The sequence below is a fragment of the Embleya sp. NPDC050493 genome, from assembly GCF_044458105.1.
Lineage (GTDB): Bacteria > Actinomycetota > Actinomycetes > Streptomycetales > Streptomycetaceae > Embleya.
Genome location: NZ_JBITHP010000018.1, coordinates 133,591 through 191,261, shown reverse-complemented (window position 1 = coordinate 191,261; position 57,671 = coordinate 133,591). Strand labels below are relative to the sequence as shown.

General features: G+C 72.7%; 45 protein-coding genes (1 of these 45 running past the window's edge). 26 read left to right on the top strand and 19 right to left on the bottom strand.

From position 1 onward, the window contains the following. Together ppdK and ACIBM5_RS30140 are read left to right on the top strand one after the other, a co-directional pair. A protein-coding gene (gene ppdK / locus ACIBM5_RS30145; protein ID WP_396009690.1) for a pyruvate, phosphate dikinase crosses the window boundary here: on the top strand, window positions 1-709 show its end. It extends 1,982 nt beyond the left edge of the window; only the last 709 of its 2,691 coding nucleotides appear in the window; the start codon falls outside the window, past its left edge; its stop codon occupies window positions 707-709. A 424-nt stretch (window positions 710-1,133) separates the two neighbouring features. Continuing rightward, the gene (locus ACIBM5_RS30140; protein ID WP_396009688.1) at window positions 1,134-1,541 is read left to right on the top strand and encodes a peptidase inhibitor family I36 protein; all 408 of its coding nucleotides are present in this window, start codon (window positions 1,134-1,136) and stop codon (window positions 1,539-1,541) included. Window positions 1,542-1,758: 217 nt separating this feature from the next. Here the strand turns inward: ACIBM5_RS30140 and ACIBM5_RS30135 are convergent, their stop codons facing one another. Together ACIBM5_RS30135 and ACIBM5_RS30130 are read right to left on the bottom strand one after the other, a co-directional pair. After that, complete coding sequence (locus tag ACIBM5_RS30135; RefSeq protein ID WP_396009686.1) at window positions 1,759-2,232, bottom strand: GNAT family N-acetyltransferase; 474 nt, start codon at window positions 2,230-2,232, stop codon at window positions 1,759-1,761. Window positions 2,233-2,406: 174 nt separating this feature from the next. Further along, window positions 2,407-2,778 (bottom strand): MarR family winged helix-turn-helix transcriptional regulator, encoded by a 372-nt coding sequence (locus tag ACIBM5_RS30130; protein ID WP_391584460.1) that lies wholly within the window; start codon window positions 2,776-2,778, stop codon window positions 2,407-2,409. Between the two features lie 100 nt (window positions 2,779-2,878). On the opposite strand from ACIBM5_RS30130, the gene ACIBM5_RS30125 reads away from it, so the two are divergent. Beyond that, window positions 2,879-4,372, top strand: a complete 1,494-nt coding sequence (locus ACIBM5_RS30125) for an MFS transporter (protein ID WP_396009685.1) — start codon at window positions 2,879-2,881, stop codon at window positions 4,370-4,372. Window positions 4,373-4,528: 156 nt separating this feature from the next. On the opposite strand, the gene ACIBM5_RS30120 is transcribed toward ACIBM5_RS30125, so the two are convergent. The 5 genes from ACIBM5_RS30120 to ACIBM5_RS30100 all read right to left on the bottom strand — a co-directional run bounded on the left by ACIBM5_RS30120 (window position 4,529) and on the right by ACIBM5_RS30100 (window position 11,522). Then, a complete protein-coding gene (locus ACIBM5_RS30120; protein WP_396009684.1) occupies window positions 4,529-5,539 on the bottom strand; it encodes an ArsR/SmtB family transcription factor in 1,011 nt (336 codons plus the stop codon). 545 nt (window positions 5,540-6,084) lie between these two features. Further along, window positions 6,085-6,735, bottom strand: a complete 651-nt coding sequence (locus tag ACIBM5_RS30115) for a response regulator (RefSeq protein ID WP_396009683.1) — start codon at window positions 6,733-6,735, stop codon at window positions 6,085-6,087. After that, the gene (locus ACIBM5_RS30110; RefSeq protein ID WP_396009681.1) at window positions 6,726-7,979 is read right to left on the bottom strand and encodes a sensor histidine kinase; all 1,254 of its coding nucleotides are present in this window, start codon (window positions 7,977-7,979) and stop codon (window positions 6,726-6,728) included. The genes ACIBM5_RS30115 and ACIBM5_RS30110 overlap by 10 nt, the downstream gene beginning before the upstream one ends. A 127-nt stretch (window positions 7,980-8,106) precedes the next feature. Beyond that, window positions 8,107-10,677 (bottom strand): ABC transporter permease, encoded by a 2,571-nt coding sequence (locus tag ACIBM5_RS30105; protein ID WP_396009680.1) that lies wholly within the window; start codon window positions 10,675-10,677, stop codon window positions 8,107-8,109. Beyond that, entirely contained in the window at window positions 10,674-11,522 is an 849-nt protein-coding gene (locus tag ACIBM5_RS30100; protein ID WP_396009679.1) for an ABC transporter ATP-binding protein, read from the bottom strand. Before ACIBM5_RS30100 ends, ACIBM5_RS30105 begins: the two co-directional genes overlap by 4 nt. Before the next feature lie 473 nt (window positions 11,523-11,995). On the opposite strand from ACIBM5_RS30100, the gene ACIBM5_RS30095 reads away from it, so the two are divergent. Continuing rightward, complete coding sequence (locus ACIBM5_RS30095; RefSeq protein ID WP_396009678.1) at window positions 11,996-13,546, top strand: M4 family metallopeptidase; 1,551 nt, start codon at window positions 11,996-11,998, stop codon at window positions 13,544-13,546. A gap of 184 nt (window positions 13,547-13,730) precedes the next feature. Here ACIBM5_RS30095 and ACIBM5_RS30090 read toward each other — a convergent pair whose 3' ends face one another. From ACIBM5_RS30090 to ACIBM5_RS30075, 4 genes are all read right to left on the bottom strand, one after another. Further along, entirely contained in the window at window positions 13,731-15,452 is a 1,722-nt protein-coding gene (locus ACIBM5_RS30090; protein WP_391584469.1) for a SpoIIE family protein phosphatase, read from the bottom strand. Window positions 15,453-16,478: 1,026 nt separating this feature from the next. Beyond that, window positions 16,479-17,414, bottom strand: coding sequence for a hypothetical protein (locus ACIBM5_RS30085; RefSeq protein WP_396009719.1), 936 nt, complete (start codon window positions 17,412-17,414; stop codon window positions 16,479-16,481). 5 nt (window positions 17,415-17,419) lie between these two features. Then, window positions 17,420-18,127: a papain-like cysteine protease family protein gene (locus ACIBM5_RS30080; protein ID WP_396009677.1), complete on the bottom strand. Its 708-nt coding sequence runs from the start codon at window positions 18,125-18,127 to the stop codon at window positions 17,420-17,422. A gap of 667 nt (window positions 18,128-18,794) precedes the next feature. After that, a complete protein-coding gene (locus ACIBM5_RS30075) occupies window positions 18,795-21,689 on the bottom strand; it encodes an AAA family ATPase (protein ID WP_396009676.1) in 2,895 nt (964 codons plus the stop codon). Window positions 21,690-21,899: 210 nt separating this feature from the next. On the opposite strand from ACIBM5_RS30075, the gene ACIBM5_RS30070 reads away from it, so the two are divergent. Both ACIBM5_RS30070 and ACIBM5_RS30065 read left to right on the top strand, forming a co-directional pair. Next, window positions 21,900-22,361 (top strand): SRPBCC domain-containing protein, encoded by a 462-nt coding sequence (locus tag ACIBM5_RS30070; RefSeq protein WP_396009675.1) that lies wholly within the window; start codon window positions 21,900-21,902, stop codon window positions 22,359-22,361. Further along, entirely contained in the window at window positions 22,358-22,711 is a 354-nt protein-coding gene (locus ACIBM5_RS30065) for an ArsR/SmtB family transcription factor (protein WP_396009674.1), read from the top strand. Before ACIBM5_RS30070 ends, ACIBM5_RS30065 begins: the two co-directional genes overlap by 4 nt. Window positions 22,712-22,903: 192 nt before the next feature. Here ACIBM5_RS30065 and ACIBM5_RS30060 read toward each other — a convergent pair whose 3' ends face one another. Then, window positions 22,904-23,719, bottom strand: coding sequence for a hypothetical protein (locus ACIBM5_RS30060; protein ID WP_396009673.1), 816 nt, complete (start codon window positions 23,717-23,719; stop codon window positions 22,904-22,906). A 206-nt stretch (window positions 23,720-23,925) separates the two neighbouring features. After that, window positions 23,926-24,570: a TetR/AcrR family transcriptional regulator gene (locus ACIBM5_RS30055; RefSeq protein WP_396009672.1), complete on the bottom strand. Its 645-nt coding sequence runs from the start codon at window positions 24,568-24,570 to the stop codon at window positions 23,926-23,928. A gap of 164 nt (window positions 24,571-24,734) precedes the next feature. On the opposite strand from ACIBM5_RS30055, the gene ACIBM5_RS30050 reads away from it, so the two are divergent. Continuing rightward, on the top strand, window positions 24,735-25,790 hold the full coding sequence (locus tag ACIBM5_RS30050) for an SRPBCC family protein (RefSeq protein ID WP_396009670.1): 1,056 nt from the start codon (window positions 24,735-24,737) through the stop codon (window positions 25,788-25,790). Window positions 25,791-25,965: 175 nt separating this feature from the next. Here the strand turns inward: ACIBM5_RS30050 and ACIBM5_RS30045 are convergent, their stop codons facing one another. Continuing rightward, a complete protein-coding gene (locus ACIBM5_RS30045; RefSeq protein WP_396009669.1) occupies window positions 25,966-26,385 on the bottom strand; it encodes a VOC family protein in 420 nt (139 codons plus the stop codon). Window positions 26,386-26,808: 423 nt separating this feature from the next. On the opposite strand from ACIBM5_RS30045, the gene ACIBM5_RS30040 reads away from it, so the two are divergent. Both ACIBM5_RS30040 and ACIBM5_RS30035 read left to right on the top strand, forming a co-directional pair. Then, entirely contained in the window at window positions 26,809-27,456 is a 648-nt protein-coding gene (locus ACIBM5_RS30040) for a potassium channel family protein (RefSeq protein WP_396009668.1), read from the top strand. A gap of 230 nt (window positions 27,457-27,686) precedes the next feature. Next, a complete protein-coding gene (locus tag ACIBM5_RS30035) occupies window positions 27,687-28,523 on the top strand; it encodes a tryptophan 2,3-dioxygenase (protein WP_391584479.1) in 837 nt (278 codons plus the stop codon). A 49-nt stretch (window positions 28,524-28,572) separates the two neighbouring features. Here ACIBM5_RS30035 and ACIBM5_RS30030 read toward each other — a convergent pair whose 3' ends face one another. Beyond that, window positions 28,573-30,957: an FtsX-like permease family protein gene (locus tag ACIBM5_RS30030; RefSeq protein WP_396009667.1), complete on the bottom strand. Its 2,385-nt coding sequence runs from the start codon at window positions 30,955-30,957 to the stop codon at window positions 28,573-28,575. After that, on the bottom strand, window positions 30,954-31,646 hold the full coding sequence (locus tag ACIBM5_RS30025) for an ABC transporter ATP-binding protein (RefSeq protein ID WP_396009666.1): 693 nt from the start codon (window positions 31,644-31,646) through the stop codon (window positions 30,954-30,956). The genes ACIBM5_RS30030 and ACIBM5_RS30025 overlap by 4 nt, the downstream gene beginning before the upstream one ends. Window positions 31,647-31,830: 184 nt before the next feature. Here ACIBM5_RS30025 and ACIBM5_RS30020 point away from each other — a divergent pair, with 184 nt between their 5' ends. The 6 genes from ACIBM5_RS30020 to ACIBM5_RS29995 all read left to right on the top strand — a co-directional run bounded on the left by ACIBM5_RS30020 (window position 31,831) and on the right by ACIBM5_RS29995 (window position 39,679). Further along, window positions 31,831-33,165: a sensor histidine kinase gene (locus ACIBM5_RS30020; protein ID WP_396009664.1), complete on the top strand. Its 1,335-nt coding sequence runs from the start codon at window positions 31,831-31,833 to the stop codon at window positions 33,163-33,165. Continuing rightward, window positions 33,150-33,839, top strand: a complete 690-nt coding sequence (locus ACIBM5_RS30015) for a response regulator (RefSeq protein WP_396009663.1) — start codon at window positions 33,150-33,152, stop codon at window positions 33,837-33,839. The genes ACIBM5_RS30020 and ACIBM5_RS30015 overlap by 16 nt, the downstream gene beginning before the upstream one ends. A gap of 145 nt (window positions 33,840-33,984) precedes the next feature. After that, complete coding sequence (locus ACIBM5_RS30010; protein WP_396009662.1) at window positions 33,985-35,190, top strand: sensor histidine kinase; 1,206 nt, start codon at window positions 33,985-33,987, stop codon at window positions 35,188-35,190. Further along, window positions 35,187-35,852: a response regulator gene (locus tag ACIBM5_RS30005; RefSeq protein ID WP_396009661.1), complete on the top strand. Its 666-nt coding sequence runs from the start codon at window positions 35,187-35,189 to the stop codon at window positions 35,850-35,852. Before ACIBM5_RS30010 ends, ACIBM5_RS30005 begins: the two co-directional genes overlap by 4 nt. A gap of 300 nt (window positions 35,853-36,152) precedes the next feature. Beyond that, a complete protein-coding gene (locus tag ACIBM5_RS30000; RefSeq protein ID WP_396009659.1) occupies window positions 36,153-38,336 on the top strand; it encodes an MMPL family transporter in 2,184 nt (727 codons plus the stop codon). Between the two features lie 107 nt (window positions 38,337-38,443). After that, window positions 38,444-39,679: an MFS transporter gene (locus tag ACIBM5_RS29995; protein ID WP_396009658.1), complete on the top strand. Its 1,236-nt coding sequence runs from the start codon at window positions 38,444-38,446 to the stop codon at window positions 39,677-39,679. 28 nt (window positions 39,680-39,707) lie between these two features. Here ACIBM5_RS29995 and ACIBM5_RS29990 read toward each other — a convergent pair whose 3' ends face one another. Continuing rightward, window positions 39,708-40,301, bottom strand: coding sequence for a hypothetical protein (locus ACIBM5_RS29990; protein ID WP_396009657.1), 594 nt, complete (start codon window positions 40,299-40,301; stop codon window positions 39,708-39,710). Window positions 40,302-40,683: 382 nt separating this feature from the next. Between ACIBM5_RS29990 and ACIBM5_RS29985 the strand changes: the two genes are divergently transcribed. Continuing rightward, complete coding sequence (locus tag ACIBM5_RS29985; RefSeq protein ID WP_020548332.1) at window positions 40,684-41,019, top strand: Lsr2 family protein; 336 nt, start codon at window positions 40,684-40,686, stop codon at window positions 41,017-41,019. A gap of 648 nt (window positions 41,020-41,667) precedes the next feature. After that, window positions 41,668-42,252, top strand: coding sequence for a YdeI family protein (locus ACIBM5_RS29980; protein ID WP_396009656.1), 585 nt, complete (start codon window positions 41,668-41,670; stop codon window positions 42,250-42,252). Between the two features lie 318 nt (window positions 42,253-42,570). Here ACIBM5_RS29980 and ACIBM5_RS29975 read toward each other — a convergent pair whose 3' ends face one another. Continuing rightward, window positions 42,571-43,467, bottom strand: a complete 897-nt coding sequence (locus ACIBM5_RS29975; protein ID WP_396009655.1) for a D-hexose-6-phosphate mutarotase — start codon at window positions 43,465-43,467, stop codon at window positions 42,571-42,573. 321 nt (window positions 43,468-43,788) lie between these two features. On the opposite strand from ACIBM5_RS29975, the gene ACIBM5_RS29970 reads away from it, so the two are divergent. Genes ACIBM5_RS29970 through ACIBM5_RS29950 form a run of 5 tightly spaced genes read left to right on the top strand, consistent with a single transcriptional unit; the run spans window position 43,789 to window position 51,165 of the window. Beyond that, on the top strand, window positions 43,789-44,286 hold the full coding sequence (locus tag ACIBM5_RS29970; protein WP_396009718.1) for a hypothetical protein: 498 nt from the start codon (window positions 43,789-43,791) through the stop codon (window positions 44,284-44,286). Continuing rightward, window positions 44,256-45,674, top strand: coding sequence for a hypothetical protein (locus ACIBM5_RS29965; RefSeq protein WP_396009654.1), 1,419 nt, complete (start codon window positions 44,256-44,258; stop codon window positions 45,672-45,674). The genes ACIBM5_RS29970 and ACIBM5_RS29965 overlap by 31 nt, the downstream gene beginning before the upstream one ends. Continuing rightward, entirely contained in the window at window positions 45,671-47,224 is a 1,554-nt protein-coding gene (locus ACIBM5_RS29960) for a VWA domain-containing protein (protein ID WP_396009653.1), read from the top strand. The genes ACIBM5_RS29965 and ACIBM5_RS29960 overlap by 4 nt, the downstream gene beginning before the upstream one ends. Window positions 47,225-47,236: 12 nt before the next feature. Then, entirely contained in the window at window positions 47,237-48,349 is a 1,113-nt protein-coding gene (locus ACIBM5_RS29955; protein ID WP_391584492.1) for an AAA family ATPase, read from the top strand. Continuing rightward, window positions 48,346-51,165, top strand: a complete 2,820-nt coding sequence (locus ACIBM5_RS29950; RefSeq protein ID WP_396009652.1) for a DUF5682 family protein — start codon at window positions 48,346-48,348, stop codon at window positions 51,163-51,165. The genes ACIBM5_RS29955 and ACIBM5_RS29950 overlap by 4 nt, the downstream gene beginning before the upstream one ends. A 448-nt stretch (window positions 51,166-51,613) precedes the next feature. On the opposite strand, the gene ACIBM5_RS29945 is transcribed toward ACIBM5_RS29950, so the two are convergent. Continuing rightward, a complete protein-coding gene (locus ACIBM5_RS29945; RefSeq protein ID WP_396009651.1) occupies window positions 51,614-52,201 on the bottom strand; it encodes a helix-turn-helix domain-containing protein in 588 nt (195 codons plus the stop codon). Between the two features lie 48 nt (window positions 52,202-52,249). Between ACIBM5_RS29945 and ACIBM5_RS29940 the strand changes: the two genes are divergently transcribed. The 4 genes from ACIBM5_RS29940 (at window position 52,250) to ACIBM5_RS29925 (ending at window position 57,488) form a co-directional block, all read left to right on the top strand. Next, complete coding sequence (locus tag ACIBM5_RS29940) at window positions 52,250-53,188, top strand: class I SAM-dependent methyltransferase (protein WP_396009650.1); 939 nt, start codon at window positions 52,250-52,252, stop codon at window positions 53,186-53,188. Between the two features lie 271 nt (window positions 53,189-53,459). Beyond that, window positions 53,460-55,655, top strand: coding sequence for a PEP/pyruvate-binding domain-containing protein (locus ACIBM5_RS29935; RefSeq protein ID WP_396009648.1), 2,196 nt, complete (start codon window positions 53,460-53,462; stop codon window positions 55,653-55,655). Then, a complete protein-coding gene (locus ACIBM5_RS29930; RefSeq protein ID WP_396009647.1) occupies window positions 55,652-56,563 on the top strand; it encodes a hypothetical protein in 912 nt (303 codons plus the stop codon). The genes ACIBM5_RS29935 and ACIBM5_RS29930 overlap by 4 nt, the downstream gene beginning before the upstream one ends. 286 nt (window positions 56,564-56,849) lie before the next feature. Continuing rightward, the gene (locus ACIBM5_RS29925) at window positions 56,850-57,488 is read left to right on the top strand and encodes a tyrosine-protein phosphatase (RefSeq protein ID WP_396009646.1); all 639 of its coding nucleotides are present in this window, start codon (window positions 56,850-56,852) and stop codon (window positions 57,486-57,488) included. The last annotated feature ends 183 nt before the right edge of the window (window positions 57,489-57,671 follow it).

The window sequence follows — 57,671 nt, the reverse complement described above, 5'->3', positions numbered from 1 at the left end:
GGTGCGGGTGCACGAGGCGATCGAACGCCTGCACGAGCAGAATCCGATGCTGGGACTGCGCGGGGTGCGGTTGGCACTGACGATTCCCGGGCTGGTGGCCACCCAGGTGCGGGCCGTCGGCGAGGCGGTGGTCGCGCGGGTGCGCGCCGGCGGGGACCCGAGGGCGGAGATCATGATCCCGCTCGTGGCCACCGTCGAGGAACTGCGCATCGTGCGCGCGGAGGTCGAACGGGTCCTGGCCGAGGTCGGGCGGGCGGCCGGGTTCCCGGTGCACTGCCCGGTGGGCACCATGATCGAACTGCCCAGGGCCGCGCTGACCGCCGCGACCATCGCACCGGTCGCGGACTTCTTCTCGTTCGGCACCAACGACCTGACCCAGACCACGTGGGGCCTGTCCCGCGACGACGCCGAGGCGTCCTTCCTGGCCGGCTACCTGGAGCGGGGCATCCTCGACGTCTCGCCGTTCGAGACCATCGACCGCGCCGGCGTCGGGCGGTTGGTGGATCTGGCCACGCGGGAGGGCCGGCGGGCGAAGCCGGGGTTGCGGATCGGGGTGTGCGGGGAACACGCGGGCGATCCGGAGTCGATCCATTTCTTCCACGAGGTCGGTGTGGACTACCTGTCCTGTTCGCCGTTCCGACTGCCGGCCGCCCGTCTGGAAGCCGGCCGCGCCGCCGTCGCGGCCGCGGCGGAGGCGGACTCTCGCTGAGCGTACGGTCGTTCGCGCGACTGCGGTATGCGGTGCGCACTCGATGCGGTGGTGCGGTGACCGTGGCGGTTTCGGCCAGGGGGATGTGGCCGAGAGCGGGTGGGTGAACCGCGTGATTCGGGCCGCGAGGTGTCCGCAGGGTGACGCCGCCGGGGGCTCGGCGGGGCCTCGGCGGGGCGATTCCATGGGCTTTACTGTACGTAGTGGAACAATTACATTCCGGGTTGTGATGGGTATCGGCGGCCGGTGACGCGGCCGAAACGGCGTGCCTCGCCACTGTCCGTAAATGGGGTTTCACGCACCGCTGTCGATGCGGCAGCGTGGTCTGCGTCGGAGCCCCCGTCGATCAAGCGGCGTGGATCCGACGCAGACCCGTCGACCCGTCGAGGTCGACCGGTTCTTCCATCGAGAGTGAGGCATTCGCATGATGCGTAAATTGGCCACCATCGCCGCCGGCGCCGCGGCGGGTACGCTCCTGGGCGCGCTCGCCCCGGCCCCGGCGGCCCGTGCCGACGTCGGCGATGCCGCGGCCTGCCCCGCGGCCAGTTTGTGTGTCTACACCGGCGACAACCTGACCGGGACGCGGACGGTCGTTCCCGCGCGGGTGATCGAGGATCGCGGCGACGCCGGCTACACCGTCACCGGACCGGTGCTCTCGGTCGCCAATCGCACCGGGTTTCCCGTGCTGCACGGCGTGAGCCATCCCGTCCTCTGTATCCGGTTCCCGTGTTACCAGTACACGGTGCTGGGTCGGATCGATACCGGGCAGGACCTCACCGATGTCGACTGGGCCGGACAGCCCCTCGTCGTCGGTCGGGACTACGGCCGGTAGAGCGCGAATCGCCCGGCGCACCGCCGCATGCGACCCGCCCGGCCGGAGCGCACGTCGCTCCGGCCGGGCGGGTCGGGGGCGGGATTTCGGCTCGGGGCCGGGATCCGGATCCCGTGACGGTTCGCGGCCGCGATGCCGGGGCGGGGCCCGTCCGGGGCCGAAGTCCCGGCGCCGGCGCCGGACTTGCGGTGTCGATGCGGGGGCGGCGTACCGGGGTTCAGGCTCGCGGAGCCGGGCGGACGAGTTTGAGCATGATCTCGCCGTAGGCCTCGTCGGTGCGGCGGCTGTGCTCGGTGAAACCGACCCGGGCGTAGAAGTCGCGCGCCCGGGTGTTCTTCTCGTAGACCTCCAGCGTGAGCCTGCCGTGCAACGTCGCCGCGTGCTCGACGAGCAGTCGGCCGACGCCGGTGCCCTGTGCCTCCGGCGCCACGAACAGGCCGCCGATCTCACGGCAGTTCACGCCGTCGACCTCGCCGAGGATGAGACCGAGGAGCGCGACCACCCGGCCGTCGACCTCGGCGACCCAGTTGTCGGCGTGCACGAGGTAGATCTCGCGCATCTTCCGCTCGCGCTCGCCCTCCCCCTCGCCCGGGATGAAGGGATGTGCGATGCGGCCCGCCCGGGACCAGACGTCGACCGCGGCATCCTCGTCGGCGGGGAGGTAGGGACGGACCTTCGGGGCTTCGGACATGCGTGCGACGCTATCCCACTCCCGGACGTCCATCGGCACGCCGTCGCCGGCCGGGGGCGCCCCGCGCCGGTCCGGGACCCGCCCGGGTGTTCGCCGTGGCCGACGCCTGCGCGCGTGGGTCGGCGGCGTGGGCGCGAGCGTACGGCGGGCGAACGCGGGGGCCGGGCGGCCGGGTCAGGTCAAGTGCTTTCGCAGCACGGCGAGTTGCGTTCGGCGGGCCTCGATGTGCAGGGCTCGGCCGCGATCGGTGGCGGTGACGAACACGCCGCGGCGGTCGGTGTCGCACATCGCGCGTTCCACCAGGCCGCACTTCTCCAGGCGGGCGACCGCGCGCGAGGAGGCGCTCTGGCTCAGGTGCAGGTCTCCGACCAAGTCGTGGATGCGGGCCTTGCAGCCGTCGGCGGCGATCAGCCGATCCAGGACCTCGTAGTCGCTCATGGTCAGGCAGTGGTCCGCCTGGAGGGCACGATCGAGTTCGTGGGCGACCCGGCTGTACTGCGACAACAGGTTGCGCCAGCTCTCGATCAGCGGCTCCTCGGTCTTCATCGCGTCACGGTAACGCCACCCGGCATAACATGCAAGCAAATTTATTGCACCCACATTTAATGCGTAGACATTCAATGCGTGCGCATATAAGTTCTTCCCCATGGCCCCAACAGTCGAGACCTACGCGGGACCGTCCTCCCGCGAGAACTCCGCCCCCACGTCCGCCGCATCCGACCCGACGGCGTCCGCCCCGCACTGGACCCCCAGACTCTGGGGCGTCCTGGCCGTGTTGTGCCTCGTGCTCTTCCTGGACGGCCTCGACGTGTCCATGGTGGGTGTCGCGCTGCCCTCGATCGGTCACGAACTGGGCATGTCCGCGACCTCGTTGCAGTGGATCGTCAACGGGTACGTGCTCGGATACGGCGGTCTGATGATGCTCGGCGGTCGCACCGCCGACCTGCTCGGTCGCCGCCGGGTGTTCCTGATCGCCCTCGCGGTGTTCGCCGCCGCCTCGCTGCTGGGCGGCCTGGTGGACAGCGGCGGCCTGCTCATCGCCAGCCGTTTCATCAAGGGTCTGGCCGCGGCCTTCACCGCGCCGACCGCACTGTCCATCCTGACCACGACGTTCCCGGAGGGCCCGGCCCGCAACCGAGCGCTCTCGGTCTTCTCCGTCTTCGGCGCCAGCGGCTACTCCTCCGGCCTGATCCTGGGCGGACTGCTCACCGAGTTCGGCTGGCGCTGGACCTTCCTGACCCCCGTACCGCTGGCCATCCTGGCCCTGGTCGCCGGCTACGTACTGATCCCGCGCGACCGCCCCGCCGACTCCGGCGGCCACGACCTGGTCGGCGCCGCCACCCTCAGCAGCGGCATGCTGCTCGCCGTCTACACCGTCGTCTCCGCGCCCGAGCGCGGCTGGGCCGCACCCATCACGCTCGGCTCGATCGTGCTGGCCGCGGCGCTGCTCACCGCTTTCGTGTTCGTCGAGAAGCGACTCGCCCACCCGCTGGTGCGCTTCGGCATCCTGCGGATCGGCACGGTCGTGCGGGCCAACCTGAGCATCGTCGCGCTGATGGGCTCGTACATGAGCTTCCAGTTCATGATGACGCTCTACCTCCAGGACGGTCTGGGCTGGTCCGCGCTGCGGATGGCACTCGCGCTGCTGCCCGCGGGCCTCGTGGTGGCCTTCGGATCGCCGTTCACCGGACGCCTGATCAACCGCTACGGCACCGCGCCGCTGCTGATCGCGTCGATGGCCTCGATGAGCCTGGGCTACGCCTGGTTCCTCGCCACCGCCGGCAGCACACCGAACTACGCCTTCACCGTGCTGCCCACCATGCTGCTCCTCGGCGGCGGCTTCGCATTCGGCTTCAGTTCGATCATGTCCCAGGCCACCGAGGGCATCGAGGACTCCGAACAGGGTCTCGCCTCCGGCCTGGTGCAGACCTCCGGCCAGGTCGGCGCGGCACTCGTCCTCGCCGTGGTCACCGCCGTCACCACCGGCGCCAGTGCCGGGGACACCGACTTCGGCGCCTACCGGCCCGGTGCCAACCTGGTCACCGGCGTGGCGATCGTCGGTCTTTTGCTCAACATCGTCCCGCTGCTCGGTTCCGGGCGCCGCCGGGCGAAGACGGCCGACTCGACCCGCCTCTCGTAGCCCGCATCCGGCTGCGCCACGCCGCACGGGCGGCGGGCCGCGAAACGTACGGGCGAGGCCCGGCACCCGGCCGGGTGCGATGTCGACAGCCCCCACGCGATCCGCGCGTGGGGGCTGTCGCCGGATACGGCGCCGGCGGCCTCCGGGGGGCGCCGGTCAGGTGTGGGCCGGGTGGAGGGGGTCGCTGCCGAGGAGTTCCAGGCCCAGCGGGGTCAGCGTGTGCAGGACGGCGCCGCCGCGGCGGGTGGTGGTGATCAGGCGGGCGTTGCGCAGGATGGTCGCGTGTTGGCTCGCGGACGCCGCCGACATGTCCAGCCGACGGGCCAACTCGGTGGTGCTGCACCCGTCGTTGATCACCGTCAGCGCGGCGGCGCGGGTCTGTCCCAGGAGTGCGCCGAGTGCCCGGCCGTCGGCCGCGCCGGGCTCCCACAACGCGGCGCCGTCGCGCGGTTCGCGCACGGTGGGGACGGCGAGCAGGTACGGCGCGTTCTCGTCCTCGGTGTCGTGGAGCAACATCAGCTTCCGCCACAGGAACACGGTCGGCGCGATGACCAGCCCTCGGCCACCGAGCCGGATGTCCTCGTCCTTCTTGCCATAGTCCACCTCCAGGACCGGCGGCTTCCAGCGCACGAGCGGCACGCACAACTCGGCCAGCAGGCGGTCGACGCCGCCGTCGAGCAGGGTGCGCGCGTACCCGTTTCGCACCGACTCCAGGTGGGACCGCACCCGGGATTGGAACGGCGCGAGCGTCACGTCGTGAAAGGCGCGCAGGGCGTCGGCGAACTCGCGGCGCGGCTCCCGGCCGCCGTCCAGGAAGTCGCGCACCCAGGTGGCGTGGCCGGGTGCGAAGGTCAGGTTCGCCATTTCCTTGCGCAGCCGCCGCGTGGGCACCGCGAGCAGGTTCTCGATGCCCTCGTCGAGCGAGAAGGAGTCCCCCACCAGCGTGCGCAGATCCAGGCCGGGGCCGCGCACCGGCATCAGCGCGGTGAGCGGGCCGGTCGCCGTGTCCGTGCGGTCGGCCACCGCGGTGCGCCAGGCCCGGAAGGGCAGCGGTCGACGCGGCCCGAGTAACAACTCCAGGCCGTGATACGTCTCGGCCACCGCTCCGACCGTCGTGGCGAGTCGGGTCCGGGCCAGATCGTCCGCGGTGAAGTGGATGCGCAGCACCGGTGTACCCCCATGGTCGTGTCCGTTGCGCCCGGAATGCCCTGTGGCGAGTGGCCTCCCGGTCGGCGCGGCGTCGGGAGGACCACGACAGTGTGCGTCCTCCCACGCCCTCGGACCAGCAGGTTTCGGCTCAGGCTGAAAGGCGTTTTCAGACATCGTCCGGTCCGCCAGGCTTGCGGTGTCGGGGGTGACCCCGCGTGGTTCGCCCGCCGAGGGCACGCGTCGGGAGGAGAGCTCCGTAGGCGACGTCATCCGGCCCAGGTCGGTGCCGCCGCGGCCACGGATCCGACACGGGGCGGAGGCCGGGGCCGGGCACGACGGCGTCGTCGGAATCTCGACCCGACCAGGCGGGGATCGAACGGGGATCGGTCCCCGCCCGGCATCGGCCGAAGGTGGGCGGTGCGGGTCGGTCAGCGGCCCACGGGCACGGTACTCGATTGCGGGTCGCCGGCGGCGGATTGCCGCCGGGTGACCGCGCGGCGGGCAAGCACCCGCGAGCGCTCGCCCGGACCGGGGGCGTGAAGTGCGCCCCGTGCGGGCGTTGGTCAGGAGCCCAGGTAGCGCAGGATCGCCAGGACCCGGCGGCTGTATCCGGAACCGGCCGGGTGGGCCAAGTCGAGACGTTCGAAGATCGCGTTGACGTGCTTTTCCACCGCGCTCTGCGACACGTGCAGGGCCCGGGCGATGGCGGCGTTCGTGCGGCCCTCGGCCATGTGTGCCAATACCTCGCGTTCGCGCGGGGTGAGCCGGTCCAGCGGGTCGACGTGGCTGGTCCGGGCCAGGAGTTGGCGCACCACCTCGGGATCGAACGCGGCGCCGCCGGCGGCGACCCGGGCCAGCGCGTCCAGGAAGTCGTCCACGTGCGCGACCCGATCCTTGAGCAGGTAGCCCACGGCCGCGCCGTCGTGGGTCAACAGCTCGACGGCGTAGCGCTTCTCGATGTACTGGGAGAGCACCAGCACGCCCACTCCCGGTTGTCGGCGGCGGACCTCCAGGGCCGCCCGCAGCCCCTCGTCGGTGTGCGTGGGCGGCATGCGCACATCGGCCACCACGACGTCGGGGACGTGCTCGGCGACCGCCTCGACCATGGAGTCGCCGTCGCCGACGCTCGCGACCACGTCGTGTCCCTCGTCGGCGAGCAGGCGGGCCAACCCCTCCCGCAGCAGGGCCGAATCGTCGGCCAGGACTATGCGCACGGCACCTCCGCGGTGATCGTGGTGGGGCCTCCGGGCGGACTGTCCACCCGCAGGGTTCCGTCCAGAGCGGCGACTCGGCGGGCCAGCCCGGAGAGGCCGCCGCCGGCGGCATCCGCGCCGCCGACGCCGTCGTCGACGATGCGTACCCGAACCGGGTCACCCGCGGCGCCGAGGACGCACACCGTGACGGCGTCGGCGCGCGCGTGCTTGACCGTGTTGGTGACCGCCTCCGCGACCACGAAGTACACGGCGGTGGCCACGATCGGCGCCGGCTCCACGGCCACGTCGTAGGTCAACGCGACCCGTACCGGCGCCCGTTCGGCGATCGTCTCCAACACCGCGCGCAGCCCGCCGTCGTCCAATCCGGTCGGATGGATCCGCCACGCCACGTCCCGCAGGTCGGTCAGCGCCTGTTGGGTCTGCTCGTGCGCCTGCCGCAACAACTCGTCGGTGCGCGCGGGGTCGCCGCCGCGCCGGGCCCGGCCGAGCAACATGCCCAGGGCGACCAGGCGCTGCTGCACCCCGTCGTGCAGATCGCGTTCGATGCGCCGACGTTCCTCGTGCACGGCCTCGACCACGCCCGCCCGACTCGCGGCCAACTCGTCGACCCGACGGCGCAGTACCTCGCTCCGGTCAGGTTCGAGCAGGCGCCGGGCCAGGGCGCGATCGGTGTCCGCGAGTCCGACCAGGCCGTACAGGGCCAGGGCGAACAGGGCCAGTCCGCAGGGGATCAGGATCAGTACGTCGGCCGTGGTGGTGTTCGGACTGCCCGTGAGCCACGCCCCCACCATCACCGCGGCGAACCCGGCCCCACCGCCGATGAGGCCGAGCAGGGCACCACCGAGCAGCCCGATCGGCACGCGCGCCGCGAGATAACGGATCAGGCGCCGCGGATCGTTCGGGGTGGAGTGGATCGGGCCCGGCTCGGTGGGGGCCGGACCGGCCGGGTCGGGGTGGGCCGCGCCGGGACCGGGCGGATCGTGGCGGGTCGCGGTGCGGGAGGTCGGCTCCGCCAGGCGCCTGCGTTCCAGGTCGGTCAGTGCCCGTGCGCCGCGCGTGATCGGGCGCGACACGCGCCGGCGCGGCCGGGACCGGAGAGCGCCCGCGTACACCAGGCCCGCCCCGAGTAGAAAGAGCGTCGTCGGCACGGCGGTCACGGCACCCACGAAGAGCACCCGAACCGCGTCCGCGACGGCCTTTGCGCCGGCCCGCACCGGGGCCGTGAGTCCACGCGTGCGTGCCATGGCCGGCCTGCGACCCGAATCCTCCGACACCCTTCCTCGCTTCGCTCGCCCACGTCGTCTCGGTGCTTCGAGCCTCTCACCCGACCCGGCCGGCCCGACGGGGCGGGTCACCGGCCGCTCGGCCGGCTCATCCCGCGCCGGCCATCGCCTCGCGCGGTTGCACGCGGGCGGCGCGCCGGGCCGGGAGCCAGGCGGCGAGGGTGCCGGCGACGACCGCGCCGACCAGGACGGCCGCGCAGGTCGGCCAGGGCACGGTGAGCGTGTCCAGGCCCCTGCCGGCCAGGACGCGCTGGGTGGCCGCGCCCCAGGCCAGGCCGGGCAGCAGGCCGAGGACGGCGCCGACCACGGCGATCAGGACCGCCTCCGCCCGGATCATCCGGCGCACGCCCCGCCGGGTCATGCCCAGAGCCCGCAGCAGCGCCATCTCCCGGCTGCGTTCGACCACGGACAGGGCCAGGGTGTTGACCACGCCCAGGACGGCCACCAGGATCGCCAGCGCCAACAGCGCGTACACCAGGTCCAGGGCCGAGGCGACCGTGTCGTGCAGCGCCTTGCGATAGCTGTCCCGGTCGCGGACCTTGGTCTGCGGGAAACCGTCCAGGCGTTTCGCCAGGGCCGCGTAGACCTCGGCCCGGTCCGCGCCTGCCGCGGCGGAGGCGAAGTACACGTCGTCCAGGGGCATTTGGTCGGCGGGTAGATGCGCCCGGACGACGTGGGTACCGACGTAGGTCGCGCCGGAGGCGAAGACGTCCCCCTCGCGCACGATGCCGCCGACCCGCAGCCGGGCCGTGCCGCCGCCGTGGAAACGAACCCGGACCGGATCGCCGACCGCGAGCCGGTACTCGTCGGCGAACGCCTGGGGCACGGTGATACCGTCCCCGCCCGCGACCAGCGTCGAGCGGGCGTCACCGGCGGTGAAGGCCGGCCGGAAGTCGTCGGTGAAGCGCTCGGTGGTCGCGGTGAGTTCGTGGTCGCGATCGGTGCCGTGCGCGGTGATCAGGTCGGCTCGCACGGTCTGCTGCGCGGTGACGTGGTCCAGGCCCGGCGTCTCCCGGACGACGCGGGCCACCTCCGCGGTCATCGGCTGCGACGAGAGGACGAAGTAGTCCGCGTTCACCGTGCGTTCGAGTTGACCGTCGACCGAGCTCACCAACGACGCGGCGACCAGGGACAGGAAGCTCACCAGTGCGATGCCGACCATCAGGGCCGAGGCGGTGGCGCCGGTACGCCGAGGGTCGCGAATCGCGTTGCCGCGGGCCAGCCGGCCGATCGGTCCGCTGTGCCGCGAGAGCAGCCGATTCACGCCGCGCACCGCCCGGACGCTCAGGATCGGGGCGCCCGCCACGATACCCAGGAGGGTGAGCAGGATGCCGACCGCGAGCAACGGCCCCGCCACTGCGAGGTCGTCGGCGGATACCGCGAGCAACAGGGCACCCGTGCCCGCCACAATGCTCGTACCGGCCACGATGTTGCGGGCGCACAACGGCCGTTGCGCGTCGGACCCGGCCGCGCGCAGCAGCGCCGCCATCGGGGACACCCGGCCGGCCCGCCGGGCCGGCACGTAGGCGGCCACCAGGGTGATCGACACGCCCACCGCGTACGCGACCACCGGCGTGGACCAACGCACCGTCGGCATGCTCGCCGCCGGGCCGGTGCCGTCGGGTCCGACGAACCGGGTCAGCCCGGCCGCGAGTGCCACCCCCAGGGTCAGGCCCAGAGTGGAGCCGGCGACGCCCAACAGCCCCGCCTCGCCCAGGATCAGCCGGTTCACCTGGCCGCGCCGGGCACCGATGGCGCGCAGCAGCCCGCTCTGCCGGGTCCGCGCGGCGACCAGCATGGAGAAGGTGTTGCCGATCAGGAAGACGCCCACGAGCACGGAGATCCCGGCGAAACCGAGCATCAGGTAGGTGACCACGTCCAGCGAGGCGCCGGCGGCATCGCCGCGGGCGGCGGCCTCCCGGTCGCGGGTGCGGACGGTGTAGGCGGTGGGTTCGGGCAGCGCGGCCGGCACCTGTGCACGCAACCGGGTATCCGACACGCCGGGCGCGGCGGTGATGGCGACGGAGGTGAACCGGCCTGCCGCGCCCAGGAGTTGCCGCTGTGCGGCGCCGGATTCCAGGAAGAGATCGGCGTCTGGGGCCCGGTCCGCGCGGTCTCGGGCGAGGCCGACCACGGTGGCCTCGAAGGTGCCGGGGACGGCCATGATCCGCAGTCGATCGCCGATCCGGATCCCGTGCTCCGCGGCGGTGTCCGCCGCCACGACCAGCTCCGCCGGGGCGAGCGGTGCGCGTCCCCGGGTCACCCGCGGCGCGGACTCGGCATCGGTCGACCAGTCGGCGATCGTGTTCCCGCGCGAACTCAACGGTTTGCCACGGCCGTCCAAGACCACCGTGTGCGGCACGTGCACCCGCCCGTGGGCGGCGCGCACGCCGGCGACCCGGGCCGCGGTGTCCAGGACTCGGCGGGGCAGCGTCGCAGGCAGACCGGTACCGTCCTGGTGCTCACCGTCGCGCGCCGGCGTCACCGTCACGTCCGCCGTCGATCCCGCGAACGATGCGCGGGCGGAGGCCGTGACCGAGTCGCGGAACACCAGCGTCCCGGCCACGAACGCGGTGCCCAGGGCGATCGCCACCAGGGCCAGGAGCATGCGGGCCTTGTGCGCCATGACCTCGCGCACCGCGATCCAAGCGAGCGTCACGCGCGCACCTCGTTCGCGCCGTGACCGAGCACGCCTGTGGCAGGGGCGGGTTCGGCGTTTCGTCCGGAGCCGTCCAGGCGCCTCATCCGCTCGAACACGGCCTCCGCCGTCGGCCGGGGCAGATCGTCCACGATCCGGCCGTCGGCCAGGAAGACCACCCGGTCGGCACAGGCCGCCGCGTTCGGGTCGTGGGTGACCATCAATACGGTCCGACCCCACTCGCGGACGCCGTGCCGGAGCAGTTCGAGTACCTCGGTTCCCGCACGCGAGTCCAGGTTCCCGGTCGGTTCGTCGGCGAAGACGATCTCCGGCCGGGACACCAACGCCCGTGCCACCGCGACGCGTTGTTGCTGACCACCGGACAACTCGGCGGGTCGATGGAGCAGGCGTCCGGCCAGGCCGGTGGCTGCGACGATGCGATCCAGATGGGCCCGGTCGACCCGGCGCCCGGCGATCTCCATCGGCAGCGTGATGTTCTCCAGGGTGTTCAGCGTGGGCAGCAGGTTGAACGCTTGGAAGACGAACCCGATCCGGTCGCGCCGCAGTTCGGTCAACGCGACATCGTCGAGACCGGCCAACTCGGTACCGCCGACCGCCACGCTGCCGTGGGTGGCGGTGTCCAGTCCGGCGAGACACTGCATCAGCGTCGACTTGCCGGAACCGGACGGCCCCATGATCGCGGTGAAGCCACCACGCTCGATGTCCACATCCACGCCTGCCAACGCCGCGACCCGGGTCGGCCCCGACCCGTACTCCTTGACCAGCCCCCTGGCCCGCACGACCACCGACGACGTGTCCCGCGCCCCTTGGGCGACCGCCGCCGCCCGCACCCTGTTCCTCGGCATCCGCCGACCTCCTCGCTCACCCGATGCGGCCGCGCTCCACACGAACGGGCCCGAACCACCGGCAGAACCAGCCTGCGAGACCACCGATCCGCACACCATGAGGCCCGGCACCCGACCTCCCTGCGGAAAACCACATCCCCGCCCCCGCTACACCCCACCCCCGCACCCCACCGCCCAACGCTCTTCGTCCTCACCCCCACGGCCGTCCGCCCCGCGCTCCGCCGCTCCCCGCGCTCCGCGCCGCGCCATCCCGCTTCCCCCGCGCTCCGCGCCCCGCTGCGGCGTCGGGTGTGGGTGGGTTTGCTGGAATGTGACGGTGGGTGGTGGATGCTTGACGCGGCGGCGGGGGGCTGTGAGCGTTTCGAGCGCTCGGGCGACGAAAACGGCTCGTGTGGTGGGCTGTTCGTCCCGGACGGCGGGGCGGCGGCAGTCGGATTCGTGGTCGGGGTCCGCCTTCGATCCGAGGAGCCTCGATGCATCGCAGAATGCTGACGTTCGGGACCGTCCTGGGCGTCCTGGTCGGCCTGTTGATCGGCACGACCACCCAATCCGGCGCGGCCCGACCACGGCCGGTCCTGGCGACCGACTCCCGGGCCGCGGCCATCGCCGCGGCCGACCGGGCGATGACCGGCCCGAACGCCCCGGCCGGGTCGCCCGGTGAGCGCTACGTGCGGCAGAGCGTGTCGGCCTGGGTCGGCGACACCTACGCGATCTCGTACGCGCGCACCTATCGCGGCCTGCCCGTCGTCGGCGGAGACGCCGCGGTGCTCGCCGACGGCAGCGGCCGGGTGCAGGCCGTGCAGACGGCCGACGTCGTGCACATCGACGTGCCGACCCGGCCGGCCGTGGAAGGGCCCGCGGCCGAGCGCACCGCTCGGACGCGGCTGCGCGTGGTCGACCGGGTCGACAGCCGCCGCCTGGTGGTGCGGGTCGACGCGAACGCGGCGCGACTGGCCTGGGAGAGCGTCCTGGTCGGGCGCACCGATTCCGCGCCGAGCAGGCTGCACGTCTACATCGACGCGTCGACCGGTGCCGTACTCGACTCCGTCGACGAAGTGCGTGCCGGGGCCGGCCACGGTGCGTGGAACGGTCCCGATCCGATCACCATCGACACGCTGCACTCCGGCTCCACGTACTCGCTGCGCGACCCGCTCCGGGTGAACCTGAGCTGTGCGAAATACGGCGGTGGCGCGGTGTTCAACAAGCCCGTCGACGACTGGGGCAACGGAAACCCCACCAACATCGAGACCGGCTGTGTGGACGCCATGTGGGCCGCGCAGAAGCAGTTCGACATGCTCCGCACCTGGCTCGGCCGCAACGGGCAGAACGGCAACGGCGGCGCCTGGCCGCTCCAGGTCGGCCTGAACGACGTCCGGCTCCACTGGGACGGCACCAGGATCGTGATCGGCCACAACCCGAACAACCAATGGCTGACCTCGATGGACCTGGTCGGCCACGAGTACGGGCACGCCATCGATCGCATGTCCCCGGCCTGGCCGTTCACGGAACCGGGTCTGGCCGAGGGGTTCGCGGACATCATGGGCACCCTGACCGAGGCATATGCCGACGAGCCGGCGCCGTTCGACACCCCGGACTACACGATCGGCGAGACGATCGACCTCCTCGGGAGCGGACCGCTGCGCTTCATGTACGACCCGTCGCTGCGCGGCGACGCGAACTGCTACAGCTCGGCGATCCCGACCATGGACGAATACCGGGCCGCGGGCGTGTTGAACCACTGGTTCTACCTGCTCGCGGAGGGCTCCAACCCCGGCGGGGGCAAGCCCGTCAGCCCGACCTGCATCCCCACCTCGGTCACCGGCGTGGGTATCCGGATGGCCGCCAAGGTCGTCTACCAGGGCCTGATGTTCCGAGCCGGCGGTACGAACCACCGCCAGGAGCGCCGGCAGACCCTGTACGCGGCCAAGGCCCTGGACCCCACCTGCGACGTCTTCCGCAAGACCAGGGCCGCCTGGGACGCGGTCGCCGTCCCGGCCGTGGCCGGCGAACCGACCTGCACCTGAACCGATTCCGCGCCGCCGACCGCCACCCGTCGGCCGCGCCGAACGCCCGCCCGCCGCCTCGTCGGAGGCGGCGGGCGGGCAACCGGGCCCGGCCGGTCCGACACTCGCGCAGCCGGCCCATCCCGAGGCCGGGTCACGACGACGCGTCGGCGGACCTCGCGTTTTGGCCCCGTCGGAGTGCTCCCTACGGGATGTCCTGTTCCGCCCAGACGATTTTGCCGTTGGGGGTCCGGCAGGAACCCCAGCCCCGGCACAGCATGTTGATCAATTGCAGGCCCCGGCCGCCCTCGTCGCTCAACGAGGAGTGTTGGATCTGGGGGAGATCCGGGCCGGTGTCGGAGACCTCGACGACCAGGCGATCGTGCCGCAGCAGGCGCAGTTGGCCCGGCGCGATGCCGTAGCGCAGCGCGTTCCCGACCAGTTCGCTGACCACGAGTTCGGTGACGTCCGAGAGATCGCTCAGCTCCCACACGTCGAGCTGCTCCCGGACCAGCTTGCGGGCCACCCCCGCCGCAGAGCCGCTCGCGGGCAGGTCCCAGGTGTGCAAGTCGGTTCCCAGCAGGGGTTCTTCGGTGGCGGCGACGAGCACGACGGCCTCGTCGAAGCGGGTCCCGCCGCCGGGTGCGAGGTCGCCGAGCGCACCGGAGTCCAGCCCGACCGGCCCCATCCCGGCGGCCAGGGCGCGCAGTCGGGCCAGTTGCACGTCGATGTCCTCGGTGCGCGACTTGACCAGCCCGTCGGTGTAGAGCACCAGTCGGCTGCCCGGCGGGACGGTCAACCGCAGCGGATCGTAGGGGATGACGCCGGCACCGATCGGCGCACCCACCGGCACGTCCACGAACGAGGCCTTGCCGTCCGGGGTGACCAGCAGCGGCGGTGGGTGCCCGGCGCTGACCAGGGTGTAACTGGCCTCGGCCGGGTCGTAGACGGCGCACAGACAGGTGGCGACCTGGTCGTCCTCCAGGTCGCGGGCGGCCAAGTCCAGGCGGGCGAGCATGCGTTCGGGTGTCATGTCCAGGGCCATCAGGGTGCGCGCGACGGCGCGCAGTACGCCGGTGGTGGCCGCAGCCGACATGCCGTGGCTCATCACGTCCCCCACCACGAGGGCGGTCCGCCCGCCGGGCAGCGGTGCCACGTCGAACCAGTCGCCGCCCACCCCGAGCGGATCGGCGGTCGGGATGTACCGGGAGGCCACCTCCAGGCCCGGAGTGCGCGGCGTGACCCGGGGGAGCAGATTGCGTTGGAGTCGGGCCACGTGCTCGCGCTCGCGCCCGTACAGCCGGGCGTTGTCCATGTCCACCGCGGCCTTGGAGGCCAACTGCACGGCCAGGGCCAGGTCCGCCTCGGTGAAGCCGGGTCGGCCGCCCGCGCGGATGAAGTCGGCATGGCCCAGGAGCACTCCACGGGCGATCAGCGGCACCATCAGGTACGTGTGCACGCCGGCCTGGCGCAGCTTGGCGGCGGCACTGGGGGTGGGCGCCAACTCCTCGTAGTCGTCCGGTCCGAACCTGCCGATGAGCAGCGGTCGGCCGTCGGCCAGGGCGCGGGTGAAGCGGGAGTCCCGGTCCGGGGCGGACGTGGACAGCTCGCCCACCTCGTCGGGTTCCAGGTCGGCGAGTCGTTCGATCGCCGCCACGGCCATCGCCCGACGGACCGGTCTCCCCCGGCCGCGTGGCCGTTGCCCCTCCTCGCCCTGAAGCACCGACTCCAGGAGATCGACGGCGGCGGCGTCGGCCAGGCGGGGAACGGTGAAGTCGGCCAGCTCCTGTGCGGTGGTCTTCAGGTCGAGGGTGGTGCCGATCCGCAGACTCGCCTCGTTGAGCCAGTTGAGCTGGTCGCGGGTGGCACGGGTGGCGCGGTTTCGGGGGATCGGTCCCTGCGACGTCGCCGCACTGCGTCGACGCACATGTCTCCGACCGTGACCGCCATCCACTCTCCCGCTCACCCGCACCTCTTCCCTCGGCACCGGATCGTCGCACGCGACGCTGCCGTCCGTAGACCGTCGCGACCCACTCTATGAGCGGTTCGGTCGGATGACGTGTGGGATGCGACTGTACCCGCGCCGTGTTGCGATTGCATGGAATCGATCGAGGTCGAGGGCTGGATCGAGGGCCCCCGCGACGTCGACGACGATTGCCGGCCATTCCCGAACCGGTCCCGACCACGCACCGGCCGACGCGGGACGGGAGCGCCGGGTGCGGTGCGGGCGAACCGGACCGTGTCGTTCCGCGATGGGCACGGCAGCGCGTGTCCTGGGCGGATGGTGGGCCAAGCGCCTGACCCGCGGCCGACGACGACGGCAACGAGGGGACGGAACAGCCGAGTTCGGGATGCGCGGGCTTCGGCGCGGCGACGGCCGACGGTCCCGCCCCGGGGGCGATTTCGGGCCGGCATCGGTGTACTCCCGCCCGGGCGGGCGGGCATTTCCCACACCGGTTCGCAGCGGCGGGGATTCGGGTACCGAGGGGGTGGGCCGACTGCCGACCGGCCCGGCGGTACGTGCCGGCGTTACCCGCCGCGCCTGCGCGGCGGCGGCGGGCGGTGACGTGCGGTGCCGCGACCGGGGCGATGCGGTGTGGCTCGGCCCGGCCCGCGCGGGGTACGGCAGCGCGGGCCGGGCCGGTCGAGGCGGCGTGCCCGGACGGCACGCCCGGGGCGGAGCGATCACGACGCGGGTCGGCCGCCGTCGGCCGGCTCCGAACCGGCATCCGAACGCCGTCGCCCCGCGACCTCGGGTCGCGGGGGGGCGGCGGGGGGGCCCGGCCAACGGCCGCAGGGCGGGTGCGGGGGGGGGCGGGGGGTGGCCCGCCCGGGGCCGCCCCCACCCGCCGGGGGGCGGCCCCCGGCGGCCCCCCCCCCCCCCGCCACCCCACCCCGCCCCCCCCCCCCCGGGGGCCGGGGCGCCCCCGGCGGAGGGAACAGGCAAGCGGCCTCAGGCCGTTGCCGGGCGTCGGCGGCGGATCACCCACGTGCCGACCCCGAGGACCACGGCACCGGCCGCACTCCCCGGCAGGACCAGATCGGACCCGGCGAACCCATCGTCGTGGGTGTCGGCGGCGGGAGCTCCGTTCGACGTGAAGCCGCCCACCTTGCCGGATTGTCGGTAGTCCGAGCCGGGCAGCTTGTCGCCGTATCGGCCGTGCACGAGTTGCCGATACGCGGCCACGGTGGTGCCGTTCGCGCCGACCGACTCCCGGGCGGCGGGGTTCAGCGGCAGTACCCGGCCGTCCCGCACGTGATACCAGGCGGCGATCTGCGGTTCGGTGAACACCGGGTCGCCGGCCGCCTGCCGGGCGTAGCCGACCTCGTCGGCTCCGGAGAGCACGTTGGTGACCCGCCACGCCCGCGTGTTCCGGTCGCGGACCGTCCACACCGTCGCCTCGACTCCGGCCGCCGAACGGGCCTCGGTGGCCAGATACGCGAAGTCGGCGACCGGCGCGGACGTGCTCCCGCGGACGAAGTCCGCATCGAGCGAGTAGACCGGGACCGGGGCGCCCACGAGTTGCGGGGCCTGTGCCGCGGCGGCCTCGGGGGCGACCTTCGACTGTACGACGGCACCGGATCGGCCCGCGGCGCGCTGGTCGAGGTGGACGAAGAACGCGGCCAGTCGGCTCGTGGTCGCGGGGGCGGCCAGCGTCTGCTGGGCCGCGCTCCGGTCGGCGGCGGTGGGCGCGTCGCCGCCGACGAGGGCGGCATTGTCGGATGCGGAGCCGGTCGGGGCGGCCGACGCCGTCGGGGCCAGGAACAACAACGCGCCGATACCGACGGCCGCGAGCGCGCCGCCGCCGCGGCGCAGGGTGCGCGAGCGTACGGTCCGGGGCCGGAGGGGGTGCGAAACGCTCCGGGGGGAAGGGTGGTTGTCGGTCATCACGCTCACGCCTCTCCGTACAGGGACTCGGCCCACTGGAACTCGTAGTTGCCGACGTACGAGTCGTAATCCATCTCGCCGTAGCGCGGGCTGGCGGGCCACGGGTCCGCGTACATCAACGTGCCGTAGTCCGAGTCGTAGCCGTACAGGACGTTCGCGTGGCCGCCGCCCGAGGTCCAGTAGATGCCGACCTCGATCGGCGAGTTGGCGTCGATCGAGGAGGCGACCGTGCCGAAGTCCAACGTGCCGGTGATCCGGCCGGGGGTCAGGCCCAGGCGGGTCCAGGCCCGTTGCACATCGCTGAGTTCGCCGGGCTGGTTGGGGCAGGGGTATCCGGCGGGCAGACCTCGGGCGTAGTCGCAGAAGGTGTTCTGGGAGGTGCTCAGCCCGCGACCGAGATAGCGGGCCACGGACAGGCCGGTACCGGCCCAGCACCACTGATTCTGGACCTGCGTCAGTTCGGTGAAGGCCAGTTGCGCCGAGCCGTAGCCGGCGTGCGATGCGGCCGGAGCGTCCGGGGTCACCTTGAGCGGCGCGGCGACGGACGGCTTCGTGGCAGCCGTCGGGGTGCCGGTCGCCGACGCGGTGCCGGCCATGGGCGCGGCGAGGCACAGCGCGGCGGTCACACCGGCACACACGCTCCGCCAACGCCGAGGCGGGGCGGGTGATTCGGCTGCGGCGGGCCGGGACGTACCGCGATTCCGCAGAATCATCGTGTCTCCTTCTCGTCCGGCACCTGGGACGCCGGACGGAGATCGAGGGGACGCGACCGGCGAGGGCACACCGCGGACGGGACGGAGCACGCGGTGTCGGACGACCCCGACGACATGGGCGACATGGCAGGCACGGCACGACGTCCGGGTTGCGGAGGAAGCCCCTCGCCGGCCGGCGGAGGGAACACGTGCAACGTTGATCCACCCGACGGCGACCGGGAACCCCCCGACCACAAAGCAGGGGGTTTCCCGGTGGCCCCCTGCGCGGTCGAGACGCCGGCAGTGGGGTGGCCCGGTGGTTGGGGCGGTCGGATGGTCGCATGGTCGGGCGGTGCGTACGTCTGCCGGGCCGGCGCGGGGCTGTTCGGGAAGTGCGTGCGTCGCCGAGGTGCTCGGAAGGCGCATCCGTCGTCGGGTCGGCGAGGTGCTCGGGGCGCATCGGTCCCTCGGGGACTTTCGGCGTGCCCGGGTGGTGTGTTCAGTCCGTCGGGTCCGCGTCGTACCCGGGTGGCCGTTGGGCCCGTGCGTCGTAGCCGGCGGTGCGTTCGGTGCGTCGGGCCTTCGGTGTGCCCGGGTGGTGTGTTCAGTCCGTCGGGCCTGTGGGGGTGTGCCCGGGTGGTGTGTTCAGTCCGTTTCGGGCTTGTGGGGGCGTGCCCGGGTGGCCCGTTCAGGCCGTCGGATCCGGTTCGCCGGATGCGCCGAGGGAAAGCCTGATCAGGTCGGCGCGGGAACGGATGCCGAGTTTGCGGTATACCCGGGTCAGGGTGGACTCGACCGTTTTGGCGGACAGGAACAGGCGCGTGGCGATCTCGCGATTGGTCGCGCCGTCGCCGACCAGTTCCGCCACGCGGTGCTCCGCGGGCGTCAACGCGCGCGATCGCGCCTCGTCGGACAGGTCCCCCGGCTCGGGATCGTCCACCCGGGTGAGGCGGGCGAGTTCGGCCCGGGCCTGGTCGAGCCAGGGACGTGCGGCCGCCTCCGCGAACGCCGCCTCCGCGGCCCGCCACGAGGCCAGCGCAGCGGCCGGATGCCGCCGCCGCAACTCCACCGCACCCAGCGCCAACAGGTCGCGGCCGTGTTCGACGGGCAGACCGAGTTCGTGGTGCCGCGCGGCGGTCTCGCGCAGACACGTGGCCGCGCCCACCAGGTCGCCGGACTCGCCGCGCACCATCGCGTCCGCCCGGGCCAGCGACGCCGCCACCCCGTCCCGGCCCAACCGCAGTGCGGTGTCGCGCACTTCGTCCACGACCGCACGGGCCTGCGCATGGTCGCCCAGCGCCACCAACGCCTCGGCCAGGTCCACCGACCACGGGATGGCCGCCGGATCGACGATGCCGCGGCGCGCGGCGATGGCGCGGGCCCGGCTCAGGCAGCCCACGGCGCCGACCGGGTCGCGCAGGCGCCGCTGGATCTGGCCCAGTACGCACAACGCGAGCGGCAGGTATACCTGCTCCTGGTCGGCCCGCGCCGCGCGCACCCCCTCGCGGGCCAACTCGGCGCCACGTTCGAGGTCCCCGCCCGCGGCCTCCGCGACCGCCACCGCGTAGTACACCTGGCCGAGATAGGCGCCCATGTCCCGGGCCAGGCCCAACACCTCGTGGGCGCCGGCCATCGCCCGATCGCAGCGCCCGGCCCGCACGTCGACGTCGATCCGTCCGCAGAGCACGAAGACCCGTTCCTCCGCGTCGTCGGACTCCTCGGCCCGGCGCAACATGCGATCGAGTTCGGCGCCGGCGTCGACGAGGCGGTCGGCGAAGAAGTCGAGCCGGGCCTTGACCGCCCGGGGCCCGGCGTGGCGTCCGGTGGGCCCCGCGTCCTGCGGGCGGGCCAACGCGCGGGTGAGCGGGTCGCGCGCGTCCGGGCGACCCTGGAGGGTGCCCACGAACGCCTGGAGGGCGAGCGCCACCTGCTCGGTGGTCAGGTCGTCGGCCTGCCGCGCGAGCGCAGCGGCACGCGCCGCCTCGGCCCAGGCGACGGCGGAATTGCCGTCGCTGATATGGGCCTTGCAGGCCCGCAGGTAGTGCAGTCGGGCCCGACCGCACAGATCGTCGCCGACCTGGGCGAAGGCCTCGGCGAACACCTCGTCCAGGTCGTGCAGGGCCTGGTTGGCCGCGTTGATGATCTGGATGCAGGCCCGGACCCGTTGCCCCGGGGTCGAGCCGAACGTGAACACCCGCTGCGCCAGTTCCCGCGAGAGCTCGTAGTCGGCCGCCGCATACGCGTGACCGGCGCCGTCGAGGCAACGTTCGCAACGGCGGTCCGCGTGTTCGTCGGGGGTTCGGGCCACGGCGAGTCGGGCCAGCGCCGCGGCCTCCTCGGGCATGCCCCTGCGGCGAGCCTGCGCGGCGGCGGCCATCAGCGTCGCGGCGACCCGCTCGTCGGGCCACGGAGAGGCCAACGCCAGGTGCCGGGCCCGGTCGATCGGCTCGCCCGACAACTCGGCGAGCGCGGCGTGCGCGGCCCGGCGCTCCTGCGGTGAGCCGTCGGCGTACAGCGCGGCGGCGAACAACGGGTGGGTGAACCGGAGTTGCTCGCCCTCCTCGCACACGTCGAGGATGCCGGCGGCGGCGGCGCCGGCCACGGTACGCCGGACGAGTTCGGCGCCCGCCCGCTCGGTCGTGGCGGTCGGGGCGTCGAGCGCGCGGTAGGCCAGGCCGGCTGCGGCGCGCAGCAGTGCGATGGTGGGTCTCGCGGTGGAGCCGACCAGCAGGAGCAGCCAACGGGCCTCGGGAGGCAGCCCCTCCAGGCGCGCGGTGAGCAGTCGGCGCAGCCGGTCGGGCACCGGCAACGGCTGGTCCCGGGCCGGGAGACGGGGCAACCGGCGCAGCGCACGGTCGAGTTCGAGCGCGTACATCGGGTTGCCCGCGCTCGCCTCGTACACCTGCCTGCTCAGCCAGTGCGGAAGCGGCCGGTGCTCGCCGTCCTCCGGGTCGTGGCCGTGCGCGTGCGCGACGCGGTGACGGTCGAGGAGATCGCGGGTCTCCGGCAGGCCCAGCGGCGGCAGTTCGAGTTCGAAGGGGGTGCCCGGGCAGAACCGGGTGCCGTGGACCGGGCCGGCGGGCGGATCCGCGGTCTCGGCGACGACGACGCGCACCCGGGCCGGGTCCAGCCGCCGGGCGGCGAAGGCCAGCACCTCGGCTCCGGCCGCGTCCACCCACTGCGCGCCGTCGATCCCGACGAGTATCGGGCCGCGCGCGGACAGCGTGCGCAGCACCGCGAGCACGCCCAGGCGCAGGGCGAGCGGGTCCGGGCCGCCCGGCGCGGGCGGTTCGCGACACAGCACGACGCGGAGTGCGGAGCGCTGTGGTGCGGGCAGTGTCCGGAGCACCTCGTCGTCGACCGGGCCGAGCAGGTCGGCCAGCGAGGAGAAGGACACTTCGCGATCGGCGGCCGCAGGTTCGGTGACCAGTACGGCCGCCTTGGGATCGCCCGTGTCGACGAGCGAGCGCAGCAGGAAGGTCTTGCCGATCCCGCTCGGGCCGTGCAGCACGACGCCGCCGCCGGCGAGTCGGCGCCGAACCAGGAGCATCAGGTCGTGCCGCGTGGGATCGGTGTGCGCCACGAGCGGTCCTCACCGTGCCGAATGCGGTTCTCTCGAATCGAGAGCGTGGAGCGGGCCGCGACTCATCGTCACGCCACGACGGGGCGACGTCAATGGGCCGGCTCGGATCGGCCCGTTCCGGCGACGGCACTCGATCGAGGTGCAATCCTCGGGTTGCACCCGGAGGGTTGATGTGCAACTCTGGGGTTGCATTCAAGGATGGCGACGACGATGAAGGAGTCCCTCGTGAGCGAGGACCGGATCGAACGCGAAACCCTGATCGAGGCGTCCGTGGAGCGGGTCTGGTCGCTGGTGGCCGAGCCCGGGTTCTGGGTGGCGGGCAAGGCGAGCCTGCCCGGCACGGTGGCCAGGGAGGGGGAGTCGATGGTGGCGAGGCACCCGGAGCACGGCGACTTCCCGGTGCGGGTGGAGAAGGTCGAGCCGCCGACGTATCTGGCCTACCGCTGGGCCAGTGCGTTCCCCGGCCGGGAACTGCGCGACGACAACAGCACGCTCGTGGAGTTCACCCTGATCGCGGAGGGCGACAAGACCCGGCTTCGGGTGGTCGAGAGCGGATTCGCGGCCCTGGCCGGGTCCGAGGAGCTGCGCGGCAACGCGCTGCGCGACAACTCCGACGGCTGGCCGCAGGAGCTCGACGCCCTCAAGACCCGTGCCGAACAGGCGGCCGCGTGACGGACGAACCCGGCGGCGTCGACCGGGAGGTCGACGACGTCCTGGTCGCATTGGCCGACCCGACGCGCCGCCGACTGCTCGATCTGCTCGCCGCACAGGGCGAGGCCACCGCGACGACGCTCGCGGAGCGGTTGCCCGTCTCGCGGCAGGCGGTGGTCAAACACCTCTCCGTCCTGGACGCGGCCGGGCTGGTCTCCGGCGGCCGGGTCGGCCGCGAGGTGCGGTACACGGTGCGGCCCGCGGCGCTGGACACGACGGCACGCCGGCTGGCCTCGCTCGCGGCCGACTGGGACCGGCGGTTGGCGACCATCAAGCGGGTCGCCGAGGCGGGGGAGGACGACGCGCGCTAGTGCCGTGCCCGGCGCCGGCCGCGCGGGCGGGAGTGGACCCCACGCCACGGCGCGGGGCCGCGTGTGGCGCGCGGCACCTGCGCCGACGGAGCCGGGACCGCGGCGGTGATCGGGGCCGGGCGGAGGCGGGAGGCGGGAGGCGGGCACGGGGCCCGCTCCCGCCCCGACCCGACTCCGGCCGTACGGAGCGGGTCAGCCGCCGAGTTGGGACCTGACCTTGTCGATCTGGCCCTGGACCAGGTGGTCCGGGAAGGTGGGCGGGGTCGTGGTGCCGTCCTCGCCGGTCGCCCGCAACTGCACCACGGTCGTGCCGACTCGGGCGACGGCCTGGGTGAACGGCGCGGTGGCGCCCTGGACCCGCAACATCGAGGAGATCTCGACGCTGCCCGGGCCGTACGCGTCGATCCGGACGCCGAGCACCTGGTACTCGACCGTGCCGCGGTCGACGTCGAAGGTGAACCGTTTGCAGGTCTTGGCCGCCGCGATGTAGGTGGTCCACTGGCTTTCGAGCAGGTCGAGCGGGTAACTGCTCAGGACGAGATCGGTGTCGGGCCGGGCGATCCCTTGCGGGTCGGTGCCGCCGACGAGTTCGCGTTCGATGGCGGCGACGCTGGTTCGACGCTGCCCGATCAGCGGCTGGCACCGGGGATCGGAGGCGGTCGGCGTCTCGGTCTCCTCGGGCGCGGCGGTCTTCTTGATTGTCAATCCGGCCGGGAGTTCCTGGGCGTTCAGCAGCGCGGTGGTCAATTGGGCCTTCGTCGCCGGTGCCTTGGCCTGCGGCGCCTTGGGATCCGCGGACGTGCCGGTGGGCCGGTCGGCGGGCGGCTTGGTGCCGGCCGTCCCGGGGGCACTCGGTGTGGCGTCGCCGGATGTGCCCGGCAGGGTCGAGGAGGCCTTCGGATTCGCCTTGTCGGCGTCGCCGCCGTCGGACTCGCAGGCGCTGAGTCCCGCGACCAGGACGAGTGCGGTGAGCGGCAGCGCGGCGCGCCGTACGGATCGACGGACCATGCGTGTGGACTTGACGGAGTTTCGCACCGTGTTCCCCCCGGATTCGGTGTTCGGACGAAGACGGGCCGCGGACCTGGTCCCCCCGGACCACTCCACGTGCGAAACGCCCTGCGGCGGCCCGTCGTCCCAGGAAGCTAGCCGCCGGAGCGGGCCCCGGCTTCCGCTGTTACCTGTTCCGGACGGACTCGGGACCACGCCCGGAAGTGTCACCGCCCGATTCCCCTTCGCGCGGCAGCGGGATCGGCCGGCTGCGCGTGTGGTGTCGCCGGTCGGTGTGATGCGTCGCCGGTGCGCGGGGGTACGCCGAAGGCGGTCAGGACGGTGTCGATGTAGGCGGACGCATCTTCGTCGTCGGGGGCCGCGTCGACCCGGCGCAGCGCTGCCGTGCCCAGGTAGACGGCGTAGGCCGCGGTGGCGATGTGCCGGGCGTGCTCGGGGGTCTGGCCGCATTCGACGAGGGTGTCGCGGATCGCGGCCAGGCGTCGACGGGTGACCCGCTCGGCCACCTCGCGCACGGCGGGTTGGTCGGATTCGACGAGCAGCAGCAGGGCGAGCGAGCTGCCCTGGGTGGATGCGAACGCGTGGTGGATGAGCACGCGCAGTCGGTCCGCCGGGTCGGGGACCGCGGCGAGCCTGGGCAGAACCTCCTCGGTCTGCACCCGCTCCCACCGTTCGAGGGCGGCGGCGAGGAGTGCGTCCCGGTTGTCGAAGAGCCAGTAGAAGCTCGACTTCGACGCCTGGAGCCGGGCGGCGACGGGCTCGACCGCGACCGCGGCCGATCCGCCCTCGGTGAGTGCGGTCAGCGCCGCGGCGGCCCAGTCGTCGCGGGTCAGTCGGGCGGTACGCGGCATGGGAACCCCTTGCTGTGATCGGCGCTGCGTTCGGTGCGTGGTCGGAGGGTGGTCGGCGGGTTCGACCCCGCCGTTCGTCTCGTGTGCGTTCCGCGCCCCGTCGGTTCTGGACGGTGCCGTATAGTCTAGGTCTGTACGGCACCGTACAGAACGGGAGAGTCGTGATGATCAACACTCATCGGCGCACCGTCGCCGCGTCCCCCGAGCGGGTGTGGGAAGTCCTCGCCCGGGTCGGCAGCCCGGGCGACCGGCTCTTTCCCCGGGAGTGGGGCGGTGTCGAGGCGCCCGAGGGACTTCGGCCCGGCGCGCCCTTCCACCATCGAGGCATGCACTGTCGGATCGAGGCGGTCGAGCCCGAACGCCGGTTGTGGATCGCCTTTCCCCCGGAGCACGGCGGCGAGCACGGCTTCACCCTCACCCGAGCGCCCGGCGGCGGAACCACGGTCACCCACACGCTGCACACCCGCCCGCGCGGCACCGACCGCGTGCTCTGGCACCTGGCCGTCGGGTCGATACACAACGCGGTGATCGAGGCCGTCCTGGACAACCTCGAACGCACCGCCGGTGACGGCACCCTCGCCCGGACCGGGCGGCACCGGCACCGCTACGCCCGCCTGTTGCGCAAGGTCGCGGGGCGCAGCCGCAAGCGGGCGGCGAAGATCGGCGGCGCACCCGACTCGGCGCTGCAACGACTGCTCCCCGTCTACGACTTCCGCAGCGATCAGCGGCGCCGCATCCACGCCGATCCGGAACGGGTCTGGGCGGCCCTGGAGTCCCTGACCCCGGACGAACTCCCGATCACCCGCGCGCTGCTGCGCCTGCGCTCGGCCGGCCGTCCGCGCAGCATGGCCGCCCCGTTCGCCGGCGACGGCCCGATCCCCACCCTGGTTCGCGAGGAGGGCCGCGAGGTGGTCTGCGGCAAGGTCGGCCAACCCTGGCATCTGCGCCCGGTCACCGCGCCGATCCCGGCCCGCGACCCGGACGCGTTCGCCGCGTTCGCCGATCCCGGCTGGGTCAAGGCGGCGATGAGCATCCGCGTCGACCCGGACGGCGAGGCCACCGTGCTGTCCGCGGAGACCCGGGTCAGGGCCACCGATGCCGCGGCACGCCGGATCTTCGCGTGGTACTGGCTGTTCATCCGGATGGGCGGCGCCGGCTTCATCCGCCTGGAGATGCTCCGCGCCGTGGCCCGTCGCGCGGAACAGGCCGCCCCGGCGTGAACCCCGGGCCGGCGAACCCGAGTCGGAGCCGGGGCCGGCCGCGCCGGACGGGCCTGAACCGGGGCCGGGCCCGGCCGAGACGGTACGGTCCGCCGGGCCGCGAGCCCCGGGCCGCGAACCGCGCCGGGCGCGACCGGTCGGGGCGGGCTCCGTCGCCCGCCCCCGACGACACCGACTACGGACGCACGTACGGCCGGGTCATGATCTCCATGTTGTGGCCGTTCGGGTCCTCGAAGTACGCACCGCGGCCGCCGAAGAGGTCGTTGGTCCCGCCGGGCCGGGTGTGGTGCGGATCGGCGTAGTAGGTGACCCCGAGCGCCTCCAGTCGGGCGATCATGCCGTCGAACTGCTCGTCCGGCACCAGGAATGCGTAGTGCTGGGACTGGATCGGTTCGTCGTTCTTCTCGTAGTAGTCGAGCGTCACGCCGTTGCCGAGTTCGACGGGCACGAACGGTCCGAACGGGGCGCCGACCTTCAGGCCCAGGATCGTGGCGAAGAACTCGGCCGCCGCGTGCCGCTCCTTGGCGTAGATGGCGGTGTGGTTCAACTGCACCGTGGTTATCGGGAGTTGCGGTTGCTGCTGGGCGTGCGTCATCGTCGGAAGCCTCTCCAGGTGTCGAAATCCGTGCGGACGGGCGCCGCACAGGGGCGCCGGAAGCGAGGAAACGGAGAGGGAGGGGCGGGGCTCTGGCCCGCCTCGAACTCACGCCGAGGCCGGGCGCCTCACTCGTGAATGGCCCATGGCCGACCCGGCAGTCACCCGACCGACGTTAACGCCGGGATCGGCCGGAGGCAACCATCGGGTCCGCGGTCGCGTCCCGTGCGGCCGGATGGCCGCGGCGTATCACCATGGCGCCCGCGAATCCCGGGACGGGGCCCGGCGGAGCCCCGGTGGGAACCGGGGCCGAACGCACGCCACGCCGGCTGATTCGCCCGATTTGTCGCGTGAGCGGGCTACATTGGCCCGGAGGAGGCGGATCTTCGCAGCGGACCAGGCGCCCAAAGATCCGATGCGACGTTGCCCAGACTGCTGTTCGCCACCAAGGATCCGGTCGGCCGACGGCTGATGGTGCTCGGGCTGCTCCGCGGCGCGGTCACCGCAGCCCTGTTGCTGGTCCTGTACTACGTGCTGCCGTTGGACCGTCGACTCGACCTCGTCGCCGGCCTCGGGCTCGCCGCCGGACTGCTCGTGTTCGGCGGCATCGTGGCCTGGCAGATCGATGCGATCATGCGCGCCGACCGGCCGCGACTGCGGGCCGTCGAGGCGCTGTCCGTCTCCCTGCCGTTCCTTCTGGTGCTCTTCGCCGCGACGTACTACCTGATCGGGTCGGACCGCGCGGACGCCTTCACCGAAACGTTGAGCCGTACCGATGCGCTCTACTTCACGATCACCGTCTTCTCGACCGTCGGCTTCGGCGACATCGCGCCGTCGTCGGAGGTCGCACGCGTGGTGGCGATGATCCAGATGCTGGTGAACCTGGTCGTGCTGGGCGTGATCGGGCGGGTCGTCCTGGGTGCCGTGCAGATCGGCCTGCGCAGACGGTCGAGCACACCGAGGCCCGACACCGACGGCACCACCGACACCGACGGCACCACCGACACTGCCGATGCCCCCGACTCCGATCCGCCGGGCACGTTCTCGGATCCGACCCGGCCCGACGGGTAGGCGGATCGGCGCCGGCCGGGCGTGCCGGATGGGCGCACCGCGCGGCCGGCGAGGGGCCCGGCGAGCGGGCCCGACGCACCACGGATCACCGGGGCGGAGCCCGGATGTCCAGGCGCCGCTTGGGTGGTTTACGAACGTAAATCGAACCGCTCGAACGCGTTGCGTTCGTTACTTCCGACCGGCTTCCTTCCGTGTGTCGGCCATTCCGGAAAGATCTCGACCGGCACAAGATGGTGCCCGTCGTTTCCGGCTCGTCGGAACGGTGGACAAGCCCGCAAGGAGAGGAAGCGACGATGAACGACGCCCAGGTCACGTACGGAAGCTATCTGCGCCTGGACACGCTGCTGTCCTGCCAGGAGCCGAGGACCGAAGCGCACGACGAGATGTTGTTCGTCGTCATCCACCAGGTCTACGAACTGTGGTTCAAGCAGATCCTGCACGAAGTCGCACTGCTCCAGCGGCAACTGGAGGGCGGCAACGGTGCGGGCTCCCTGCACACGGCACGGCGGGTCGCCAAGATCCTGAAGACGGTCGTCGGCCAGTTGGACGTCCTGGAGACCATGACGCCCCGGCAGTTCGCCTCCTTCCGCGACGCGCTCGGCACCTCCAGCGGGTTCCAGTCGGCGCAGTTCCGCGAGTTGGAAGCCGTGCTCGGGCGACGCGAGTTCGGCGGATACGAGACCGGCGAGGACGAGGGGCTCAAGGCCGCCGCCCATCGCCCGTCGGTGTTCGACTCGCTGCTGCGGCACCTCGCGGGGCTGGGATACGCGGTCCCCGAGCACGTCCTGGCGCGCGACACGAGCATCGCGTGGCGACCCGATCCGGACGTACAGGAAACCCTCAAGGCCGTCTACATCGACGAGACCGGACACGGGGCACAGGTCTGCGAGGCCCTCGTCGACATCGACGAGGGCCTCCAGGAGTGGCGCTACCGGCACATGAAGATGGTCGAGCGCACCATCGGTGCCAAGATCGGCACCGGCGGCTCGGCCGGCGCCGCCTATCTGCGCTCCACGCTGTTCTCCCCGGTCTTCCCGGACCTGTGGGAGGTCAGGTCCCAGGCCTGAGCCGCACGCGACGACCGGGCCACAGCCGCCGCGCGCCGCCGACGCCGGGCTACTCCGTGCGCAGCGCGGTCGCGGTGCGCGCCCGAGCCGCCCAGCCTGCCGGAACGGCCGCGCCCAGGACCGCGATCACCACGCCCGCGAGTCCCAGCAGGATCAGTTCCGGCGGGCTGTACACGTCGAGGATGCTCGGCGGCAGGTTGGTGCCGGCGGCATGTCCCATCACCGGGAGCACGTAGGCGTGCAGCGCGAATCCCGCGGGCACGCCGATCAGCCCGCCGAGCAGACCGATGCCGGCCACCGAGGCGAGGACCAGGCCCAGGGTCTGCCTCGGCGTCATGCCCACGGCCTTGCACACACCGATGTCGTGGACCCGCTCGCGGGTGTCCAGGACCACCGAATTGAGCACCCCGAGCGCCGCCACGGCGACCAGCATCAGGGTGAGCAGGGCGGCCATCGCGTCCAGGACCAGGATCAGGCCCTCGGCCTCGGACGGGGAGTTGACCAGCACCTCGCCGCCCGACGGACGCAACACCGCGCCCAGTTGTTCGGCGTACTGGGCGGGCCGCACGCCCGACTTCGGCTCGACCAGGTACACGTCGGGACGGGCGGCGGCGAAGCCGGCGAGGTCGGCGTGGATGCGCTTGCCGTCGTCCGAGGTGTCGAACGCCTCGCCGACGATCCGAAGCGTCTGTGTGTCGCCCCGATACGTCACCCGAACCGTGTCACCGATCCGGGTGCCGGTGCGGTCCAGGAAACGGGTGGGCACCACGGCCTCGCCGGGACCGCCGAGCCAGCGCCCGGAGATCATCTCGTAGCGGCCGGACCGCGCATCGCCCTGATACAGGGTCGCCCGGACCGAACCGGCGATGCCGGCCACGGTGACCTCCGTCTGGGCCAGGCCGTAGTACGAGGCGGTGCCCGGCTGCGCCTCGATCGCGGCGCGGATCCGGGCAGGATCGACGGCGGGCCCGGCGGCGCCGCCTTCCCCGGGACGCGGCTGCCCGCCCGGTTCACCGGGCCCACCGTGTACGGCACCGCCGATGACGGTGATCGCGGCACGGTCCTCCGGATCCTGCGCCTTCGCGACCGCGTTCAGGGACGACGTCAGCCCCACCGCGAAGGTCGCCGCGACCGTGCCGAAGGCCACCGCGAGCAACATCGCGATCATCCGCACCGGATGCGCGAACGGACTCGCGAGCCCGTACGTCACCGCCCGCGGCAACGGCAGCCTGCCCGCCGCGCGGTGCGCCCATCGACCCCGCCCGGTACGCTGTGCCCGGCCGATCGCGATGGCCTCGACCGTACGCAGCCGACCGGCCCGCAGCGCCGGCACCAGCGCCGCGACCGCGACGACGAGCAACGCGGCGGCGGGCACCACGACATCCACCCACCAGGCCACCGACAGCGAGGTGTCCCCGTACACCTGCTCGGTGTCCGCCAGCAGCGGCAGCGCCATCAGGTTGCCCAGCGCCACGCCCAGCGCGATGCCGACGCCGGCCGGGATCAACGCCTGGGCCACATAGGCGCGGACGACCTCGCGCGGGGTGAACCCGATCGCCTTGAGGATGCCGATCCGGCGCAGCCCGGTACCGACCGCGCCGCTGACCACGCTGCCGACGATGATCACCGACATCGCGATGCCGAGCGCGCCGAACGCCATCAGGAACGGGATGGTCGGTGCGGCGTTGCGGTCGGCGGAGCGCTTGGTGTCCAGGTACGACTGGCTGCCCAGCAGTGCGCCGGCGGGGACCGCGGCGGTCAGGCGAGCCCGGGCGGCGGCGATGTCGCCGCCGGTGCCCGCCGCGGCGAAGCGGTAGAGCATCTGCGTGGTGAGCGGGCCGGCCGCCGAAGCCAACGCGGTGACCTGCTCGGGCGTGGCCCACGCGTCGGCGGTCCGGCTCGCGGACATGGCGATCCCCACGACGGTCAGGGTCGGTGCGTCCGCGGCGTCCGATCCGCGCAGCGTGGCGCCGAGTTCGAGGTCGGGGCCGGTGAAGGCGGCGGACAGGACGATCTCGCCCGTGCGGGTCGCCCATCGGCCGGACCTCAGGTCCAGGTCGTCCACGTCGGCCTCCGGACCTGACCGCCCGACCACGGTCAGCGCCGGCGGATGCCCGCCGTTGCGGTCCACCGGACGGATCGTTGCCACCGGGAACGGTCCCGCGGTCGCGGTGACTCCGCTCGACCGCCCGGTCGCCTGCAACTGCGCCGCACTCACCGCGGCCGGGTCGAACTGCACGCTCAGGTGCGCGCCGTGCTGGTGCGCGAAGGCGTGGTCGAAGGGTGCGCTCGCGGCGACCATGAGCGATCCGGCGACCACGGCCGAGGCGACGGCCATCATCGTGGCCAACGCGACCACCAGGGCCTGCACCCGCCGCCGGCCCACCCCGGCGCGTACCACCCGGCCCAGCGCGCCGGTGCCGAAGCCGCTCATCGCAGGGCCTCCGCGTTCGTGTCGAGCGCGAGGTGTCCGTCGACCAGATGGATCGTGCGGCTCGCACACGCCCGGGCCAGCGCCAGGTCGTGGGTGACCAGCACGATGGTCTGACCGTCCCGGTGCAGATCCACCAGCAACTCCCGTACGTCGTGCCCCGATGCGGTGTCCAGCGCACCGGTCGGCTCGTCCGCGAGCAGCAGCGCGGGCCGATTCACCAGGGCCCGGGCCACCGCGACCCGCTGGCGTTCGCCGCCGGACAACCGGCCCGGGTAGGCGCCGGCGTGCCGTGCGATGCCCAGTACCTCCATCAGCTCGTCGGCGCGGGCCGCCGCCTTGCGTCGGGAGGTACCCGTCAACTGGGCGGGGAGGCGGATGTTGTCCTCGACCGTGAGGTCGTCCAGCAGATTGAAGAACTGGAAGACCATGCCGATGTGTTCGCGGCGGAAGTGGGCCAGCGCGTGCTCGCTCAGTTCGTCGATGCGGCGCCCGGCCACGGTCACCGTGCCCGCGCTCGGCCGGTCCAGGCCGGCGACCAGGTTGAGCAGCGTGGACTTGCCGCTGCCGGAGGGGCCGGTGATCGCGAGCGCCTCGCCTCGCGCGACGCCGAGGTCGAGCGGTCCGAGCGCGGGCGCGCCGGCGCTGTCGTAGCGCTTGGCCACGCCCGCCAGTTCGATCACGTGGGTCATGGGATTCGTCCGTCCTTACCGTCGGGAGGCGCCGTGTCCTTGCCGGCCCAGCGAACGTAAGGGCGGCAGTCGAGCCGGCGCGTCGGCCGGCCAACCGACATTCGGCCCTTCCCGCGGAGGACCCGGGCACGGGGTCATCCCTGCGAAGTACTCCGTGGAGACCGGTCCTTGGTCGTGCAGACGGATGCGGCCCCGGGTGGGCCGGTCGCACAATGAACCGGTGAATACGCAAGAGGAGCCGGCGACCCGGCGCGGATGGCGGGCGCGACCGGCCCTCGCGCTGCGCCAGGAGCCGGGGCAGGGCCCGCTCCCGCGCCGGGCGTTGCGCGTCGACGCGGTGTTGGCGGTCGCGCTGGCCGTGCTCGCCCTGATCGTGGCGGCTCGGTATCCCGACAGCGGGCCGATCCAGGACGCGCGGCATGCCGGTCCCTTCGAACCCCCGGAGCCCCCGCTGCCGCGAGAGATTTGGATGCCGGAGGAACGCTCGCCCGTGCCCTGGCCGCTCGTGCTGCTCTCCGCATTGCCGCTGCTCGTGCGACGTCGATATCCGCTGACCGCGTTCGTCGCGGTGTTGTGTGCGGCGGTGGCCGTCGGTGAGGACGACGCGTCCTGGATCAACGTGCTGACCTGCGTGATCGGCGCCTACAGCGCCGTCGTCTACAGCCGCTATCGGCTGCGCGCGGTGTGCGTGTTGGTGGGCGCCGCCGTGCTGGCGGGCATCGCGTTCCGGGACTCGGCCCCGATCCTGCCGGGCTGGTCGAGTCCGGGCTTCGTGCTGCTGGTCGCGGGGGCTTCGGCCGGGTTGGTGCTGTTCTGGCGACGGGAGTCGACCGCGAGTCGCGATCGGTACACCCGGCTTCAGCAGGCCCAGCACGAGGCCATGCGCCGGGCCGTCGAGGAGGAGCGCTCCCGGATCGCCGCCGAATTGCACGACGTCGTGACGCACAATGTCAGCGTGATGGTGATCCAGGCGGGCGCGGCGCGCAAGGTGATGGACGCAGCGCCGGAACGCTCGAAGGAGGCGCTGCTCGCGGTCGAGGCCGGCGGCCGGGCGGCGATGGCCGAACTGCGCCATGTGATGGGGCTGCTCGCCGCCGACGACCACGAGCACCCCGACGACCTCGAACCCCAGCCCGGACTCGACCGGTTGCACGAGCTGATCGAGCGGGTACGCGCGGCTGGGACACCGGTGCGCGTCGCGATGTCGTTGCCGCCGGACCCGCTGCTGCCCGGGGTGGACCTGGCCGCGTATCGCGTGGTGCAGGAGGCGCTGACCAATACGATCAAGCATGCGCCCGGCTCGACCGCGAGTGTCGTCCTCGGCTACGCCGACGACTGCCTGGAGATCGAGGTCACCGACACCGGTGGTGCAGCCGGTGGCCCGACGATGGACGGCAACGGCCGCGGGCTGATCGGCCTGCGCGAGCGGTTGGCCCTCTACGGTGGCGAGTTGACCGCCGGCCCGACGCTCACGGGCGGGTATCGGATCCGGGCCCGAGTCCCGTGGCGGACCGCGTGAACCGGCCCGCGCTGCGCGTGGTGATCGCCGACGACCAGGCACTGGTGCGGACCGGGTTCGGGATGATCCTGGCCTCGGACGGAATCGAGGTGGCGGCCGAGGCGGCGAACGGCACCGAGGCGATCGCCGCGGTGCGGCGCACCCGGCCCGACGTGGTGCTCATGGACATCCGCATGCCGCAGATGGACGGCATCGAGGCCACCCGGCGCATCCTGGCCGACGCCGGCTCGGCCGGCACCCGGGTGATCATCCTGACCACCTACGACCTGGACCACTACGTGTACGCCGCGCTCACCGCCGGGGCCAGCGGCTTCCTGCTCAAGGACGTCACGCCCGAGCAACTGGTCGCCGCCGTGTGCCTGGTGCAGGCCGGCGACGCCCTGCTCGCGCCGACCATCACCCGCCGGCTGATCGAGCGCTTCGCCCACCGCGACGAGCCGCGCGCGACCCCGCCGCGCGACCTGTCCGAGTTGACCCCGCGCGAACTGGAGGTGCTGCGGCTGCTCGCGACCGGCCTGAGCAACGCCGAACTCGCGGAGCGTCTGTCGCTGAGCCCGACCACGGTCAAGACGCACATCGGCCGCATCCTGTCGAAACTGAACCTGCGCGACCGGGTGCAGGCGGTGGTCCTGGCCTACGAGACGGGACTGATCGCGCCGGGCGGCGGCGCCTAGCCTCGCCGGGCGGTCCGGCGGTCCGGCGGTCCGGCGGTCCGGCGGTTTGGCGGCCGCGCGGTCGGGCGATTCGGGGGTGGGTCGGGTGGCAGGCCGCCCGGCCGATCCCGGCTGCGCCGGCCCGTGCGCCCCTATGCTGCCGATCATGGGCAGCGTTTTGCGAATACCCGCGTGGATGCCGCGCGGTCAAACCTCGGACGTGGCGCTCGCGGCCGCCGTGGGCGTGCTCGTGGTGGCGTTCACGCTCGTGGACATGGTGCCGATGGACAACACCGACCTGGTGGGCCTGGTGCCCGTCGTCGGTGCGTGCGCCGCGTTGTTCGTGCGCCGGGACCACCCGATCGCGGTGCTGCTGCTGACGCTGCTGGCGAACGCGGTGTACTACCCGTTCGTGGTGACCGACGGCCCGATCTTCGTGACCTTCGCCGTGGCGCTGTACAGCGTGGCGGCCCAGGGGCATCTGGTGATCGGCACGATCGTGGGTGGCGGCTTCGCCACCGCGATCGGCATCTCGGAATACGAGAGCGGCAAGAACCACCTCGCGGACGCCGCGCTGTTCCTGCTGTACGGCTGGATCGTCGCGGTGATCGCGCTCGGCGGCATGCTGCACAACCGCAACGCCTTCCTGGCCGAGGCGCAGCGCCGCGCCGCCGAGGCCGAGCACACCCTGGAGGAGGAGGCCCGACGCCGGGCCGTGGAGGAACGCCTGCGGATCGCCCGGGAGTTGCACGACGTGCTCGGCCATCACCTGTCGCTGATCAATGTGCAGTCCGGCGCCGCCCTGCACGGCTTCGCGCGCGCTCCGGACCGGGCCGAACAGGCACTCGACGCGATCAAGCGGACCAGCCGCGACGCGCTGCGCGAACTGCGCGAGACCCTCGGCGTGTTGCGCCAGGTGGACGAGGAGGCGCCGACGGCACCCGCGCCGAGCCTGGCCGCCCTGGACGAGCTGGTCGCCCACCTGGGTCGGGCCGGCGTCCAGGTGCGCCTGGAACTCCCGCACGGAATGCGACCGTTGCCGCCGGCGGTGGACCTGGCCGCGTATCGGATCGTGCAGGAGGCGCTGACCAATGTGACCCGACACTCGGGAGCGGCATCGGCCGTGGTGCGGATCGAATTCGAGGAGAGGCGAGTGCGGGTGCGGATCGACGACGAGGGACGCGGAGGCGGGACGGGATTCGGTACCGGTTCGGGGGAACCCGGCGGGGGCGGCCGTGGTCCCGGCAGCGGGGTCGCGGGGATGGGCGAGCGGGCTCGGGCGCTGGGCGGGGAGTTCGCCGCCGGGGCGCGGCCCGGCGGCGGGTACCGGGTCAGCGCCGCGCTGCCGCTGCGTCGGGAGGGCGTGGCGTGATCCGGGTCCTGCTCGCCGACGATCAGGCGCTGGTCCGGGCCGGCCTGCGCTGGATCCTGGACAACGAGGACGACCTCACCGTGGTCGGCGAGGCCGGCGACGGCGCGGACGCGGTCCGGCTCGCCGGCGAACTGCGCCCGGACGTGGTGCTGATGGACATCCGGATGCCGCGCGTGGACGGCCTGGAGGCGGCCCGACGGATCATCGCCGACGCGCGGCTGGCCGAGGTCCGGGTGGTCATCCTGACCACGTTCGACCTGGACGAGTACGTGTACGGTGCGCTGCGTGCGGGCGCGAGCGGCTTCCTGGTCAAGGACACCGAACCGGTCGAACTGATTCACGGCGTACGGGTGGTCGCGCGCGGCGACGCGCTGATCTCGCCCACGATCACCCGCCGGCTGATCGCCGAGTTCGCGGGCCGGGTCGCGCCGCCGGAACCCGACCCGCGGGTGGGGGTGTTGACCGATCGCGAACGCGAGGTGATGGCGCTGGTCGCGGCCGGATTGTCCAACGACGAGATCGCGGTGCGGCTCGGGCTGAGCCCGGCGACGGCCAAGACGCACGTGAGCCGGATCATGACCAAGACCGAGGTCCGCGATCGGGCCCAACTGGTCGTGCTGGCCTACGAGTCGGGAATGGTGACGCCCGGCTGGCTGGGCTGACCGACCCCGACTCGGGTCCCGGCCCGGCGCTCGATGCGGGGCCCGGCCTCGACCCGGGTCGGTCGGGGCCCCGTCGGAGATCGATCACCGGTGATTCGGCGGGGTTTCGGCGGTTTCGGGAGGCGACCCACAACCGGGGGTGTACACCGGTCGCAACCGTGGGGGTATGCGCCGATCCGGCGGGCTCACCGGGGGCGTCCGCGCGTACCGTGCCTGGGCAGGACGTTCGACGGCGATCCCGCCGAGAGGCTTGTGGACAGCGCAACACCACGTCCCCGAGCCCTCCGGCGGGAGCACATCATGTCCGAGTCCCCGGTTTCATATCCCTCGCCCGGCGTCGACGCCGATCCACCGCCTTCGCGCCGCGCCCATCGCCCGAGCGTGTTCGAGCGCATCGCGAGCTGGGCCCACCGGCGTCGCAAGGCGGCCCTGCTGGTGTGGGTCGCGGTGTTGATCGCGGTGAGCGGCGTCGCGATGGCGGTGGGCAGCGACTACCACAACGACTTCTCGCTCCCGGGCACCGAGTCGCAGCACGCCGCCGACACGTTGAAGCGGCACGGCGCCACGCAGGCAGGCGACAGCGTGCAGATCGTCCTGCACGACAGGACGCCGGTGTCCGCGCCGGCGACCCGCGATCGGGTCGAGCGCATGCTCGGCGCCGTCCGCGGCCTGCCGCACGTCGCGGAGGTACGCAGCCCGTACGCCGACGCGGGCGCGGTCTCCCGGGACGGACTGACCGCGTACGCGACGGTGACCCTGGACGGAGTGGGCACCGACGTACCCAAGGACGCGGTGCGCAAGATCATCGACACCGCACAGGACGCCGAGACGCGCGACGCGACGTTGCGGGTGGAACTGGGCGGCGACCAGATCCGGGGTGCCCAGGAGGGCGGCGGCGGGGCGGCCGAGGGCGTGGGCATGCTCGGCGCACTGATCGTGCTCGTGTTCCTGTTCGGTTCGCTGGTGGCCGCGGCCGTACCGCTGCTGACCGCGATCTTCGCGGTCGGCAGCACCCTCGGGGTGGTCGTGCTCGCGTCGCACACGGCCGACATCGCCGACTTCACACCGCCGGTGATGCTGCTGGTGGGCCTGGGCGTCGGGGTGGACTACGCGCTGCTCATCTTCTCCCGCTACCGGGCCGAGCTGCTGCGCGGCGCGGACGCCGAGCAGGCGACCCGGCGCGCTCTGGACACCGCCGGTCGGACCGTGTTCTTCGCGGCCTGCACGGTGATCATCGCGCTGCTCGGCCTGGTCACGCTGGGCCTGGGCTCGCTGCGGGGCGTGGCGCTCGCGGTGGCCCTGACCGTACTGATGACCATGCTCGCGTCGTTGACCCTGCTGCCCGCACTGCTCGGCCTGTTCGGCAAGCGCATCAAGCGCAACGTCGAGCGGCGCGCGGCGAAGGCGAAGGTGGCCGAGGGCACCAGGTGGCGTGCCTGGGCGGCAGGGGTGCAGCGGCGCCCGTGGATCGCGCTGATCGTCCCGGTCGTCGCACTGGTCGGGTTGAGCGCACCGGCGGTCGACATGCGGCTCGGCTTCGCGGACGCGGGCAACGACGCGGCGGCCAAGACCAGTCGGCAGGCGTACGACCTGCTGGCGGACGGGTTCGGGCCCGGCTTCAACGGGCCGCTGTTCGTGGTCGTCGAGGGCGACGGCGGCGCCGCGGAGCGTACCCGGGCGACCCTCGAAGGCACGCCGGGCATCGTCGCGGTCAGCCCGGTCCTGCCGTCCGGCGACCCGAGTGTGTCCACGGTGATCGCCTACCCGAAGTTCGCACCGCAGGACGAGGCGACCACCGAACTGGTCGAGCACCTGCGCCGGGACGTGATGCCGACGGTGGAGCGGGGCACCGGCGCGACCGTCCTGGTCGGCGGCGGCACGGCCGCGGTCGAGGACTTCGCGGCCAAGGTGGCCGATCGACTGCCGCTGTTCGTGGCGATCGTGGTGGGCCTGTCGTTCGTGCTGCTCCTGTTGGTCTTCCGGTCGATTCTGGTGCCGCTCAAGGCGGCACTGCTCAACCTGCTCAGCATCGGCGCCGCGATGGGTGTGATCACGCTGGTCTTCCAACACGGCATGTTCGGCGTGCAGGAGGGACCGATCGAGGCGTTCATCCCGGTGATGATCTTCGCGATCGTCTTCGGACTCTCGATGGACTACGAGGTCTTCCTGGTCGCCCGCATCCACGAGGAGTGGCAGCGCACGCAGGACGCCGGGCACGCGGTCCGCGAGGGGCTGGCGACCACGGGCCGGGTGATCACCGCCGCGGCGGCCATCATGATCGTGGTCTTCGGCGCCTTCGTCCTGAGCGAGGACCGCATGCTGCAACAGTTCGGCTTGGGCCTGGCGGTGGCGATCCTGCTCGACGCCCTGGTGATCCGCTGCCTGATCGTGCCCGCGGTGATGCGTCTGCTCGGCCGCAAGGCCTGGTGGCTCCCCACGTCGCTGGAGCGCGCCCTGCCGACGATCGCCCTGGAACACGGCTGACTGCCGGCGCGCGCCGTCCTCGACCAGTCGCAAATGACTTGCTATTGCGAGTAGTTTGCAACAAGGTTGCCGGTTGTCACCGACCGCCCAGGACGCGGAGCCACGCCATGCCTCAGCTGTTGCCGGACGCCGGACCGCAACGCGTCATCGCGGCCTCGAACTTCGTCTACACCGTCGGAAGCGGTCTCTACCTGACCGCCGGGGTGCTGTACTTCACCGAGGATGTGCACCTTCCGGCCACACAGGTGGGACTCGGACTCGGCATCGCCGGCTTCGTCTCGCTCGCCGTGGGCATCGCCGCCGGCCACCTCGCGGACCGATACGGCGCGCGCGGCGTCTACGTGAGCACGCTGGTCGTGCGCGCGCTCGCCACGGCCTGCTTCGTCCTGGTGGACGGCTTCTGGCCGTTCGTACTCGCGGTGGGCACGGCCACCGGGGCCCAGGCGGCCGGGCTGGCCGCGCGCAGTCCGCTGATCAGGCGCTACGGAGGGGAGCGACCGCAGGAGTTCCGTGCCCATCTCCGCGCCGTGACCAACATCGGCATCTCCCTCGGGGCCCTCCTGGCAGGCTGGGTCGTCCAGGTGGGCAGCCACACCGCCTACCGCCTCCTCGTCGTCGGCGTCGCGATCGCCGTCGGCGCCGCCGCGGTGATCGTCGCCTTCGTGCCTCCGGTGACACCCGGGCCCGCCGCCGAGGGCCCACGCCGGGTTGCCCTTCGGGACCGCCCGTACCTGCTGCTCACCGCCCTGGACGGCGTCATGGCGATCCAATTCAAGGTGCTCACCGTGGCCATCCCGCTCTGGCTGGTCGCGGCCACCACCGCCCCGCGCTGGCTCATCTCGGGAACCATGCTGATCAACACCGTCATCGTGATCCTGTTCCAGGTGCGGGCCAGTCGCAGCATCGATTCCCCGGCGGCCTGCGGCGGCGCCTACCGCCGCTCCGGCGTGGCGTTTCTGGTCTCCTGCGCGCTGATCTCGCTGTCCGCGGGGATCCCGACATGGGCGGCCGCGACGCTCCTGACGGTCGCGGTGGTGATCCACACCGTCGGCGAACTGTGGCATTCCGCCGGGGGGTTCGAGTTGTCGTTCGCACTCGCGCCGGAACACGCCACCGGCCAGTACCTCGGCGTGTTCGGCCTGGGAGCCGGTCTGGCCGAAGCCCTCGGGCCGGGCCTGCTCATCTCACTGTGCATCACCTGGGGACGCCCCGGATGGTATGTCGTGGGAGCGCTGTTCGCCCTGACGGGACTGGCGGTACCCCTCGCCGTGCGCTGGGCCGAGCGACGAGAACTCGGCCGGCCCGCGCACGTCGAGGCGGCGTGGAAGGAGTCGACCGCCTGATCGCCTCCGTGTTCGGGTGCCGAGGTGGTCAGTCGGGCGCGGTGCGGGTGAGGTGGTCGAGCACCAGCCGTCCGCGGGGGGAGATGCGGTAGCCGACGGCCAGGCTTTCGGTGAGGCCGCGTTCCTTGAGCTTGCGGACGTCCGCCTTGAACCGGGCCGTTTCCCGGCCGAGGCCGGCCGCCAGGTCGGGTGCGCGTACGGCCGGGTTGGCGTCGATCAGTTCCAGCATCGCGGTGGTCCACGGCCCGCGTCCGCTGCGCGCGTCCAGGCGGCGCAATTCCGCGACGATCCCGTCGAGGTCCGCCGTCGACAGGTCGGTGTCCCGGCGTAGGTCCACGCGCGGGTCCGGGCCAGCGAAGCGCAGGTCGACCCGGTACAACTGCCGATCTTCGCCCGGGCGTTGGTCGGCGAGCAGCTCCGTACGGCCGGGGTAGCCCGCGCGCCGGGCGTCCCGGTCGGAGACGCGGTCCTCCGGCACAACCTCCACCTCGCCGACCTCCAGCACGCCGACCCGGGTGCGCAGCCGGGTGCCGGGGCGTACGGCCGGTCTGCGCCACCGTCGAAAGGCCAGGTCGACCTCGCCGGCCGCGATTTTGGTCAGTACCTCGTGTCTGAACAACAACGCCAACTCCGGGTTCTGGAGATCGTCGGCCCACCGGTTCCGATGTGGTGCCCGTACGGCAGGTACCGCACACCCCGTGTCGATCGGCCGGCGGCTCGCGCGGAGAATCACGACTCATTGGCCAATGGGTACACGGCATGCCCGCCGGCAAATGCCAAGCTTCGGGATCTTCCCGGCGGCCGATCTTTCGCCGGTCGAGGGCGAAGACATAACCGGCTCGGTCTACCACAGGAACTCGTCCTCGGCATTGAGCGCAACGCCGGAGTCGGCCTCGAGTACGGGTGAGATCCCGAGTCGTTATCCCGTCGTCCATTTTCGAGGGGGCCGGACTTCGGGGTATGGGTGTACGATCTCCCCGCTCCCAGGAAGGGGATTCTCAACAATGGCTCAGCGCGTAGTCACGCTCTACACCGATGACGTCACCGGCGAGACCGGTGAAGACATCGCGACCCACACTTTTGCGTTGGATGGCGTCACCTACGAGATCGACCTCGGTGAGGACACCTATCAGCAGTTGCTGGACAAGCTGGCGCCCTACTTCGGTGCCGCTCGCAAGACCGGTACCGCCGCCCGCCGCGGCCGCAAGGGAGCCCGTACCACCGGTCAGGGCCCGGACCCCGTGAAGGTCCGTGAATGGGCGAGGTCGCAGGGCATCGAGGTCAATGCGCGCGGTCGGGTTCCCGCGGATCTCATCGAGAGGTACCAGGCCGCGCACTGACGGCCGTCAATCGTTCGCGGGCCCCACGGTGTTCGCGGCGGCCGCACCGCGGCGGGACTTTCCCGCGCGGGCGATGCCCGGCATCGCCCGGATACGACAACGACCCGGATACGACCACGACCCCGCAGGCGCTCCCGCCGGCGGGGTCGTCGTCGATCCGGTGATCCCGCGCACCGCGAGTGTGCGGACCGGCATCGGCGCAGGAAACGCGCCGGCCATCCGGGAAGGGAAGTTCGGCCGGGCATTGGCATGGCGAACTCGGCTTCTCCGGAGGCTATTCGAAGCCGCTGCACCGCTGCCTTTCCGGTAATTCGACGACATTGGTTGCCTCCCGGCGCTTGTTTGTGATCCATAAAGCGGGCGGGCGGCGACCCGGATGAAAGTTGTCCGGTCGGTCGGATACCGATCGGTTGCCGTTCGGTCGGCGGCGCCCGATCGCATCGTCGTGCGACCGACCGACGGCCGACGACCCCGACTCGGGATCCGGCCCGCCTCGAACTCGCCCCCGCTGTCGCGGTGAACGCATCGGCGGTCGAAACGCTCCGGTGAATCGGGTCGCGGACGGCATGTGGATGCGGCGCCGGCTCGCTATCTTGGGCCGGCGCGGGGGACGCGGTGAGCGGACCATTCCGACCGAAGGAGTTGCACGTGTCGACGGATCCTGCCCCGACCGAAGCCGAGGTGATCGCCTTCCGGGACGCCGCGGAGTTCGGGGACTGGTTGGAGGCACACGGCGACCGCGGTGTCGGAGTGTGGCTGAAGATGGCGAAGAAGGGATCCGGCATCCCGTCGTTGACCAGTGACGAGGCGGTCGATGTCGGCCTGTGCCACGGCTGGATCTCGGGCCGACGCAAGTCCTACGACGAGGTCTACTACCTACAGAAGTACGTACCCCGCCGGCCGCGCAGTCGCTGGTCGCGGGTCAACGTGGCCAAGGTCGAGGAGTTGACCGCGGCGGGGCGGATGCGGCCGTCCGGCCTGGCCGAGGTCGAGGCCGCGAAGGCCGACGGGAGATGGGCAGCCGCCTACGAGTCCCAGCGCGACGCCACCGTCCCGCCCGACCTCGCCGCGGCCCTGGCGGCGAGCCCGCGGGCGGCGCGGGCGTTCGAAGCGTTCGGCAGGACGCAGCGGTACGCGGTGATCCTGACCCTGCTCACCGCGCGCACGCCCGCGACCCGCGCGGCTCGGCTCGCGCGGGCGATGGCCACGCTCGAAGCACGCGACGAATCCTGAACCGGCCCGGCGCCGGGCCGCACGGGACCGCGTGGTGGAGCGGTCCGGCGAAGCGGCCGGAACGCGGGCACCGCACGGGGTTTCGCCGGCCGGGAATGATTCGCCGAGGAGGTGGGTTGTGCAGGTGTCGGTGAGGGTGTGCCCCCGGGCCCAACCATTGCCGCCGTGGAATACCGCTCGGCCGGAGCCACGGTGTGCCTTCCGCCGTGAGGCGGCCACCCTCACCGACCTCGATCTCGACGGCGCCGCCCACCCCTCGTGGGGCGGCGCCGTTTTTTGTGGCCGACCCCGGTCCCATCGGGCTCCGTCGGACGGGGGTCAGGCGTCGGCGGCGATCCGAAGGGTCGCGGTCAGGTGCGTGGGTGCCTGCGGGTCGCTCACCAGCGGCCGGGAGATGCGGGCGGTCTCCACGCAGACGAACTCCCGATAGCCGTCGTCGGGCACATCGGCCATCGTGCGGGTGAGTTCCGCGCCCGGGTTCCACACGACCACGTCGCTGTGCCCGGCATGGTGCACCTCGACGACGCGCTTCCCGGCGGGATCGTGCAGCCGGCTCACCTCGTCCGGGCGGGTGTAGATGCGGTCGATCCGGTCCGGGAAGGACAGCCCGTCCCGGCCCGTGGCCGGGTCCCGATCGGCGTCCGCCTCGACGTCGAGGACCTTGTCGACGTAGTGCCCGTCCAGACCGGTGACCCGGACGCCGTCGAGGTCGCCGACGCGCAGGTAGGTGTGCAAAGCGGCGGTGCTCTCGAAGTCGCCGCGGGCGGTCAGCTCGATCCGGCACTCCCGCCGCCCCAGGGCGAAGCGGGCGACCGCCTCGAAGGCGAACGGCCAGTACGCCCGCGACTCCTCGCCGTCCCGCAGGACCAGACCGACGTGCACCCCGTCGTCGTCCTCGCGGCAATCGAGCAGCGTCCACGGCAGGATGCGGGCGAACCCGTGGTTCGGGCGGCCCGCCGGGCCGAACCACGGCCAGCAGATCGGCACGCCGCCGCGCACCGCCCGACCCTCCTCGAAGGCTCCGGTCTCGCTCAGCCACAACACCGGCTCCGCGCCCTGCGGCTGCCAGGCGAGGAGGTGCGCACCCTGGAGGGCGATCGCGGCACGAACGTGCGGGTGGTCCAGTACGACCACATCCAGCGCGCCGAGCCGGCGCAGCGTGAGGTCGGCGTCGAGGCGCCGGACGACGGGAAGGGCGAATACGTCTTCGGGCACGTCAAGGCCTCTCGCGTTCGTCGGGGCGCCGCCGCGCACTGAACTCGCACTGAACCCGCCACGATGCCACAGCCGCACCCGCGGACCGTGACCACCCCGCCGGCGAGTCGGACGACTCCGGCGCCGGCCTTCGCCGAGTGGGCAACTCCCGCGCCTCGGAAAGGAAGCCGGGCTCGTATCGGTGGTCCGCGCCTGTGCCGTTTCCCGGCCCGGGCCGGTTCCCGTGCTGTCGGTGATCGCCAGTACGTTTCAGCCCGTCCCGCCGATCCGGTGGGGCGAACCCCTGGGTGTAAAGGAGATGGTGTGTTCCCGGATGGGGAAATGTGGGAGGCGTCGAGCACGGCGCGGGTGATCCCACCCGCCCGGCCACGCAAGCTCGCCAAGGTTCCGTTCGTCGAACTGGCCGACGGGCGCCTCCAGGGCGTGGTGTCCAGCGGCTCCGACATCGGACGGGTCTACGTCTCGTCGGTCGCGGCGCGCAGCTACGCGTTCGCGTGCAGTACCAACAACAACCGTCCCTGCGGCGGTGCCCGCGGCTCGTTCTGCAAGCACATCGGAGCGTTGATCACCGAGGCGGTGCTCCAGTACGGCGCCGAACGGGTCGCGCGTTACCTGCGGATCGAGCCGGTCGACGCGGCGGCCGGCGCACCGGCCATCACCTCGGCCATGACCGCCACCCGCCCGGCGCAGGCCGACGCCACCGCCGCCGCGGCCGTCTTCAGTCGGTTCCTGCGCCACCTCGGATACCTCGAACTGTCGGCCACCACCGCGCCGTTGCCGGAGATGCAGTGGTTCCCGCCGACCAGGGCGGTGGCCTGATGCGCGCCGACCTGCTCGCCGAACCCATCGCCGGACTCGACGAGGCCCTCGCGGTGGTCGAGGCGTTCGACCGGACCCTGATCGGCGGCCTGCTCCGACCCCAGCCCGCCCAGGCCGCCGCGCTGACCGAACTGGCCGCCGCCGTCGCCGGTACACCGCTCGCGTCCCTGGTCGCCGAAGCGGTCGAGAAGGCGGCGGTCGGCGCCGCGAGCGAGGACCACCTGCTGGCCCTCGCCGCCGCCCGCACCGCGCTGCTCGGCGCCGTCCACGACGCCCTCGTCACCCGGGCCGACGAGGCCACCGGTCGAGGCCGCGCCGAGCAACCGGCTGTCGAACCGGGCACGTCCGAGGCCGTCAACCTGCTCGCCGCGGCCCGGGCCTGGCTCGCCGACCTGGCCCGCGCCGGATGGCAGGGCATCGACCACGACCTGGTCTCCGGCGCGGGGCAGGTCGTCTTCGCGATGCTCCCGGACCCGGCGCTGCGTCGCCCGGCCACGCTGTTGGACGGCTTCGCCGCCGAACTCGCGGCGTCCTGCCCCGGCGCCGCCCTGGAACGCATCCCGGTGCGCCGCTGGGCCGACCTGTGGTCGCGGGCGATGCTGCTGACCCGTCCCGGTGCCGCCGGGTCGCCCGCCACCGACACCGTGACCGGCCGACTGCTGCCGCTCGGCGTCGACCTGCACGAGCACGCGACCGCCGTACAGGCCCAGGTCCACGCGGTGTTCGAGCCCGCCGGCGGCGGCACGCCCCGGTTGGTGCGGGCGAGCGTCTCGGTACCCAAGCCGGACACGGTCGTCGGGGTCGGGGTGTGGCAACTGCTGCGCCCACACATGTCGTTGCCGGCCGCCGCCGGCGAGGGCCGTTCGATGCAGCTGACGGACATGCCGATCACCGCGGAGGGCGACCTGATCTGGGGCGAGGCGCACGCGCGACTCGGCGAGCCCGCCGATGCGTTCGCCACCGCCCGGGTCGCGCTGCCCGGCGCCGGCGCCGGGGCGATCGCGCCGTTCGACCGGCATCCGGCAGGCATTGCGATACCGGTGTTCCTGGAGGACTACGCCGTGCATCGGGAGGACGGCCGGCTCGCGTTCACGCTCGCCGGACACCGACTCGCCGTGGACACGGATCGCATCCCCACGGCCGGCCCGCTCACTCCCGAAGCCGTCGCCACGTCGAGCGCGTGCATCGGCCTGCTGCGCTGGGACGCCGGCGCCTTCCGGATCCAGCCGCTCGCCGTCGAGACCGTCGTGAAGAAGAAGACCGCCACGATCCACGCCGGCGCCTGGGCCGGCGGCACGGCCGACAAGATGGGCGCCAAGGCCGAGCAGGCCGCCACCGAAGCCGTGCGGGTGTTGCGCGAGCGTGCCGGAAAGTTGCTCCGCACATGACCGGGCCGACCGCGGAACCCACCGCAGCGCCGACCGCCGTACCCGCCACCACGGAATCCGTCGCCGACCCGACGTCCGCACCCACCACCGCGGAACCCACCGCCGAGCCGTTCTGCGAACCCGCCGCGGACCCCGCCCTCGCATCCGCCGGCGAACCCGCCCCCGAGTCGGTGGCCGACGAGAACCGTCGCCAGGTCCTGTACTGGCGCCTCCTGGCCCGCCTGTTCGACCCCGAGGAGCAGGCGAGCCTCGAATCGGCGAGCATGGCCGTCGTCGAGGACCTCGACCTGCCGCCCGCGCTGCTGGACCCGCAGGCATCCGTCGACGCGATCGTGCAGCGACACCCGGAACTGGCCGCCGAGTTCGCCGGTTTGATGGTGCCCGAGCCGGAGCCGGAGCCGGACGGACGCGACCGGGCCGCCGAGGTGCGCCGTGCCGCGCTGGTGTCCAAGGTGCTGCTCAACGTGCTGAGCACCGGATCCGGCACGGTCAGCGCCGGGCAGTTGTCCCGGTGGCAGTCGGACGCCGGGTGGCTGGAGCGCGCCTTCGGCTGCAAGCCCGGCGAACTGCGCGGTGGTCGCCCGGGAGCCGCAGGCCGAGGCGCCGCCCGGACCGGCTCCGGCGGCGGTACCGGAACACCCGATCTCGGCACACTGATCCCGGCGATCGGCCCGGAACTCGCCGCCATCGAGGCGGACCTGGTCAAACGCATGCACCTGCGCGAAGTGCTGGCCGACTCCATGCTCGCCGCACAGCTGACCCCGAGCATGTCGCTGATCGAGCAACTCCTGCGGGACAAGAACAACCTGTCCGGCGTCGCCCTGGCCAACGCCAAGGACCTGATCCGGCGCTTCGTCGACGAGGTCGCCGAGGTGCTGCGCACCCAACTGGCCAAGGCCAGTGTCGGCACGCTGGACCGCTCGATCCCGCCCAAGCGGGTGTTCCGCAACCTGGACATCGACCGCACGATCTGGAAGAACCTCACCAACTGGAGTCCCGAGGAGGAGCGGTTGTACGTCGACCGCCTCTTCTACCGGCACACCGTCCGCAAGACCACACCCTCGCGGCTGATCGTGGTCGTGGACCAGTCGGGTTCGATGGTCGACTCGATGGTCAACTGCACCATCCTGGCCTCGATCTTCGCCGGGCTGCCGAAGGTGGACGTACACCTGATCGCCTACGACACGCAGGCCATCGACCTCACCCCCTGGGTGCACGACCCGTTCGAGACCCTGCTGCGCACCCAACTCGGCGGCGGCACCGACGGCACGGTCGCCATGGCACTGGCCCGACCCAAGATCGCCGAACCGCGCAACACCGTCGTGGTGTGGATCTCCGACTTCTACGAATGGCACACCGATCGACTGTTCGACAGCATGGCCGCCGTGCACCGCTCCGGGGCCAAGTTCATCCCGGTCGGCTCGGTGACCAGCTCCGGCCGCGGCAGTGTCAACCCCTGGTTCCGCGAACGCTTCAAGGACCTGGGCACACCGGTGATCTCCGGCCACATCCGCAAGCTCGTCCACGAACTCAAGACGTTCCTCGCCTAGAAAGGCCCTGACATGTCCGACCTGTTGCGCGCGCCCGCCGAGCTCAAGTACGCCGAGGAACTGGACTGGCTGGAGTCCGTCGACGACGGACCCAAGCCCTTCACCTGGCGGTTGTCCCCGAAGATGATCCGCCTGTTCGTGCTGGGCTCCGAGCGCGCGGACGGCCTCGACCGGGAGATCGCCCAGAAGTGGTTCGGCGATCGCAGCATCGTCGAGCGCGCCATCGTCACGCTCGCCTCCGACCGCGGCCTGCTGCTCATCGGCGACCCCGGCACCGGCAAGAGCTGGCTGGCCGAGCTGCTGGCCGCCGCGATCTGCCGCAACTCGACCCTGGTCGTGCAGGGTACGGCCGGCACCACCGAGGACCACATCAAGTATTCGTGGAACGTGTCCATGGTGATCGCCAAGGGCCAGTCGCGCGAATCGATGATTCCCTCGCCGATCATGACCGCGATGGAGTCCGGCGCGATCGGCCGGTTCGAGGAACTCACCCGCTCCACCAGCGACGTACAGGACGCGCTGATCTCCATCCTGTCCGAGAAGTACGTCTCGGTGCCGGAACTGGACGACGACGCCATCGTGTTCGCCAAGCCGGGCTTCTCGATCATCGCCACCGCCAACAGCCGCGACCGCGGTGTCAACGACCTGTCCTCCGCGCTCAAGCGCCGCTTCAACTTCGTCCGCATCCCGGTGGTGACCAACCGCAAGAGCGAGGCGGAGATCGTCCGCTTCCGCACCGAGGAACTGCTGCGCCGGCACCGGATCGAGCTGGAGGTGCCGCCGACCCTGCTGGACGTGCTGCTCCAGAGCTTCGCCGACCTGCGCGCAGCGGCAGCGGCGGCCGGCAGCGACGACGAGAAGCTCGAATCGTCGTTGTCCACCGCCGAACAGATCGGCGTGCTGGAGGACGCCATCCTGCACGGCAACTTCTTCGGCGACCGCGCGCTGACCGCACACACCCTGGCCTCCTCGCTGGTCGGATCGCTGGCCCGGCGCGAACCGGAGGACCTGGCCATCATCAACAAGTACCTGCACGGCGTGATCGAGCCGCGCGGCAAGGAAGAGGGCGGGCACTGGCCGGAGTTCCTGGAGGGCGGTCGTACGGCGATCGCCGCCCTGTCGTGACCGGCCCGAACGAGGGCGCGTTCGACGCGCTGCGCGGCCAACTCCGGGATGCGGCGGCGACGTTCGCCGACGGCCCGGACGCGCTCCAGGACATCCTGCTCGGCATCGTCGACGACGTCGACCGGGCGGCCCGCGAACCCCTGGAGATCTTCCCGGTCTGCCACCACTCGCCCGCCTCGGCGATCGCCATGGCTCGGCGGCTGCGGGTCAAGCAGCCCAAGGTGGTCTACCTCGAACTGTGCGAGGACATGGCCCCGCTGCTGTCCGAGCTGCGCAACTGCACGCTCCCGGTGGCCGTACAGGCGTTCGCGTCCGAGATCGACGGCTTCCCGATCGAGTGGGCGCCGCTGTCGGTGGTCGCGCCGATCACCGAGGCGTCCGCCGAATATCAGGCGATCGCCTACGCGTTGGACACCCCCGGTGTCGAACTGGTCCTGGTGGACCGCTCCTCCGACCACGTCTACCAGTGGGAGCCGCGCGGCGCCGGCGCCGCCGAGCCGGCCGATGCGGACGCGCCGGCCGAGGAGGAAAGCGCGCTGCACGGCGACGCGATCGGCTTGGAGATCGGCGACCTGCGCCCGCGTTTCGCCGAGTTGGAGGAGCACCTGCTGCGGCACGGCCGCGTGCGGCACTGGTCGGAATGGTGGCACCAGTACGTCGAACTGCCGCTCGGCGACTGCGACCACGACACCTACCGACAGGTCATGGTGCTGATCGGCAGCCTGTTCCGGCGGCTGGCGCCCGGCGACCCGCAGCGGGTGCGCGTGGACGAGGACCGCGAACGCTACATGTGGACCCGGATGCGCGAACACCTGACCGCCACCGGCACCGACCCCGCGGATTGCCTGTACGTCTGCGGCGCCTTCCACGCCGCGGCCCGGGTCGCGGAGTTCGGCGTGGACGGCACGGACACCTTCGAGATCGGCCCGCGCACCGCGACCACCTGGCAGCACGGGCTGATCCCCTCCAGCCACGCCGCGATCGAGGCGCAGTTCGGTCTCGCGGCCGGCTCGGTGTCCATCGCCGCGACGGTGTGGGCGAAGAACCTCAAGCGCACCGGCGTGCAGCCGTTCCGGCTGACCGGTCAGGCGGGCGCCAAGAAGGCCGCGAAACCGAGGAAGGGCACGACCACTCCGCCACCGGCAGCGGCGGCGGTCGTGCCGAACCCGCCGGCCGGCGACAGGCTGTCCGGTTTCCTGGGCCGGCCGCCGGTGCTCGACCGGTTGGACGAGGACGAACTGCTCGGCTGGTCGGTCGAGGTGGTGCGGGCCGCGCGCCGCAACGGCTATCTCGCCTCCACCGCCGACGCCATCGCGGTGTTCGAGACGTCGATCCTGCTGGCCGGGATGCGTGACCGGGCCAAACCCACGCCGTACGACTTCCAGGACGCGGCGGTCACCTGCATCGAGAAGGACGTCGTGCCGGGCCGGCGCGACGTGCGCCGGCTGGTCGAGATCATGATGGGCGGCGACCGGATCGGCAAGGTCGGCTACGATGCCCTGCCGCCGCTGGCCCGCGACGTGCACGACCGGCTCGCACCGCTCGGGCTGAACCTGGAACAGCGCGGCGTGCGACGGGCGTTGCTGGACATCGCGGCCCGGCCGGAACTGGAGCGCTGCTCCGACGTGTTGTGGATGCTGCGCTACCTGATGCCGCCGGGTACGGCCCGGCCGATCATGGGCGAGCGGCGACTCGGCGAGCGACCGATCCAGGAATCGTGGGACCTGGCGCTGGGCACCCAGCAGCGCGCGCTGATCGAACTCGGCTACGAGGGTGTCAGCATCGAACAGGTGCTGGAGCAGCGGTTGCGCCGCGTCGCCTACGGCCCGCACGCCACCGCGGCGAGCGTCCTGGAGGCCGTCGAGGACGCGACGCTGTACCTGCGCGGCGGTCGCCTCGCCGAGGAACTGGGCCTCCGGGCGCTGGAGGTGCTGGCGACCGAGCGCAGCGTCGACGGTGCGCCGGAAGTGCTGCGCAGGGTACGGCGGTTGTTGGCGTACTACCGCACCAAGGAGCCGGTGCTCCCGACCTGGATCGAGTCGTTCGTCAGGACCGGATACGCGCACTACTGCACCCTCCTGCCGACCGCGTTCACCGACGAGAACGCCGGTGTGCGCCAGGTCGCGGCGATGCTGGGCTTCCTGTTCGGCATGGAGAGCCTGGCGCTGTCGCTGGGCTGCGACCGGACCCAGCTGGAGTTGGCGGTCGCGCAGTCGCATCCGGAGGAGCCGGCCAAGGTCGCGCTGCTGTGGGCGGCCCAGGTGCAGTCGGGCCGGCTGTCCCGAGCGGACCTGCGGCTGCGCTGCGACGAGTTGCTGGGCAACCCGCTGGTGCTGCCCGCCTATCCGCAGTACCTCAGCGGATTCGTGCACGCGCTGGAGCCGGTGCCCGGGTTGACCGACTTCGTCGTGGAGGCGGTGTCCAACGCGTTCGCCCGGCTGCCGGACCCGGTGCTGTTGCCCTGGTTGCCGACCCTGATCGGCACGTTGCGCTCCGGCGGCGCCGAGCTCGCACCGCTGCTGATCCGCGAGGCGGGGCGGATCTTCCCGGGTCGATTGGCGGCCTTGGACACCTGGGTGCCGCCGTGGCAGGCCCAACCCGGTCCGCAAGCCCCGCCGGCCGGCGGCCGTTCCCGCGGCGGCGGTCCCGGCCTGGCGCTGCTCGCGACCCACCCGGCCACGTGCGACGCGATGGCGGGCCTGCTGGGCTGCGACGACCCGTGGACGCCGGCGGACGTCGGCTCGCCGGCCGCCGCCCTGATCGAGCGCCATCCGGCCACGGCCACCGCACTGGCGGCCCTGCTCGCGCACGCGTGACCGGTACCGGGCGGCGGCGCCGCCAACCGCCGCCGCCCGGCCCGCATCCGCACCCGGACCCGGATTGTGCCGCCGGTAGCGGAGCAGATCGGCGTCGACGCCGGGACGCGTGGTGCGGTCGGCGGCCCCGGCGGGGTCGGCGACGTGCAGGCTGCGCAGGACGTGCTCGATCGCGCCGGCGAGCGCCCAGGCCGGGCCACCCGGCCGGCCGTGCGCGCACAACCAGGCGCCGGCGCGGTCGCCGGCCGAGGTCAGCCGCTCCAGGGCGGCGCGTTGTTCGGGCGAGATGCGGGTGTCGGCGACGGTGGGGGACTCGTCCTTCGGCGGGACGTGGTTGCTCATGCCCGGTGAACGAGCGACCACCTCCACGGGTCGCTGTCGTGCGGGTCGCCGTCGTCCCGGCCGGCGGCCCGGGCGATGGGGTGGGTGCTGCGGCGACCGGCCGGGCTCACGGGCGCGGAACCGCTCCGGACGGGAGGTGGGAGCGTTCCCCGTTGTGGTCGAGGATGATCAGGATCTCCACGGGCCCGCCCTGGGCCCCGACGCTGTGCGGGGTCATCGTGGAGAACTCGGCCGCGTGGCCGGCCTGGATCAGGAGGACCCGCTCACCCAGTTGCAGACGGGCCGTGCCGGACAGCACGGTGAACCACTCGCGGCCGGGGTGCACCTTCAGGTGTTCGGTCCCGGTCGGCCGGTCGGGGGTGATCCGCAGCTTCGCCACGGTGACCCCGTTCAGTGCGCGCTCGCCGGACAGGAGCCAACTGGTCATGCCTTCGGTGTGACACGCCTGCGGCCGGATCACCACGTCCTCGTCGTCGACGGACTCGACGAGATGGTCGAGCGTGGTGTCCAGGGCCCGGGCGATGGCGACCAGCTGGTCCAGGGCGATCCGCCGGTGTCCGGTCTCGATCCGGCTCAGATTGGACGGACTCAGATGGCAACGGGCGGCGAGGGCGTCCAGGGACCAGCCACGGGCGAGGCGCAACCCGCGGATACGGTGGCGGACGACGTGATCGAGCCCCAGTTCTTGCGTCATAGGCAAGAGTGTATGTGTCCGACGCATGAATGCGCCTACCGTGCAGGTATGACCACGCATTCTCATCCTCATGGACCGGACCGGGAGCAGACCCGGGAGCAGCACCGGCATCCACACCACCACCAGCAGCAGCACGATCGGCACGGCGGCGTGGGCGCACCGCACGGCGATGTGCACCGGCCTCACGACGAATCCGGATGGGCGGACATGTTGGACCTGGACGCCGAGGTGTTCGGTTCGCTCCTGGACGAGCTGACCGACTGGGTCCGCCGGCACGGCCCCCAAGCGCCGCGTCGGATCGCCGACGTGGGCGCGGGCACCGGGACCGGGAGCCTGGCGCTGGCCCGCCGCTTCGAGGCGGCCGAGATCGTCGCGATCGACAACTCGACGGTGCTGCTCGACCGACTGCGCGCGGCCGCCGCGGCGGCCGGCCTCACCGCGGATCGGCTGCACGTCGTGCAGGCCGACCTGGAGGTCGCCTGGCCGTCGATCGACGCCGTGGACGTCGCGTGGGCCGCCTCGTCGCTGCACCACTTCGCCGATCCGGACCACGTGCTCCGCGACATCCACGCGGCGCTGAATCCGGACGGTCTGCTGGTCGTGGTCGAGATGGACGCACTGCCGCGCTTCCTGCCCGACGACCTCGGCATCGGCCGGCCCGGTCTGGAGGCGCGCTGCCACGAGGCCGCGGCGCGGGCGGGCGGGAACGCGTACCCCGATTGGCGGCCGTATCTGGAGCGGGCCGGTTTCGCGATGGTCGGGCAACACACCTTCACGATCGAGGCGAGTCCGGCGCCGCCGGTCGCGGTGCGCTACGCGTACGCCCTGCTGAGCCGTTTCCGCGCGGCGTTCGGCGAGCGGTTGGCCGCCGACGACCTGGACACGCTCGACCGCCTGTTGGCGAACGACGGACCCGACGCACTGGTCGACCGCCGCGACCTGACGATGCGCAGCGGCCGGACGGCCTGGGCGGCCCGTCGACCGTGATCGCCACCGCCCCGCCGGTTCGCGGGCACCGGTCGGTGGTCGACCGACGAGGGCCCATGCCCGCCGCCGGCGCGCGTTCGGGGTGTGCCCACAGCGCTGCCGGGCCGGCCGGTTCCGCTCGGTCGGATTGCCTGTGTGCTGGCCGGGAGGGATGCTGGAATGTCGGGACGCCGGCACCGCTCGGCGATCGCGGGCCCGGGAGAGCCCCCGCCCCGCGCACGGGCACCCGGACCTCGTCGGCACGAGCACCGGCGGCGGAAGGGAGTCCGCCATGGCGATCGACGCGAACCGGCTGGCCATCGTGCCATTGCACGCGGAACGGGCCGACGATCCGCGCCTGACCGGTGGGAAGGCCGCGCCGCTGGCCCGCGCCGCCGCCGCCGGACTGCCGGTGCTGCCGGGGTTCGTGGTGGTCCCGGCCGACCGCGCACCCGATGCCCCGCACGGCGTGGAATCGTTGCGTCGAGCCTGGCGCGACCTGGCCGCCGGCGGCGCCCGGCCGCTCATCGTGCGTTCCTCCTCGGTCCACGAGGACACCGCGAACTCCTCGATGGCAGGCCGCTTCACGACCGTCCCGGACGTGCGGGGCTGGGCCGCGTTCACCGCGGCCGTGGGCACGGTCCTCGACTCCGCCCGCGTCCTCGACACCCCCGAGGGCGGCGCCGACGGCATGGCGGTCCTGGTCCAGCCGATGGCGCATCCGGTCGCGGGCGGGGTGATGTTCGGGGCGGATCCCGTCGAGGGCCGCGACGACCGCATCCTGATCAGTGCCGTGCCCGGGAGCCCGGCCCCGCTCGTGGACGGTCGCGTCGACGGAATCCACTATCGGCTCACCCGCCGCGGCCGACGGTTGCGCACGCACCCCGCCGAACCGCTCCGCCGGCCCGTCCTGGGCAGGCGCCGGCTGCGTCGGCTCGTGACCCTCGCCCGGCGGTCCCGCGAGCTCTTCGGGGCTCCGCAGGACATCGAGTTCGGCTTCGACGACGAGGACCGCCTGTGGCTCTTCCAGTCCCGGCCGATCACCGCGCTGACCCCCCGGCCGCCCCGAGGCGCGCGCCTGTTGGGCCCGGGACCGGTGGGCGAGACCCTGCCGGAGGTGCTGCAACCGCTGGAGGAGGATCTGTGGGTGCTGCCGATGGCCCACGGGCTGGCGGTCGCGCTCGACATCACCGGCACCGCGCCGCGCCGCAGGTTGCGGACCGTCCCGACGGTGCGCACCGTCGACGGCCGGGCGGTGGCCGACCTGCGGTTGTTGGGCGTCGTTCCGTCCGCCCACCGGATCCTGGACGTGCTGAACCCCGCGCCCGGTGCCCGCGCGGCCGGGGCCGCATGGCGGGTGGGCCGGTTGCGGTCGGCGCTGCCCCTGCTCGCACTGGACCTGATGGCCGACGTCGATCGCCGGCTCGCCGGTTTCCCGGCGCCCGCAGAGATGCTCGGCGGGCGACTCGTGGCCGCCGCGTCGTGGGGCCGCCGGGCCCTGTCCGCGCTCCATGCCCAGGAGGCCCTGGCCGGGGCCCTGACGGGCGGCGGTTCGGGGGTCACGATCGCCGGCGAGGCACTGGCCGTGTTGTCCGAGGGGCGCGCGGCGGGCAGATCCGACGCGGATCTGACGGTCGAGCACCCGGTCCTGCTGGCACTGCTGCCGCCGTCGCTGCATCGGGTGCATCGGCTGCCCGATCGGATCGGCTGGACGGGAGCGCCGAGAGGGGTGGGCACGCTGCCGGTCCGGGAGGGACTGCGGCTGCGGATCCGGTGGGTGCAGGAGATGCAGGCGGGCATGGTACGCGAGTTCGCCGCCCGGCTCGCGACGGCCGGCCTCGTCGACGACCCGGCGGTCGTGGCACAGCTGCGTTGGAGCGAACTCGTCGCGGCGGCCGACGGCATCGACCTCCCGGTCGACCTGGCCGCCCGGGTACCCAGGCCGGACCGCCCGCCGCTGCCCGCCGCGTTCCATCTGGTCGCGGGCCGACCGGTCGCGGTGCCCGCCCGGTCCGGCGTCGGTGCCGCCGGCGGTGGGCAGGGCGCGGGTGGCGGTACGGGCACCGGCACCGTGTGGGACGGCGTGGGCGTGCGACCCCCTCGCGCCGTGCTGGTGGTACGGGTACTCGACCCGGCGCTCGCGGCGCTGCTGCCGGGCCTGGCCGGGCTGGTGTCCGAGACCGGGAGCCCGCTGTCCCACCTGGCCGTGCTGGCTCGGGAACGCCGGGTACCGACCGCCGTCGGCGTGGCCGACGCCGTGGACCGCTTCGTCCCCGGGACCACGGTCACGGTGGACGGCGGCACCGGACAGGTGACGCGCCCGGCCGAGCCGACGCAGCCCGACGACACGGAGCCGCCGGACCCGGGGGCCGGCTCGGCGGTGCCCGGCGGCACCGAGTCGGGGACCGGGGACCGCCCCGCGGTGCCCGACGGCACCGGGACGGGCACGGGGGTCCGTGCGGGATTCCAGGAGGGAGCGGGCGCGTGAGGTACGTGGGGTACCTGCTCGGCGGTGTGGCCGGAGCCGCGTCGGCAACTTACGCGGTGGTCTATCTCTATCGCTGGGAGTGGAATCGCGCCGTTTTCTGCCTGTTGCTCTTCCTGATCGTCGAGATCCTGATCGCCACGACCGTGCTGCTGGGCCGGATCTCGCGGCTGGAGCAGCGGTTGAGCGATGCGGACAACCGGACCGAGGAGGCCCGGCGACGGTTGGAGCAGGTGGACGGCGACAGCGGGAAGGCGAGATTTCGTTGGCTCGACGCGGCGGACGCGCGGGCCCGCGACGACACGCATCACGTGTTCGTGCCCGTTCTGCTGGCGGCGGGCATCGTGCTCTCCGGAGTCGCCTGGGTGATCCAGCGCATCGCCCGGTTGACCTCGAACCCGGTATCGACGGGGATGCTGGCCCGGCGGCTGGCGGCCCTGAACGCACCCGACGAGGACGCCCCCGGCGTCGAGACACAACTGGAGGATCGGCCGGCCGTCGCGCCGGCCCGTCGCGTACGCGCGGTCACGATGGCCGCCGCCGCCCTGCTCGCGGTGTTCCTGATCGCCCTGGTCGTCGACCGTCTGGCCGACGCCACCGAGAGCCGATCCGAGCGTCTGCCGGAATCGGTCGCCAGCACGGTCGTCTTCCGGGTGATCTCGCGCGAGGACCGCGACATCGCCCGGGAGGTGGCCGCGCACGAATTGTGGGAGGGCTGCCGAAGTTCCACCGGAGCCCGTCCCGACTACGCCGCGCTCGCTCGGTTGGACGCCGACGTGTGGGTGGGCGTCGTGCGACCGGCCCTGGGCGCCCACGACATGATGCGCCTGCGCGGGTGCCTGCTGGATGCGGGCGTCTTCCACGCTCGTGCCGAGATCGTGGGCGAGGGGCAGGTGCCGCCGAAGCCGTGAGCGGGGCGGCATCCGAGGAGATCGGCGCAGGTATCCGCAGGTGGTGGGCCCTCGGGTCGGATTTGTCGAGAAAGATATGATTTAGGGTAAATATCTTGAGGTCGATTTGTTAAACTTGTGAATACGACCCGTCGGTTCCCCAGGGCCCGGGACGTTGCCCCTCGCCCGCCTGTATCGACGGTGATTCAAGTTGTCCGGACCCATGGTCCCCCTGCCCGTTGCTCCCGCCGCCTCTCCCGCTGCCGGCCCCGCCGGCCCTCCCGCCCCCGCCGCTCGTCGGCGGAGTGTGCGCAGGCGCGTCATCAAGTATGTGATCGTCGGGGCGCTCGGCTACGGCGTGATCTGGCTGGTCTCCGTCCTGGGCATGCTCGGCGCCCACGCGGTGGCCCAACACGGCGAGTCGTCGGGCGGCTCGGTCGCCGGGATCAAGCACTTCAAGCAGGTGGACGAGAAGGTGTGGCGTGGTTCCGCGCCGGGTGATCCCGGATACCGGGCCCTCGCCGACCGGGGCGTGCGCACCGTCGTGGACCTGCGCGCGGAAAAGATGACCCCGGCCGAGCTCGATCGTCCGGCGCAGGCCGGGCTCGAGCTCGTCCGGCTGCCGATCCGCGACGGTCAGACCCCCACCCAGGCGCAGGTCGACGACTTCCTGCGGGTCGTGCGGACGTCCGACGGGCCGGTATTCGTGCACTGCGGCGCCGGTGTCGGCCGGACCGGCGCCATGTCGGCCGCCTACTCGGTGCGGACCGGCGAGGCCACCTCGGGCGAGGCCGTGCGACAGGCACTGGCCGTCGGGCCGCCCTCGGTCGAGCAGGTCTACTACATCCTCGGCAACGGTCGCCACGACAGCGACCAACCCCCGATCCTGATCCAGGTCGTCAGCCGCATGCTCGACGCGCCGCGCCGCATCATGGCATCGGTGTAGTCCGCGACCGGACCCCGACCACACCCCCGACGGCGGCGACCGAAGTAGCGGTCGTCTCCGGGGAGATCCGCCGACGCGGCCGCGCCCCCGGCGCATAGGTGCGGGGGGCGGGCCGGGGCGGGCGGGGGGGGGGGGGGGGCGGCCCCCCCGGGGGCCGCGGGGAGCCCAAACCCGCCCCACCTG

What these genes read in the sequence shown, in the direction of transcription:
- ACIBM5_RS30140 (WP_396009688.1), top strand. Translation starts at nt 1,134, where the DNA reads ATGATGCGTAAATTGGCCACCATCGCCGCCGGCGCCGCGGCGGGTACG.
- ACIBM5_RS30135 (WP_396009686.1), bottom strand. Translation starts at nt 2,232, where the DNA reads ATGTCCGAAGCCCCGAAGGTCCGTCCCTACCTCCCCGCCGACGAGGAT.
- ACIBM5_RS30130 (WP_391584460.1), bottom strand. Translation starts at nt 2,778, where the DNA reads ATGAAGACCGAGGAGCCGCTGATCGAGAGCTGGCGCAACCTGTTGTCG.
- ACIBM5_RS30125 (WP_396009685.1), top strand. Translation starts at nt 2,879, where the DNA reads ATGGCCCCAACAGTCGAGACCTACGCGGGACCGTCCTCCCGCGAGAAC.
- ACIBM5_RS30110 (WP_396009681.1), bottom strand. Translation starts at nt 7,979, where the DNA reads ATGGCACGCACGCGTGGACTCACGGCCCCGGTGCGGGCCGGCGCAAAG.
- ACIBM5_RS30100 (WP_396009679.1), bottom strand. Translation starts at nt 11,522, where the DNA reads ATGCCGAGGAACAGGGTGCGGGCGGCGGCGGTCGCCCAAGGGGCGCGG.
- ACIBM5_RS30095 (WP_396009678.1), top strand. Translation starts at nt 11,996, where the DNA reads ATGCATCGCAGAATGCTGACGTTCGGGACCGTCCTGGGCGTCCTGGTC.
- ACIBM5_RS30085 (WP_396009719.1), bottom strand. Translation starts at nt 17,414, where the DNA reads ATGACCGACAACCACCCTTCCCCCCGGAGCGTTTCGCACCCCCTCCGG.
- ACIBM5_RS30080 (WP_396009677.1), bottom strand. Translation starts at nt 18,127, where the DNA reads ATGATTCTGCGGAATCGCGGTACGTCCCGGCCCGCCGCAGCCGAATCA.
- ACIBM5_RS30070 (WP_396009675.1), top strand. Translation starts at nt 21,900, where the DNA reads ATGAAGGAGTCCCTCGTGAGCGAGGACCGGATCGAACGCGAAACCCTG.
- ACIBM5_RS30060 (WP_396009673.1), bottom strand. Translation starts at nt 23,719, where the DNA reads ATGGTCCGTCGATCCGTACGGCGCGCCGCGCTGCCGCTCACCGCACTC.
- ACIBM5_RS30055 (WP_396009672.1), bottom strand. Translation starts at nt 24,570, where the DNA reads ATGCCGCGTACCGCCCGACTGACCCGCGACGACTGGGCCGCCGCGGCG.
- ACIBM5_RS30050 (WP_396009670.1), top strand. Translation starts at nt 24,735, where the DNA reads ATGATCAACACTCATCGGCGCACCGTCGCCGCGTCCCCCGAGCGGGTG.
- ACIBM5_RS30045 (WP_396009669.1), bottom strand. Translation starts at nt 26,385, where the DNA reads ATGACGCACGCCCAGCAGCAACCGCAACTCCCGATAACCACGGTGCAG.
- ACIBM5_RS30035 (WP_391584479.1), top strand. Translation starts at nt 27,687, where the DNA reads ATGGTGCCCGTCGTTTCCGGCTCGTCGGAACGGTGGACAAGCCCGCAA.
- ACIBM5_RS30030 (WP_396009667.1), bottom strand. Translation starts at nt 30,957, where the DNA reads ATGAGCGGCTTCGGCACCGGCGCGCTGGGCCGGGTGGTACGCGCCGGG.
- ACIBM5_RS30025 (WP_396009666.1), bottom strand. Translation starts at nt 31,646, where the DNA reads ATGACCCACGTGATCGAACTGGCGGGCGTGGCCAAGCGCTACGACAGC.
- ACIBM5_RS30020 (WP_396009664.1), top strand. Translation starts at nt 31,831, where the DNA reads ATGCGGCCCCGGGTGGGCCGGTCGCACAATGAACCGGTGAATACGCAA.
- ACIBM5_RS30010 (WP_396009662.1), top strand. Translation starts at nt 33,985, where the DNA reads ATGGGCAGCGTTTTGCGAATACCCGCGTGGATGCCGCGCGGTCAAACC.
- ACIBM5_RS30000 (WP_396009659.1), top strand. Translation starts at nt 36,153, where the DNA reads ATGTCCGAGTCCCCGGTTTCATATCCCTCGCCCGGCGTCGACGCCGAT.
- ACIBM5_RS29995 (WP_396009658.1), top strand. Translation starts at nt 38,444, where the DNA reads ATGCCTCAGCTGTTGCCGGACGCCGGACCGCAACGCGTCATCGCGGCC.
- ACIBM5_RS29985 (WP_020548332.1), top strand. Translation starts at nt 40,684, where the DNA reads ATGGCTCAGCGCGTAGTCACGCTCTACACCGATGACGTCACCGGCGAG.
- ACIBM5_RS29970 (WP_396009718.1), top strand. Translation starts at nt 43,789, where the DNA reads ATGTGGGAGGCGTCGAGCACGGCGCGGGTGATCCCACCCGCCCGGCCA.
- ACIBM5_RS29960 (WP_396009653.1), top strand. Translation starts at nt 45,671, where the DNA reads ATGACCGGGCCGACCGCGGAACCCACCGCAGCGCCGACCGCCGTACCC.
- ACIBM5_RS29955 (WP_391584492.1), top strand. Translation starts at nt 47,237, where the DNA reads ATGTCCGACCTGTTGCGCGCGCCCGCCGAGCTCAAGTACGCCGAGGAA.
- ACIBM5_RS29945 (WP_396009651.1), bottom strand. Translation starts at nt 52,201, where the DNA reads ATGACGCAAGAACTGGGGCTCGATCACGTCGTCCGCCACCGTATCCGC.
- ACIBM5_RS29940 (WP_396009650.1), top strand. Translation starts at nt 52,250, where the DNA reads ATGACCACGCATTCTCATCCTCATGGACCGGACCGGGAGCAGACCCGG.
- ACIBM5_RS29935 (WP_396009648.1), top strand. Translation starts at nt 53,460, where the DNA reads ATGGCGATCGACGCGAACCGGCTGGCCATCGTGCCATTGCACGCGGAA.